At 67.8% G+C, this 55,748-nt stretch carries 58 protein-coding genes and 1 pseudogene (1 of these 59 running past the window's edge); 15 read left to right on the top strand and 44 right to left on the bottom strand.

The window, feature by feature from the left end; genetic code table 11:
* The 7 genes from A5771_RS14245 to A5771_RS14215 all read right to left on the bottom strand — a co-directional run.
* A protein-coding gene (locus A5771_RS14245; RefSeq protein ID WP_019737213.1) for a type Z 30S ribosomal protein S14 crosses the window boundary here: on the bottom strand, positions 1–85 show its 5' end (the start). It extends 101 nt beyond the left edge of the window; the window shows 85 of its 186 coding nt (coding positions 1–85); it begins with the start codon at positions 83–85; its stop codon lies beyond the left edge, outside the window.
* Positions 86–89: 4 nt separating this feature from the next.
* Positions 90–653, bottom strand: a complete 564-nt coding sequence (gene rplE / locus A5771_RS14240; RefSeq protein ID WP_064855862.1) for a 50S ribosomal protein L5 — start codon at positions 651–653, stop codon at positions 90–92.
* 2 nt (positions 654–655) lie between these two features.
* On the bottom strand, positions 656–973 hold the full coding sequence (gene rplX, locus A5771_RS14235; RefSeq protein WP_064855861.1) for a 50S ribosomal protein L24: 318 nt from the start codon (positions 971–973) through the stop codon (positions 656–658).
* The gene (gene rplN / locus A5771_RS14230; RefSeq protein ID WP_064855860.1) at positions 974–1,342 is read right to left on the bottom strand and encodes a 50S ribosomal protein L14; all 369 of its coding nucleotides are present in this window, start codon (positions 1,340–1,342) and stop codon (positions 974–976) included.
* A 263-nt stretch (positions 1,343–1,605) separates the two neighbouring features.
* Positions 1,606–2,451 (bottom strand): formylglycine-generating enzyme family protein, encoded by an 846-nt coding sequence (locus tag A5771_RS14225; protein ID WP_064855859.1) that lies wholly within the window; start codon positions 2,449–2,451, stop codon positions 1,606–1,608.
* 4 nt (positions 2,452–2,455) lie between these two features.
* Positions 2,456–4,813: an arylsulfatase gene (locus tag A5771_RS14220; RefSeq protein ID WP_064855858.1), complete on the bottom strand. Its 2,358-nt coding sequence runs from the start codon at positions 4,811–4,813 to the stop codon at positions 2,456–2,458.
* Positions 4,814–4,882: 69 nt separating this feature from the next.
* Positions 4,883–5,797, bottom strand: coding sequence for a LysR family transcriptional regulator (locus A5771_RS14215; RefSeq protein ID WP_064855857.1), 915 nt, complete (start codon positions 5,795–5,797; stop codon positions 4,883–4,885).
* Between the two features lie 452 nt (positions 5,798–6,249).
* On the opposite strand from A5771_RS14215, the gene A5771_RS23400 reads away from it, so the two are divergent.
* A complete protein-coding gene (locus A5771_RS23400; RefSeq protein WP_165606100.1) occupies positions 6,250–7,263 on the top strand; it encodes a hypothetical protein in 1,014 nt (337 codons plus the stop codon).
* A gap of 202 nt (positions 7,264–7,465) precedes the next feature.
* Positions 7,466–8,632, top strand: a complete 1,167-nt coding sequence (gene eccE / locus A5771_RS14205) for a type VII secretion protein EccE (protein WP_234783052.1) — start codon at positions 7,466–7,468, stop codon at positions 8,630–8,632.
* Positions 8,633–8,638: 6 nt separating this feature from the next.
* On the opposite strand, the gene rpsQ is transcribed toward eccE, so the two are convergent.
* From rpsQ to rpsJ, 11 genes are read right to left on the bottom strand one after another with little or no spacing between them, the layout of a single operon-like run.
* Positions 8,639–8,944 carry a 30S ribosomal protein S17 gene (gene rpsQ / locus A5771_RS14200; protein ID WP_064855854.1) on the bottom strand — a complete coding sequence of 102 codons (306 nt, stop codon included), beginning with the start codon at positions 8,942–8,944 and terminating at the stop codon, positions 8,639–8,641.
* Positions 8,944–9,186, bottom strand: coding sequence for a 50S ribosomal protein L29 (gene rpmC, locus A5771_RS14195; protein WP_064855853.1), 243 nt, complete (start codon positions 9,184–9,186; stop codon positions 8,944–8,946). Before rpmC ends, rpsQ begins: the two co-directional genes overlap by 1 nt.
* The gene (rplP, locus tag A5771_RS14190; RefSeq protein WP_013830258.1) at positions 9,186–9,602 is read right to left on the bottom strand and encodes a 50S ribosomal protein L16; all 417 of its coding nucleotides are present in this window, start codon (positions 9,600–9,602) and stop codon (positions 9,186–9,188) included. The genes rpmC and rplP overlap by 1 nt, the downstream gene beginning before the upstream one ends.
* A 3-nt stretch (positions 9,603–9,605) precedes the next feature.
* Entirely contained in the window at positions 9,606–10,448 is an 843-nt protein-coding gene (gene rpsC, locus A5771_RS14185; protein ID WP_064855852.1) for a 30S ribosomal protein S3, read from the bottom strand.
* Entirely contained in the window at positions 10,448–11,047 is a 600-nt protein-coding gene (rplV, locus tag A5771_RS14180; RefSeq protein WP_064855851.1) for a 50S ribosomal protein L22, read from the bottom strand. The genes rpsC and rplV overlap by 1 nt, the downstream gene beginning before the upstream one ends.
* Positions 11,044–11,325 (bottom strand): 30S ribosomal protein S19, encoded by a 282-nt coding sequence (rpsS, locus tag A5771_RS14175; RefSeq protein ID WP_006245110.1) that lies wholly within the window; start codon positions 11,323–11,325, stop codon positions 11,044–11,046. The genes rplV and rpsS overlap by 4 nt, the downstream gene beginning before the upstream one ends.
* Positions 11,326–11,342: 17 nt before the next feature.
* Positions 11,343–12,179 carry a 50S ribosomal protein L2 gene (gene rplB, locus A5771_RS14170; RefSeq protein ID WP_019737226.1) on the bottom strand — a complete coding sequence of 279 codons (837 nt, stop codon included), beginning with the start codon at positions 12,177–12,179 and terminating at the stop codon, positions 11,343–11,345.
* 27 nt (positions 12,180–12,206) lie between these two features.
* Positions 12,207–12,509, bottom strand: coding sequence for a 50S ribosomal protein L23 (gene rplW, locus A5771_RS14165; RefSeq protein ID WP_064855850.1), 303 nt, complete (start codon positions 12,507–12,509; stop codon positions 12,207–12,209).
* Entirely contained in the window at positions 12,509–13,174 is a 666-nt protein-coding gene (gene rplD, locus A5771_RS14160) for a 50S ribosomal protein L4 (protein ID WP_064855849.1), read from the bottom strand. The genes rplW and rplD overlap by 1 nt, the downstream gene beginning before the upstream one ends.
* A complete protein-coding gene (rplC, locus tag A5771_RS14155) occupies positions 13,174–13,827 on the bottom strand; it encodes a 50S ribosomal protein L3 (protein ID WP_064855848.1) in 654 nt (217 codons plus the stop codon). Before rplC ends, rplD begins: the two co-directional genes overlap by 1 nt.
* Before the next feature lie 15 nt (positions 13,828–13,842).
* Positions 13,843–14,148: a 30S ribosomal protein S10 gene (gene rpsJ / locus A5771_RS14150; protein ID WP_003883485.1), complete on the bottom strand. Its 306-nt coding sequence runs from the start codon at positions 14,146–14,148 to the stop codon at positions 13,843–13,845.
* 405 nt (positions 14,149–14,553) lie between these two features.
* Between rpsJ and A5771_RS14145 the strand changes: the two genes are divergently transcribed.
* Positions 14,554–15,027 (top strand): hotdog fold domain-containing protein, encoded by a 474-nt coding sequence (locus A5771_RS14145; RefSeq protein WP_064855847.1) that lies wholly within the window; start codon positions 14,554–14,556, stop codon positions 15,025–15,027.
* 99 nt (positions 15,028–15,126) lie between these two features.
* On the opposite strand, the gene A5771_RS14140 is transcribed toward A5771_RS14145, so the two are convergent.
* The gene (locus A5771_RS14140) at positions 15,127–16,764 is read right to left on the bottom strand and encodes a carboxylesterase/lipase family protein (RefSeq protein ID WP_064855846.1); all 1,638 of its coding nucleotides are present in this window, start codon (positions 16,762–16,764) and stop codon (positions 15,127–15,129) included.
* Positions 16,765–16,933: 169 nt separating this feature from the next.
* Here A5771_RS14140 and A5771_RS14135 point away from each other — a divergent pair, with 169 nt between their 5' ends.
* Positions 16,934–18,187, top strand: a complete 1,254-nt coding sequence (locus tag A5771_RS14135; protein WP_064855845.1) for a cytochrome P450 — start codon at positions 16,934–16,936, stop codon at positions 18,185–18,187.
* Here A5771_RS14135 and mftG read toward each other — a convergent pair.
* From mftG to mftA, 7 genes are all read right to left on the bottom strand, one after another.
* Positions 18,169–19,614, bottom strand: coding sequence for a mycofactocin dehydrogenase MftG (gene mftG / locus A5771_RS14130; RefSeq protein WP_064855844.1), 1,446 nt, complete (start codon positions 19,612–19,614; stop codon positions 18,169–18,171). The genes A5771_RS14135 and mftG overlap by 19 nt on opposite strands.
* Before the next feature lie 6 nt (positions 19,615–19,620).
* A complete protein-coding gene (mftF, locus tag A5771_RS14125; protein ID WP_064855843.1) occupies positions 19,621–21,036 on the bottom strand; it encodes a mycofactocin biosynthesis glycosyltransferase MftF in 1,416 nt (471 codons plus the stop codon).
* A complete protein-coding gene (mftE, locus tag A5771_RS14120) occupies positions 21,033–21,767 on the bottom strand; it encodes a mycofactocin biosynthesis peptidyl-dipeptidase MftE (RefSeq protein WP_064855842.1) in 735 nt (244 codons plus the stop codon). The genes mftF and mftE overlap by 4 nt, the downstream gene beginning before the upstream one ends.
* A gap of 197 nt (positions 21,768–21,964) precedes the next feature.
* Complete coding sequence (gene mftD / locus A5771_RS14115) at positions 21,965–23,155, bottom strand: pre-mycofactocin synthase MftD (RefSeq protein WP_064855841.1); 1,191 nt, start codon at positions 23,153–23,155, stop codon at positions 21,965–21,967.
* A 3-nt stretch (positions 23,156–23,158) separates the two neighbouring features.
* Positions 23,159–24,346: a mycofactocin radical SAM maturase gene (mftC, locus tag A5771_RS14110; protein WP_064855840.1), complete on the bottom strand. Its 1,188-nt coding sequence runs from the start codon at positions 24,344–24,346 to the stop codon at positions 23,159–23,161.
* Positions 24,343–24,657 carry a mycofactocin biosynthesis chaperone MftB gene (gene mftB, locus A5771_RS14105; RefSeq protein ID WP_082947228.1) on the bottom strand — a complete coding sequence of 105 codons (315 nt, stop codon included), beginning with the start codon at positions 24,655–24,657 and terminating at the stop codon, positions 24,343–24,345. Before mftB ends, mftC begins: the two co-directional genes overlap by 4 nt.
* Positions 24,658–24,659: 2 nt before the next feature.
* Entirely contained in the window at positions 24,660–24,758 is a 99-nt protein-coding gene (gene mftA / locus A5771_RS14100; protein WP_064855838.1) for a mycofactocin precursor MftA, read from the bottom strand.
* Positions 24,759–24,868: 110 nt separating this feature from the next.
* Between mftA and mftR the strand changes: the two genes are divergently transcribed.
* On the top strand, positions 24,869–25,468 hold the full coding sequence (gene mftR / locus A5771_RS14095) for a mycofactocin system transcriptional regulator (protein WP_064855837.1): 600 nt from the start codon (positions 24,869–24,871) through the stop codon (positions 25,466–25,468).
* A 72-nt stretch (positions 25,469–25,540) separates the two neighbouring features.
* On the opposite strand, the gene A5771_RS14090 is transcribed toward mftR, so the two are convergent.
* From A5771_RS14090 to A5771_RS14080, 3 genes are read right to left on the bottom strand one after another with little or no spacing between them, the layout of a single operon-like run.
* Positions 25,541–26,596, bottom strand: coding sequence for a TIGR03857 family LLM class F420-dependent oxidoreductase (locus A5771_RS14090; RefSeq protein ID WP_064855836.1), 1,056 nt, complete (start codon positions 26,594–26,596; stop codon positions 25,541–25,543).
* Positions 26,593–27,690 carry an alpha/beta fold hydrolase gene (locus A5771_RS14085; RefSeq protein ID WP_064855873.1) on the bottom strand — a complete coding sequence of 366 codons (1,098 nt, stop codon included), beginning with the start codon at positions 27,688–27,690 and terminating at the stop codon, positions 26,593–26,595. The genes A5771_RS14090 and A5771_RS14085 overlap by 4 nt, the downstream gene beginning before the upstream one ends.
* Before the next feature lie 2 nt (positions 27,691–27,692).
* Positions 27,693–29,321, bottom strand: coding sequence for a flavin-containing monooxygenase (locus A5771_RS14080; protein WP_064855835.1), 1,629 nt, complete (start codon positions 29,319–29,321; stop codon positions 27,693–27,695).
* Between the two features lie 81 nt (positions 29,322–29,402).
* On the opposite strand from A5771_RS14080, the gene A5771_RS14075 reads away from it, so the two are divergent.
* The 3 genes from A5771_RS14075 to A5771_RS14065 are packed head-to-tail and all read left to right on the top strand — an operon-like array spanning position 29,403 to position 32,652.
* Positions 29,403–30,413: an aromatic ring-hydroxylating oxygenase subunit alpha gene (locus A5771_RS14075; protein ID WP_064855834.1), complete on the top strand. Its 1,011-nt coding sequence runs from the start codon at positions 29,403–29,405 to the stop codon at positions 30,411–30,413.
* Positions 30,410–31,051, top strand: coding sequence for a cysteine hydrolase (locus tag A5771_RS14070; RefSeq protein WP_064855833.1), 642 nt, complete (start codon positions 30,410–30,412; stop codon positions 31,049–31,051). The genes A5771_RS14075 and A5771_RS14070 overlap by 4 nt, the downstream gene beginning before the upstream one ends.
* On the top strand, positions 31,009–32,652 hold the full coding sequence (locus A5771_RS14065) for an acyl-CoA synthetase (RefSeq protein ID WP_064855832.1): 1,644 nt from the start codon (positions 31,009–31,011) through the stop codon (positions 32,650–32,652). The genes A5771_RS14070 and A5771_RS14065 overlap by 43 nt, the downstream gene beginning before the upstream one ends.
* Here the strand turns inward: A5771_RS14065 and A5771_RS14060 are convergent.
* On the bottom strand, positions 32,649–34,079 hold the full coding sequence (locus A5771_RS14060) for an aldehyde dehydrogenase family protein (RefSeq protein ID WP_064855872.1): 1,431 nt from the start codon (positions 34,077–34,079) through the stop codon (positions 32,649–32,651). The two genes, A5771_RS14065 and A5771_RS14060, sit on opposite strands and share 4 nt — an antisense overlap.
* A 14-nt stretch (positions 34,080–34,093) precedes the next feature.
* Positions 34,094–34,903: an NAD(P)-dependent oxidoreductase gene (locus A5771_RS14055; RefSeq protein ID WP_064855831.1), complete on the bottom strand. Its 810-nt coding sequence runs from the start codon at positions 34,901–34,903 to the stop codon at positions 34,094–34,096.
* A gap of 182 nt (positions 34,904–35,085) precedes the next feature.
* Here A5771_RS14055 and A5771_RS14050 point away from each other — a divergent pair, with 182 nt between their 5' ends.
* On the top strand, positions 35,086–36,366 hold the full coding sequence (locus A5771_RS14050; protein WP_064855830.1) for a cytochrome P450: 1,281 nt from the start codon (positions 35,086–35,088) through the stop codon (positions 36,364–36,366).
* A gap of 76 nt (positions 36,367–36,442) precedes the next feature.
* The gene (locus A5771_RS14045; protein ID WP_064855829.1) at positions 36,443–37,648 is read left to right on the top strand and encodes a cytochrome P450; all 1,206 of its coding nucleotides are present in this window, start codon (positions 36,443–36,445) and stop codon (positions 37,646–37,648) included.
* Positions 37,649–37,735: 87 nt separating this feature from the next.
* Here the strand turns inward: A5771_RS14045 and A5771_RS14040 are convergent, their stop codons facing one another.
* Positions 37,736–39,292, bottom strand: a complete 1,557-nt coding sequence (locus A5771_RS14040; protein ID WP_064855828.1) for an aldehyde dehydrogenase family protein — start codon at positions 39,290–39,292, stop codon at positions 37,736–37,738.
* A gap of 57 nt (positions 39,293–39,349) precedes the next feature.
* Here A5771_RS14040 and A5771_RS14035 point away from each other — a divergent pair, with 57 nt between their 5' ends.
* A complete protein-coding gene (locus tag A5771_RS14035; RefSeq protein WP_064855871.1) occupies positions 39,350–40,564 on the top strand; it encodes a CaiB/BaiF CoA transferase family protein in 1,215 nt (404 codons plus the stop codon).
* Here A5771_RS14035 and A5771_RS14030 read toward each other — a convergent pair.
* A complete protein-coding gene (locus A5771_RS14030; protein WP_064855827.1) occupies positions 40,561–41,364 on the bottom strand; it encodes an acyl-CoA thioesterase domain-containing protein in 804 nt (267 codons plus the stop codon). The genes A5771_RS14035 and A5771_RS14030 overlap by 4 nt on opposite strands.
* Positions 41,361–42,380: an NAD-dependent epimerase/dehydratase family protein gene (locus A5771_RS14025; protein WP_064855826.1), complete on the bottom strand. Its 1,020-nt coding sequence runs from the start codon at positions 42,378–42,380 to the stop codon at positions 41,361–41,363. The genes A5771_RS14030 and A5771_RS14025 overlap by 4 nt, the downstream gene beginning before the upstream one ends.
* A 112-nt stretch (positions 42,381–42,492) precedes the next feature.
* Between A5771_RS14025 and A5771_RS14020 the strand changes: the two genes are divergently transcribed.
* From A5771_RS14020 to A5771_RS14010, 3 genes are all read left to right on the top strand, one after another.
* The gene (locus A5771_RS14020) at positions 42,493–42,915 is read left to right on the top strand and encodes a Zn-ribbon domain-containing OB-fold protein (protein WP_064855825.1); all 423 of its coding nucleotides are present in this window, start codon (positions 42,493–42,495) and stop codon (positions 42,913–42,915) included.
* Positions 42,915–44,060 carry a thiolase family protein gene (locus A5771_RS14015; protein WP_064855824.1) on the top strand — a complete coding sequence of 382 codons (1,146 nt, stop codon included), beginning with the start codon at positions 42,915–42,917 and terminating at the stop codon, positions 44,058–44,060. The genes A5771_RS14020 and A5771_RS14015 overlap by 1 nt, the downstream gene beginning before the upstream one ends.
* An 84-nt stretch (positions 44,061–44,144) precedes the next feature.
* Complete coding sequence (locus A5771_RS14010; protein WP_064855823.1) at positions 44,145–45,374, top strand: amidohydrolase family protein; 1,230 nt, start codon at positions 44,145–44,147, stop codon at positions 45,372–45,374.
* A 4-nt stretch (positions 45,375–45,378) separates the two neighbouring features.
* Here the strand turns inward: A5771_RS14010 and A5771_RS14005 are convergent, their stop codons facing one another.
* The 10 genes from A5771_RS14005 to A5771_RS13960 are packed head-to-tail and all read right to left on the bottom strand — an operon-like array spanning position 45,379 to position 55,073.
* Entirely contained in the window at positions 45,379–45,873 is a 495-nt protein-coding gene (locus tag A5771_RS14005; RefSeq protein WP_064855822.1) for a nuclear transport factor 2 family protein, read from the bottom strand.
* Positions 45,873–46,295, bottom strand: coding sequence for a Zn-ribbon domain-containing OB-fold protein (locus A5771_RS14000; protein ID WP_064855821.1), 423 nt, complete (start codon positions 46,293–46,295; stop codon positions 45,873–45,875). The genes A5771_RS14005 and A5771_RS14000 overlap by 1 nt, the downstream gene beginning before the upstream one ends.
* Before the next feature lie 6 nt (positions 46,296–46,301).
* A complete protein-coding gene (locus A5771_RS13995) occupies positions 46,302–47,510 on the bottom strand; it encodes a thiolase family protein (RefSeq protein ID WP_064855820.1) in 1,209 nt (402 codons plus the stop codon).
* Between the two features lie 24 nt (positions 47,511–47,534).
* On the bottom strand, positions 47,535–49,760 hold the full coding sequence (locus A5771_RS13990) for an acyl-CoA dehydrogenase (RefSeq protein ID WP_064855870.1): 2,226 nt from the start codon (positions 49,758–49,760) through the stop codon (positions 47,535–47,537).
* Positions 49,757–50,767 carry an NAD-dependent epimerase/dehydratase family protein gene (locus A5771_RS13985; protein ID WP_064855819.1) on the bottom strand — a complete coding sequence of 337 codons (1,011 nt, stop codon included), beginning with the start codon at positions 50,765–50,767 and terminating at the stop codon, positions 49,757–49,759. Before A5771_RS13985 ends, A5771_RS13990 begins: the two co-directional genes overlap by 4 nt.
* A 5-nt stretch (positions 50,768–50,772) precedes the next feature.
* Positions 50,773–51,213 (bottom strand): nuclear transport factor 2 family protein, encoded by a 441-nt coding sequence (locus A5771_RS13980; protein ID WP_064855818.1) that lies wholly within the window; start codon positions 51,211–51,213, stop codon positions 50,773–50,775.
* Complete coding sequence (locus A5771_RS13975) at positions 51,210–52,049, bottom strand: helix-turn-helix domain-containing protein (protein WP_234783051.1); 840 nt, start codon at positions 52,047–52,049, stop codon at positions 51,210–51,212. The genes A5771_RS13980 and A5771_RS13975 overlap by 4 nt, the downstream gene beginning before the upstream one ends.
* Positions 52,050–52,107: 58 nt before the next feature.
* Complete coding sequence (locus A5771_RS13970) at positions 52,108–52,941, bottom strand: SDR family oxidoreductase (RefSeq protein WP_064855817.1); 834 nt, start codon at positions 52,939–52,941, stop codon at positions 52,108–52,110.
* A gap of 13 nt (positions 52,942–52,954) precedes the next feature.
* Complete coding sequence (locus A5771_RS13965; protein WP_064855816.1) at positions 52,955–53,770, bottom strand: SDR family NAD(P)-dependent oxidoreductase; 816 nt, start codon at positions 53,768–53,770, stop codon at positions 52,955–52,957.
* A gap of 40 nt (positions 53,771–53,810) precedes the next feature.
* A complete protein-coding gene (locus A5771_RS13960) occupies positions 53,811–55,073 on the bottom strand; it encodes an amidohydrolase family protein (RefSeq protein ID WP_064855815.1) in 1,263 nt (420 codons plus the stop codon).
* Between the two features lie 25 nt (positions 55,074–55,098).
* Here A5771_RS13960 and A5771_RS24345 point away from each other — a divergent pair.
* Positions 55,099–55,683 (top strand): annotated as a pseudogene (locus tag A5771_RS24345) (AraC family ligand binding domain-containing protein); the annotation flags it as partial.
* Between the last annotated feature and the right edge of the window lie 65 nt (positions 55,684–55,748).

The raw sequence follows: 55,748 nt of genomic DNA, 5'->3' as shown, positions 1-55,748 counted from the left end.
GGCCGCACTTGTTGCAGCGGGTGTAGGCGCGCACCGCGAACTTGGGCTTGCGGGCCGCCTTGTTAACCAACGCTTTCTTCGCCATCAGGTCACTTCTCCTTGAACGGAAAGCCGAGTGCCCGCAGCAGCGCTCGTCCTTCGTCGTCGTTCGTCGCCGAGGTGACGACGGTGATGTTCATGCCACGCGGGCGGTCGATCGAATCCACGTCGATCTCGTGGAACATCGACTGCTCGGCCAGCCCGAAGGTGTAGTTGCCGGAGCCGTCGAACTGCTTGGGCGACAATCCGCGGAAGTCGCGGATACGCGGCAGCGCAATCGAGGTGAGCCGGTCGAGGAACTCCCACATCCGGTCACCGCGCAGCGTCACCCGGGCGCCGATCGGCATGCCCTCACGCAGTTTGAACTGGGCGATCGACAGTCGGGCCTTGCGGATCTCCGGACGCTGGCCGGTGATCAACGCCAGGTCGTTGACCGCGTTGTTGATCAGTTTGGCGTCGCGGGCGGCTTCGCCGACGCCCATGTTGACGACGACCTTGACCACACCCGGGATCTGCATCACGTTGGCGTAGTTGAACTCGCTGTTGAGCGCGTCCCGGATCTCTTCGCGGTACTTCACCTTCAGCCGGGGCTGAGTCTTCTCTGCCGTAGTCATCCCTAGATGTCCTTGCCGTTGCGCTTGGAGACGCGAACCTTCTTGCCGGACTCTTCGTCCACCCGGTAGCCGATCCGAGTGGGCTTACCGTCGGAGTCGACGACCATCACGTTGGAGACGTGGATCGGGGCCTCCTGGGTGACGATGCCGCCCGACTGAGCACCGGCCTGGTTGGCCGAGTTCGCGACGTGCTTCTTGATCCGGTTGACGCCCTGGACCAGCACCCGGTTGCGGGTGGGGTAGGCCTTGAGGACCTTGCCCTTGGCGCCCTTATCCTTGCCGGCGATGACCAGCACCGTGTCGCCCTTGTGGACCTTCATCTACAGCACCTCCGGGGCCAGCGAGACGATCTTCATGAACCGCTTCTCACGCAGCTCGCGGCCGACCGGCCCGAAGATGCGGGTTCCGCGCGGGTCGTTGTCGGCCTTGATGATCACCGCGGCGTTCTCGTCGAACTTGATGTAGCTACCGTCGGCGCGGCGACGCTCCTTGACGGTGCGCACCACCACGGCCTTGACGATCTCACCCCGCTTGACGTTGCCGCCGGGGATCGCATCCTTGACGGTGGCCACGATGATGTCGCCGATACCGGCGTACCGGCGCGACGAGCCGCCGAGCACCCGGATGCACAAGATCTCCTTGGCGCCCGTGTTGTCGGCGACCTTCAACCGCGATTCCTGCTGAATCACCAGATCTCCTCAAATTTCGGGTCGACGTGTGACATGGCGGTGCCAGCCGGAATCGTCCCGGACGTGCGTGGTCTTACAGTTCTTCGGAGCCAAAGAGCACGCGGGGCCAACTTGCGCTGGCCGAGGTCTGCTCTCAGCAACCCCTGAAGTCTAGGTCAAGGGGCGTCCAGCACCAAATCGCAGTCACCCCTATGCGCGAGCGTGCGCGTCCCCGCCCGACACACCGGCGTGAACACCGTTTCTACGCACGCTCGCGCAGGTAGTTAGTCCGCCGCGCAGCGGAATCCGATGTGACTGGTGGCGGTGTCCTGCGACTGCGGCGAACGGGCGGTGGCTCGATACCGGTGGCAGTACTCCGGCGCGCACAGGTGCGACCCGCCCTTGAGGGTCCGGCTGATACCGGGGTCGGCCGGCCCGTCGGGCGCGCAACAGGACTTGGGCGGTGTATCGATCCGGTGGTGGCCGACGAACTCGGTGGTGGTCCACTCCCACACGTTGCCGATCATGTCGAGCAGGCCCCACCCGTTCGGCGGGAACGTCCCCACCGATGACGTGCCGGCCCAGCCGTCGTTGCGGTAAGGAAAGGCGCCCTGCCAGGTGTTGGCCATCGGGGCGCCGCCCGGCTTCTCCTCCTCACCCCAGGGATAGGTGCTCCCGGCACCGGCCCGCGCGGCGTACTCCCATTCGGCTTCGGTCGGCAGCCGCCGCCCGGCCCACCGGGCGTAAGCCGCGGCGTCGGGATAGGCGACCTGCACCACCGGGTGATCGTCGCGCCCCGCCAAATCGCTGTCCGGGCCGAGCGGTTGGCGCCAATTCGCGCCGGGCACCCAGCGCCACCACTGCCGCCAGTCACGCAGATCGACCGGCCCAGCGGTGGGAGTGAAGACCAACGCGCCCGGTTCGGCGGCGTAGCCCGCGACCTCCTGTTCGGCGACGGTCACATACCCTGTCGCCGCGACGAATTCAGCAAACTGGGCATTGGTCACCGGATGCCGCTCGATCGCGAACGTCGCCACCACCACGGTATGAATTGGGGCCTCTTCGGGATAGAAACTCGTCGAGCCCATCCGGAACACCCCGCCCGGGATCTCCACCAGCTCGCTCACCATCGCCTCAGTCCCGCGAAAATGCCGCCGCCATAGTCCTTTTCACATCGAGATACGGCTCACCGCTGACATCGACCGCAACGTCGGCGATGGTCCCGCCGGTGAAGCCGAACGGCGCCCGGTAGGCCGACGACACCGCCTGGCCGGTATTGCGCCCGACGCTGACCCCACCACCGGCCAACGCGAACGCACCCGGCTGGGTGATCATGCCGGGCAGCGTGACGACCACCGCGTCGTCGATGTACAGCGAGGCGTCACCGACCGGCGTGTGACTGCCCTCCACCGTGCCGCTGCGCTCGAACCGTATCCCGAAGATATGCTGCCCCAGCGAGATCTGGTCAGGAGACGACAACCACTGCTCGCGCTCGCCGAGGAAGTTGTAGACGTAGTGCAGCCGGCCGTCCTGGACGAACAGCACGTGACCGCCGTGCCGAGCGCCCTGTTTGAACAGCACCCCCTCGGCTGCCGACGATTCCACCGTGACGCGCGCCAACACCGAGAACGACCGCCCGCGCAACTCCACGCACGCCCCCAACGGCACCTCGGCGGTGTTCGGGTAATAGCTGTAGCTGGTGCGGTCGCCGGACAGGTAGGGCCGCTGGCGGCTGGTCATCTCGAAGATGTTCAGATCGGCCAGCGGCAGGCCGTTGTACTTGTCCGCCTCAGCGAACCACATCGCCTGCAGTTCCTTGAGCTTGTCCGGGTGCTCAGCGGCCAGGTCACGGCATTGACTGCGGTCCTCGTCGAGGTGGTAGAGCTCCCAGCGGTCGGCGTCGAAGTGGCCCCAGCCCGACGGAGTCGCCGCATGCACGGTGTTGGCGAACCAGCCCCGGTGCCAAATTCCCCGGGTCCCCAGCATCGTGTAGAACTGCGTGTGCTTGCCGGTGTCCGCGGCCGGATCGGCAAGCGCCGCTTTAAAACTGACCCCCTCCAGCGGCCGTTGCGCCACCCCCCGCACCGTGTCCGGCGGGGTGATGCCGAGCAGGTCGTAGACGGTCGGGGTCACGTCGCACACGTTGATATAAGTGTCACGGACCTCGCCGCGGGCGGCGATCCCGTTGGGCCAGCTGACGATCGCGGGATCGGCGATGCCTCCCTCGTGGGAGGCGTAGCGCTTGTAGAGCTTGTAAGGCGTATTGAACGCCATCGCCCACCCGATCGGGTAGTGGTTGTAGGTCTCCGGGCCGCCCAGCTGATCGAAGAGTTTCATCGCCTCCTCGACGGTATCGATGTAGCCGTTGAAGAACTTGTTCTCATTGGGTGAGCCGTTGGGTCCGCCCTCCCCGCTGGCGCCGTTGTCGGAGATCACCACGACGATCGTGTTGTCGAGCTGGCCGGATTCCTCCAAATAGTCCAGGATCCGGCCGATCTGGGCGTCGGTGTAGCTCTGGAATCCGGCGAATACCTCGGCCATCCGGGCGAACAATCGCTTCTCGGTGTCATCAAGGCCGTCCCAGGGGCGCACGGTGTCCAGCGCCGGCCAGGGCTGACCGTCGGCACTCGTGACGCCCGCATAGGGGTTGACCTCGGACAGCTCGGTGTCCGGCGGTACCAGGCCGAGCTTCTTCTGGTTGGCCAGCACGATCTCCCGGTACTGTTCGTAGCCCGCGTCGAAGCGGCCGGCGTAGCGGTCTGCCCACTCGGCGAAGACATGGTGCGGGGCGTGCCCGGCGCCCGGGCAGACGTAGCCGAACCAGGGCTTGCCGGGCGCGATCGTCTGCGCGTCGCGGATGAATTCGATTGTCTTGTCGGCGATGTCCTTGGACAGGTGATACCCGTCCTCCGGGGTGGCCGGCGGTGCTACCGGGTGGTTGTCGTACACCAGATCCGGATACCACTGGTTGGTCTCGCCGCCCAGGAAGCCGTAGAACCGGTCGAATCCGCGCTGCGTGGGCCAGTGCCGCCTGGTGGCGGCCATGTTGGACTCCTCCAATGGCGTCAGATGCCATTTGCCGACGCAGAAGGTGTTCCAGCCCCGCTCAGCCAGAACCTCACTGAGCAGCGCGGTTTCGAATGGGATACGTCCGCTGCAGTTGGGGAAGCCGTCGGTGAACTCTTCGATGGTGGCCATGCCGACGCTGGTGGCGTTGCGCCCGGTGAGCAAGGCCGCCCGGGTCGGGGAACACAGCGCGGTGGTGTGGAATTGAGACAGCCGGATGCCGCGCTGGGCAATCCTGTTCATCGCCGGCATCTCGACCAGTCCGCCGAAGCAGTCCCAGGTGGCTATACCGGTGTCATCCCACACCAGGTAGAGCACGTTGGGGGCGCCGTCGGGAGCGGTCGGCGCCGCAAACGGCCCCCAGTCGGGTTCGGAATCCCGGATATCGAGATTGATCTTGCCTGTGAAACTGGTCGAACTCGCCATCGCTCACTCCGCTGTCAGCCCCCGGATCCGGTGCAGACTACCGCGTCCGTCGACGGCGGCCGGGATCTTTCAGACCGCGGGTTGCTGCCACTGCCCGGTTGCCGGGTTCTCCGGCGCGCCGGCCGAGAGCAGCTCACCGAGGAATGCCGCGGCCGCCGGTGAGGGCGCCCGCTCGCTGGGGGTGATCAGCGCCAGCTCACGGGGGATCCCCGGATCGGTCGCCACCCCGACGATGTCCTCTGATTTCGCCACCAGCGCCGGCGGAAGGAAGGCGATGCCCAAGCCGGCGGCGACCAGATCGACCAGATCTCCCGGCGTGTTGGTCTCGGCGCAGATGGTCCGTTGGAAGCCGAGGTCGGCACAGATGCTGTCGATGTGCAGGCGGGTCCGCAGATCCGCCCGGCGCTCGACGAATTCCCGCTGCTGCAGATCGCTCAGCCCGACGGTCTCCTGGCGGGCCAGCGGGTCATCGCGGCGCACCGCCAACACCAGGAACTCGGTACCGAGCGACAGTTCCTTCACCCGATTCGCGTCATAGGGGCGGCTGACGAAGGCGAGATCCAAGCTCCCGTCGGCGGTCGCGTTCACCAGCGCGTCGATGGCGTCCTGCCGCAACGTGATCTCGATGCGCGGGAAGCTTCGGTGATAACGCGCCAGCAGGGCGGGCAGGTCGATGGTCCCCAGTCCCTGGATCACCCCCACCGTCAGCTTTCCGGACAACAGCCCCCGGACGGCGTCGACGGCGGCACGCGCACGTTCTGCTGCGGCCAGGGCATTCTGGGCGTCCGGCAGTAACGCCTGCCCGGCGGTGGTGAGATCGACACGACGATTGTTGCGGACCAACAGCGCAGTGCCGAGTTCGGACTCCAGACCGCTGATCGAGGCGGACAAAGTGGACTGGACCACGTGCACTTTCGCCGCCGCCCGGGTGAAGTGCAGCTCTTCGGCCACCGCGACGAAATGTTTCAGCTGGCGTAGTTCCATAGCGATCAGTGTGCAGCTCGGACGTGAATGGTCAAACCGAAACTTCCATTCCGGCAACACGTTTGCTTTGACTCGGCTGAGACGAAACTTGGTCAAACGCTGATCTTAGCCACAAGGTAACTGCCCCAAGGGCTTACATCGTGGCCGTTACGTGCGTGGATCGATGGCAGCGATTCTCTACATTGAGATTAACTGTTGAAATATCCGCCTACAGGGGTGGTGGCGGCAGCGTCGACCCGTTAGCGTCTGACGAGGACGCCGAGAGAATTGAGTCAGTATTCCGGGCGTCCGGACATGCATTGCCGCCCAACGTTATTGGATGCGCCGTGTCGGCATCGCGGTGCGCGATGCTCGTAGTGGCGGGCGCTTTGACGCTGTTCACCTACGCCCCGGCGAGTTCAAAGGTGAGCTCCTTGGCCGGGAACATCGAAGAACGGAAGGAACGCACCGAAATGAATCGTCGGATCATATTGTCGGTCGGTGGTGCCACCGCAGGTCTACTCGCGACCACATTCGTGCCCACCGGAGTCGCTTTCGCCGACAATGGTGTCGACACCGTGGGCAATGTCGGCAGCGCCGCCCTGACGAGCGGACTGGGAAGCAACCTGGGCGGTGATGCCCCGCTGGGCAACGTCGGCGCTCTCGGCCCGGACGTCACGGCCCCGAGCCCCACCGCCTCTCTCGGCGCCATTACCCCTGACACCAGCACGACACCCGATACCAGCACCACACCTGACACCAACACGCCGGGCTCGTCGCCGCTGGGCGACACGGGCGGCATCACACCGACCGTCGGCACACCGGATGCCACACCCGGCGGCGGCACCACGCCGGCCGGCAGCGACGGCTTCACCATCGGCCAGGACACCTTTACCCCGGTCCAGGCCGACGGATCGGAGGGCTTCACCCCGCTCAGTCCGCTGTTCGGCGCGCCGCCATTCTTCCAGGTCGGCGAGGGCGATCAGTCTTTCGACGTCAGCAGCGGCAGCGGGTCCGGTGCCACCGACCTGGGCAGCGTGACCGCCAGCGAGAACGTTACGAATCTCTTTGGCGGCATCCACAACACGGAGTTCACCATCACCGGCGTGGATCCGGCCTCCGGAGCGACGGAGTCTGATCTCCCCACGGTGGGAACGGTGTACGACGTGATGAACTTCGGGAACGGGTTCGAGAACATCTACACCGCCATCCCGGGGGCGGACGGTGCCGCCAGCACCATCACCGACACCCTGTCGACACCGTTCGGCGACTTCAACATTCCGACCGATTTCGACGCGACCGCGTTGCTCGATCCGGGTGACGCGTTCACCGGCCTGTCCACGCTGGGCGCGGATGCTGCCGGCGGCGCAGCCGACGCCGCCGCCGGAAGCGCGGCCGACGCCGCAGGAACCGCCGCTGACGCCGCCTCCGGAGGCGCCGCGGACATCGCCGGCAGCATCGACCCTTCGGACTTCCTCGGCATTTGATGCTCGTCAGACACCAGGCCGTCGTCGACGGCCGGCCCGACATCCCAGGTCTCCCGATTCGGAGGCCGGGGATGTTTGGCGTGCAAGCAATCCGGGAAGCCCGGTCACCGCATTACGCACCACAAACTCCCTGGGGGACCATGAAGCAGGCGCAACGATGAAGGCACAGCATAGTTTTGGGCTGAATCTATCCTGGCTACGGGTGACAGCGGTATTTCTCATCGACATCGCGATCTTGCGGATTGCCGGCCATTGGCCCGATCAACTCGGGTCGGCGGCCCGCGCCTGGTGGCCGGGCGTCGGGCTCGCCGCCGTGGTGACGATGGCCGCGTTGATCACCCACCGCCGGGTCCCGCTGACGGCGATCGTGCTGGCGCGGGTGTTGGATCGATTCGCCAATCCGGCGCCGTTCCTCACCGAGGGCTGTACGCCCGGTTTCGATCACCGGCGCCGCTACGGCCCGGATACCGTCGGCGTGCGCGAATACCGCGGCCAGCTGGTCACAGTGATCGCCGTCGAACCGCCCGGGCCGGATTCCGCAGGCCGCCGCGGGCGCGCCCCCCAGCCGCCGACCGCGCTGCCGGCCGCCATCGCCGCCGCCGCGCTGCGGCAGTTCGACGTGCGACTCGACGGGATCGACATCGTCTCGGTGCGAACATGCGACGCTGCCGCCGACGGCGACCCCGCCCCCGGCGATGGCGCGGACAGCCCGGTTGACCGCGGGCCTCGAGACACCTGGTTGATCCTGCGGATGGACCCGATGCACAACGCCGACGCGGTGGCCGTGCGCGATTCGGTGGCCGCAACCCTGGCAGCAGCCACCGAGCGGCTCGCCCACGAGCTGCAGGAGCGGCACCTGGTCGTGCGCGTGCTCCCGGCCGAAGAGTTCGCCGACGTCGATGCCGCGGTGCTGGCCGGTCTCCAGCCGACCCGGATCCGGCGGCGGGGACGGCGGCTCAAGCAGAAAGAGCGCAAAGGCCCCAAGCAGTTTGCGTCCACGTTCTGGATGTCGCCACGCGACATCTGCACGGCGAACCTGGAACAGCTCTGGCTCCCCGCGGCCGACACCACAGCGGTCACCGTCCGGCTGACCGCACGCGACCAGCACACCGACGTTTCGGTGTTGGTGCGCTACCACAGCGCGCAGCGACTGCGCAGGAACATCACGGCCGGCTTGAACCGTCTCAACGGACGGCAATTGACCGCACTGCGCACCAGCCTGCCGACGCCGATGCGCCGCACCCTGGCGGTGCCCGCCCAGCAGATGAGCGAACTGGAAACCCTGCAGGTGCCGCTCGGCCCGCCCGCACCGGAACCGCCGGCGGGGCCCGCCCAGCAACCGCTGGCGCGGGTCAGGCTGCCGGCGTAGCCGGCGTTACTTCGCCTTCTCGAGGATCTCCACTAGGCGCCACCGCTTGGTCGCCGAGAGCGGACGGGTCTCCATCAGCGACACGCGGTCGCCGATACCGGCCGTGTTGTTCTCGTCGTGCGCCTTGACCTTCTTGGTGGTCCGGATGATCTTGCCGTAGAGCGGGTGCTTCATCCGGTCCTCCAGCTCGACGACGATGGTCTTCTCCATCTTGTCGCTGACCACGTAGCCGATCTGGGTCTTGCGGCGGCCCCGCGGCTTCTCCGTGCGCGGAGTGTGCTTGGGTCCCTTAGTTTTTGCAGCCTCTGCCATTACGATGCCTCGCCTTCAGAACCATCGGGACCGGACGCCAGGCCCAGTTCCCGTTCGCGCAACACGGTGTAGATGCGCGCAATCTGCTGGCGCACCGTGCGGAGCCGACGGTTGTTGCTGAGCTGCCCGGTCGCCATCTGGAAACGCAGGTTGAACAGCTCCTCTTTGGACTCGCGCAGCCGCTCGACGAGCTCGTCGGCGTTCAGCTCGCGCAGTTCGCCAGCGGAAACTCCCACTGCCATCAGAACTGCTCCTCTCGGGTGACAATGCGCGCCTTGATCGGCAGCTTGTGGATCGCCCGGGTCAGTGCGGCGCGGGCGATGGCCTCGTTGGGGTAGCTGAGCTCGAACAGCACCCGGCCCGGCTTGACGTTGGCGACCCACCACTCCGGCGAACCCTTACCCGACCCCATCCGGGTCTCGGCGGGCTTCTTGGTCAGCGGACGGTCCGGAAAGATGTTGATCCACACCTTGCCGCCACGCTTGATGTGCCGGTTGATGGCGATACGCGCCGACTCGATCTGCCGGTTGGTGACGTAGGCGTGCTCCAGGGCCTGGATGCCGTAGTCGCCGAACGTCACTGCGGTGCCGCCGCTGGCGAGGCCGCGTTGCTTGGGGTGATGCTGCTTGCGGTGCTTGACCTTGCGGGGAATCAACATGATTTAGCTCTCCGTGCTCTGCGTTTCCGCTGCGGCCGGGGCGGTCTCGGTGACCGGTTCTGCAGCAGCGGTGGTCTCGGTGCTCTCAGCGGCCCGACCGGCGTCGGTGCTGGTCGCGGTGGTACCCGAGGCGCCGCTGCGACGCGGGCGGGTGCCCGACGGCCGCTCCCGGCGGGGACGGTCGGCCGACGGTGCGGCAGCGGCCAGCTCACGCTTGCCACCGACGATGTCGCCCTTGTAGATCCAGACCTTCACGCCGATCCGGCCGAAGGTGGTCTTGGCCTCGTACAACCCGTAGTCGATGTCGGCGCGCAGCGTGTGCAGCGGCACCCGGCCCTCGCGGTAGAACTCCGAACGGCTCATCTCAGCGCCGCCGAGACGGCCCGAGCACTGCACCCGGATGCCCTTGACGTTGGGCTGACGCATCGCCGACTGGATCGCCTTGCGCATCGCGCGACGGAACGCCACACGGTTGCTCAGCTGCTCGGCAACGCCCTGGGCCACCAGCTGCGCCGTCGACTCCGGGTTTTTCACCTCGAGGATGTTCAGCTGCACCTGCTTGCCGGTCAGCTTCTCCAGGTCGGCACGGATCCGGTCGGCCTCGGTGCCGCGACGGCCGATGACGATGCCGGGCCGGGCGGTGTGGATATCTACCCGAACTCTGTCACGAGTCCTTTCGATCTCGACGTCGGCAATGCCGGCGCGCTCCAGCCCGCTCGACAGCAGCCGGCGGATCGCCACGTCTTCCTTGACGTAGTCCGCGTACTGCTTGTCGGCGTACCACCGCGACTTCCAGTCGGTGGTGATCCCGAGCCGGAAGCCGTGCGGATTGATCTTCTGGCCCATTACTCCGAGCCCTCCTTCGAGTCGGACGTCTCAGGCGCCTTCTTGGCTTCAGCCTTCGGTTCGGCAGCCTTCTTGGCGGGCGCCTTCTTGGCCGCCGCTTTCTCGGTCGCCTTGGCCGCCGGCGCCTTCTTGGCCGGAGCCTTCTCCGTCGCCTTCGCAGTCACCTTTTCCGAGGCGGCCTTGCTGGCCTGCGCACGACGCGCCCGGGCGGCACCGGCGGACTGCGCCGAACCGCCGCCCTTCACCGGCCGGCTCTCCACCACCACGGTGATGTGGCTGGTACGCCGGCGGATCCGGTAGGCGCGCCCCTGAGCGCGCGGCTTGATCCGCTTGGCGGTCGGGCCCTCGTCGGCGTAGACGGTGGCGACCACCAGGGTGGACGGGTCCAGACCGTTGTTGTTCTCGGCGTTGGCCGCCGCGCTGGCGATGACCTTGGCCACCGGCAGGCTGGCCTGCTGCGGCGCCCAGCGCAGAATGTCCAGCGCTTCGGTCACGGACTTGCCGCGCACCAGGTCGATCACCCGGCGCGCCTTGCTGGCCGACACCCGCACGAAGCGGGCCTTGGCGACAGCAGACGGGAATTCAGTCGTTACGCTCACCGGCGCTTAGCCTTCCGGTCGTCCTTGATGTGTCCCTTGAAGGTGCGCGTCGGGGCGAATTCGCCGAGCTTGTGCCCGACCATCGACTCGGTGACGAATACCGGGACGTGCTTGCGGCCGTCGTGGACGGCGAACGTGTGCCCGATGAAATCCGGGATGATCGTCGACCGACGCGACCAGGTCTTGATGACCTGCTTGGTGTTCTTCTCGTTCTGAACGTCGACCTTCTTGAGCAGATGGTCGTCGACGAACGGACCCTTCTTGAGGCTGCGTGGCATCGCTTTCTCTCCGCTTCCTAGCGCTTCTTGCCGGTGCGCCGGCGTCGGACGATGAGCTTGTCGCTGGGCTTGTTCGGCCGGCGGGTGCGACCCTCCGGCTTACCCCACGGGCTGACCGGGTGCCGGCCACCGGAGGTCTTGCCCTCACCACCACCGTGCGGGTGGTCCACCGGGTTCATCACCACACCACGGACGGAGGGGCGCTTGCCCTTCCACCGCATCCGGCCGGCCTTGCCCCAGTTGATGTTGGCCTGCTCGGCGTTGCCCACCTCGCCGACGGTGGCGCGGCAGCGCACGTCGACCCGGCGGATCTCACCCGAAGGCATACGCAGCGAGGCGTAGGCGCCTTCCTTACCCAGCAGCTGGATGCTGGACCCGGCCGAGCGGGCCAGCTTGGCGCCGCCGCCCGGCCGCAGCTCGACGGCGTGCACCAGCGTGCCCGCCGGGATGTTGCGCAGCGGCAGGTTGTTACCGGGCTTGATGTCGGCGTTGGCGCCCGACTCCACCACGTCGCCCTGCGAAAGACCCTGCGGGGCGATGATGTAGCGCTTCTCGCCGTCCAGGTAGTGCAGCAGCGCGATGCGCGCGGTGCGGTTCGGGTCGTACTCGATGTGGGCGACCTTGGCGTTGACGCCGTCCTTGTCGTGGCGACGGAAGTCGATCACCCGGTAGGCGCGCTTGTGGCCACCGCCCTTGTGCCGGGTGGTGATCCGGCCGTGGGCGTTACGCCCGCCGCGGCCGTGCAGCGGCCGAACCAGCGACTTCTCCGGGTGAGAGCGGGTGAGCTCGGCGAAATCGGAGACGCTGGCACCGCGACGACCGGGGGTCGTCGGCTTGTACTTGCGGATTCCCATGTCAGTTAGGTCTCTCTTTCACTCCGGTCAGGCCGGTGCGGCGAACAGGTCGATCGGCTTGCTGCCGGGCGCCAGGGTCACGATGGCGCGCTTGGTGTCCTTGCGCTTGCCGTAGCCGGCCCGGGACCGCTTGCGCTTACCCGGCCGATTCGCGGTGTTCACCGATGCGACCTTGACGGCGAAGATCTTCTCGATCGCGATCTTGATCTGCGTCTTGTTCGAGTCGGGGTGCACCACGAACGTGTACACGTTGTCCTCGATCAGCCCGTAGGACTTCTCGGAGATGACCGGCGCGAGGATGATGTCGCGGGGGTCGGTGATGGTCGCCATCAGGCCGAAACCTCCTCGGTTTTGGCTGTGTGTGCTGCGTTTCCGGCGATGTAGGCGTTCAGGGCCTCGACGCTGAACACCACGTCGTCGGCACGCAGCACATCGTGGGTGTTGAGCTGGTCCGGCGAGAGGATGTGCACACCGGGGAGATTGCGCACGCTCTTGGCACCCGTCTCGTCGGCCCGGCCGATGACCACCAGCACCTGCTTGCGGTCGGTGATCGAACCCAGGAACGCCTTGGCGCTCTTGGTCGACGGGGTCTGTCCGCTCACCAACTCGGTGATCGCGTGGATCCGGCCGTTGCGCGCCCGGTCCGACAGTGCGCCGCGCAGCGCGGCGGCGATCATCTTCTTCGGGGTGCGCTGGCTGTAGTCGCGCGGCTTCGGGCCGTGCACCACGCCACCACCGGTGAACTGCGGCGCCCGGATCGAACCCTGACGGGCGCGACCGGTTCCCTTCTGCCGGTAAGGCTTACGGCCTCCGCCACGGACCTCGGCGCGCGTCTTGGTGGAGTGCGTACCCTGCCGGGCCGCGGCCAACTGAGCGATCACCACCTGGTGCATCAGCGCAATGTTGGCGGGAGCGTCGAACAGCTCGGCGGGCAGCTCGACAGAGCCGCTCTTCTTGCCGTCCGGTGTCTTGACGTCAATTGTGATGCCGGCCATTACTTCTCACCCTTTTTGATCGCGCTGCGGACCAGAACCAGCCCGCCGTTGCGCCCCGGAATGGCGCCCTTGATCAACAGCACGCCGTTCTCGGCGTCCACCTTGTGCACCACCAGGTTCTGGGTGGTGACGCGGTCGTTGCCCATCCGCCCTGACATCCGGGTGCCCTTGAACACCCGGCCCGGGGTCGAGCAACCGCCGATGGAACCCGGCCGGCGGTGCACTGCCTGGGCGCCGTGACCGGCGCCCTGGCCGCGGAAGCCGTGCCGCTTCATAGTGCCGGCGTAGCCCTTGCCCTTGGAGGTGCCGGTCACGTCTACGTAGGCGCCGTCGGCGAAGATCTCGGCGGTCAGCTCCTGGCCGACTTCATACGCCGCTGCGGCTTCCTCGCCGGCGAGACGCAACTCGACCAGGTGCCGGCGCGGGTTGACCCCGGCGGCCGCGTACTGACCGGTCAGCGGCTTGTTGACCTTGCGAGGGCTGATCTCGCCGTAAGCGAGCTGCACGGCGGAATAGCCGTCGCGCTCGGGGGTGCGGATGCGGGTCACCACGTTGGGCCCGGCCTTGACGACCGTGACCGGCACGACCTTGTTGTTCTCGTCGAACACCTGCGTCATGCCCAGTTTGGTACCCAAAATACCTTTGCGTGCCATGGTTTTTCGGTGCTCCTACTGGATGTTGACGTCGACGCTGGCCGGCAGATCGATGCGCATCAGGGCGTCAACGGTCTTCGGCGTGGGATCGAGGATGTCGATCAGCCTTTTGTGGGTGCGCATCTCGAAGTGCTCCCGCGAGTCCTTGTACTTGTGCGGGGACCGGATGACGCAATACACGTTCTTCTCGGTCGGCAGCGGCACCGGGCCCACCACGCTGGCACCGGTGCGAGTGACCGTTTCGACGATTTTGCGCGCCGAGGCGTCAATGGCCTCATGGTCGTAGGCCTTGAGCCTGATGCGGATCTTTTGTCCCGCCACGCTTCTACTACCTCACTCCTGCAAAGGGGTTCGACTTTCGAACCCGTGTACCCCGCGCGTCTTTGTCGATGTCAGGCCCGCCTGGGCCCGTATCGACATTGCGCTGGGCGCTGCCGCCGCTGTTTACCTGTCCTGGTCCACCGGTCCCCGCGGTCGGGCGTGTCGCCCGCACACGGCCTCGTTCACGGTGAAAAAACCCCGTACTGCGAGAGTGGGACCGGACGCGCCCGGGTGGACGCTGGTCGTATGCCCAGCCAGGGGCAACCCCGGCGCAGGCGAACCTGAACAGTATGCCCCAGATCGGGTCAGCGGCCAAATCCCCGGTCGTCTCGCCGCCCGCCCCCCGGGCCGGTCGCCGCGAAGCCGGTTTCCGGGTGATCTTACTTGCCGGTAAGGTAGCTCGGCGTGACCGGATCTACCAGTACATATCAGGCATGGCGACGTCTCGCCGGCATCCCCGGCGGCACCCGGCTGTTCTCCGCCGCGGCCATGGCGCGGGTCCCCTACTTCGCGTCGGTACTGCCGCACGTGGTCCGGATGGAGCCCGGACTGGCCGAGGTGCTGGTGCCCAAGTGGCCGTTCGTCTACAACCACCTGAACACGGTGCACGCGATCGCCTCCTGCAACGCCGCCGAGGTCGCGATGGGGATGTTGATGGAGGCCACCGTACCGCGCAGCCACCGCTGGATCCCCAAGGCGATGAACGTGGCCTACCTGGCCAGGGCGACGACGTCGCTGCGGGCCACCGCCCGCCTGGATCCGCCGGACTTCGCCGGGATCACCGAAGGCGCCGAGGTGGTCGTGCCGGTCAGCATCACCGATAAGACCGGCGCCGAGGTCGTGCACGCCGACATCACCACTTGGGTGACCCCGGCCTAGTCTCCTCCCCGCGCGAACGTCTCTTCCCCCGCTCGAACGTGAAGCCAATGTCACGTTCAGCGCCGAACGTGAAGCCACCTTCACGCTCGGCGAGGGAACCTAACGAATAGTCGCCCAGAACTCACACTGGTGCTCGGCGCCGTAGTCGGTGATCAACCGGCTGCCATCGGGCCGCAGCGACATCCACCGCCGGTCGGACCCGCTCGCGATCTCTGGCCAGTCGGGCTGGCCGACACCGATCGGTGCGCCGCTGACCACGAAACCGGTCCAGTACTCGACCATCTGGTCCGACAGCCGGCGCTGCGCGGGGTTCAAGGGCGGCGCGCCGCCGATGTCGAACAGGTAGCGCAACTCCAGCGAGTGGGTGGCGCCGATCGCAAACGGCAGGTTGTCGAACAACTCGGGCGCCGGGGCGTGCGGGTCGTCGAACTCGTAGCCGTACACCGGCGCGCCGCCCGCCAGCCCGTGGGCCATCCGGTCGGCCAGGCAGGCGAAGATGTCGTCGGTCGCCGCCGCCGCATACGCCAGCGAGATGCTGCCGCCGAAGCGTGCCGGCGGATAGTGGTCTGCCACCGCGGCGCCTTCGCCGGGGCCGAAGGTGTCCTTCAGCTCGTCGAGGTACTCCGCGGCGGCGATCTCCCGGCCCACCCGCAGATAGCGCAGCGCGACGAACATGGTGAACTCGTCGCGGTTGACGCCCAACAGCACCGGTACCTGGGTCGCCTGGCCGTCTTGGCCGTCGCGGAACACCCGCACCGGGTCCTCCGGCAGCAGCGGGGTTCCCACCGCCGGGCCGCTGAGCTGATCGGTGCCGAACCGGGCGTACCACAGCGGTCTGGTCAGCCGGTCGGCCGGCAGACCGCGCAGACAGGAAGCGACCTGTTCGTCCGGCTTGCCCCGGTCGGCGCAGCCCAGGGCTGCGGTGTAGTCGCGGCTGACCCGCCGGGCTTCGGGGACCTCGACCTGCGCCTGACACGGCCCGCTCTGGATGATCGCGGCCCGGAACAGACCGGCCGACTCCGGTGCGACCAGGTGATCGCAGACCGACATGCCCCCGGCCGATTCTCCGGCGATGGTCACCTTGGCCGGGTCGCCGCCGAACGCGCCGATGTTGTCGCGCACCCAGCGCAGCGCCGCCTGCTGATCGGCCAGCCCGTAGTTACCGGCCTCCCCCAGTGCGGGGTCGGCCAGGAATCCCAAGGCGCCCAGTCGGTAGTTGATGGTGACGACAACGATGCGGCCGCGGACCGACAGCCGCTGTGCGTGGTAGATGTCGCCGGCGCCCCGCGTGAAACTGCCGCCGTGGATCCAGACCATGACCGGCAACGGCTCGGCGGCCGAACCGGTCGGCGTCCACACGTTGAGCGACAGGCAGTCCTCGCTGATCGGGTCCACCTCGGCGGCGTCCGGCTGGATGCACCACGGGCCGCGTTTGACGGCGTCACGCACGCCCTGCCACGCCGGCATCGGCGCCGGTGGCTGCCAGCGCAGCGGCCCGACCGGCGCCGCGGCATACGGGACGCCTTGGAACAGGCGGTGATCCGGCGCGACCGTCCCCCGCAGCAGCCCGGCGGCGGTACGCACCACGTCGGCGTTGAGCGCAACCGCACGCGGCCCGAGGCCCGGTTGCGTCGCGGCGCCGTCGGAGCGCGCGCACCCGCCGGTCAGCACCACGAGCAGTGCCAGGGCGACCGCGCCGGCCCGCAGGCCGCGACGGCGACGAGATCCGGTCGACATGACCGATGAGCCTAATCCGGCGGTTGGCAAGGCTCGACGGAGGAGAGGCGAAGCCGGACGCCGAATCAAACCCGGCCCGATCGGCGCAAAGCGCCGCCACGACGGGCCAATATCGCCGACACTGGATAAAAGCTGACACGTGTCAAGAAAAACGGGCGAAGGAGCCGCCGTGAGCGCACCGATCATCGACCAGGCCGCCAGGGTGTTCGCCGACCCGAGTGCCTACGCCGACGAACCGCGACTGCACGCGGCCCTGACCCACCTGCGGGCCAACGCGCCGGTGTCCTTGGTGGACGTTCGGCCCTACCGGCCGTTCTGGGCGGTCACCCGGCACGCCGACATCCTGGACATCGAGCGCGACAACCTGCTGTGGGTCAACGAGCCGCGTCCGGTGCTGGCCCCCGCCGACGCCGACGATCTGCAGCGCTCGCTGCTGGACTCCGGGATGGGGCTGCGCACCCTGATCCACATGGACGACCCGCACCACCACAAGATGCGCGCCATCGTCTCGGACTGGTTCCGGCCCAAGGCGATGCGCGCGATGAAGGCCCGCATCGACGAGCTCGCCAAACGCTACGTCGACAAGATGCTGCGGATCGGCCCGGAGTGCGACTTCGTACAGGACATCGCGCTGAATTACCCGCTATACGTCATCATGTCACTGTTGGGCCTGCCGGAATCGGACTTTCCGCGGATGCTGCGACTGACCCAGGAACTGTTCGGCGGCGACGACGACGAGTACCGGCGCGGCATCACCCCGGAAGAACAACTGCCGGTGCTGCTGGACTTCTTCGCCTACTTCAACGCCCTCACCGCAGACCGACGCGCCCACCCCACCGAAGACCTCGCCTCGACCATCGCCAACGCCCGCATCGACGGCGAGCCGCTATCGGACCTCGACACCGTCTCCTACTACGTCATCATCGCCACCGCCGGCCACGACACCACCAGCGCGGCGATCGGCGGCGGCCTGCAAGCGCTCATCGAGCACCCCGAACAGCGGGAGCGACTGCGCGCCGACCCTTCGTTGATGCCCACCGCGGTCGAGGAGATCATCCGGTGGGTGACTCCGGTCAAGGAGTTCATGCGCACCGCGACCGCCGACACCCAGGTGCGCGGGGTGCCGATCGCCAAGGGCGAATCGGTCTATCTGTCCTACGTCTCGGCCAACCGCGACGAGGAGGTCTTCGACGACCCGTTCCGCTTCGACGTCGGCCGCGACCCGAATAAGCACCTGTCGTTCGGCTACGGCGTGCATTTCTGCGTGGCCTCCGCGCTGGCCCGAATGGAGATCGACAGCTTCTTCCGTGAACTCATCCCACGGCTGGATGCCATCGAGATGACCGGTGAGCCGCAACTGATTTCGACGACGTTCGTCGGCGGCGTCAAGCACCTACCGGTCCGTTACCGGCTGCGCTCCTGACCACGTACGAACTCCACCGCCCGGTGCGCCAGCATCGCGATCGTCGCGTGTGGGCCGCGGCTCGGGATCCGGGGCAGCGCCGAGCCGTCGATCACCCATAGCCCCTCGACGCCGCGCACCCGGCACTGGTTATCGAGCACCGCCGTGTCGTCGTCGGCTGAGCCCATCGGCGCGCTGCCGCAGAAGTGTTGGGACGTCGACCAGCGCGGTGCAGCGGCGCCGGGCCGCATGCCCCGCAGCTGGGCGACCAGGTCGACGCCGCGTCGCAGTGCGGTCAGGTCGTCGGGTTCGGTGTCGTAGCGGTGCTCGATACGCGGCGGCACCCGCGGGTCGTCCGACACCAGCGTCAGCCGGCCACGTGCCCGCGGGTTCATCAGCGCCACCCCGATCTCCGGTGGTCGCGCCGGCCAGCCATCGTCGATCATCGCGGCGAATCCCACGGTGTAGGGCCGGATTTCGAGATCGCCGTCGCACAGCACGGCCTCCAGCGCGGGGCGGTCGCGCGTCCCCGGCCAGTCGGCCGCCACCAGCCATTCCGGATGGTCTGCGCAGTGCCGGCCGACCGGGAGCGCTGCCCGTACCGCGAGGCCCGCCTGGCGCAGCATCGCCTCGTGACCGACCCCGGACAGCATCAACAGATGCGCCGACTCGATCGCCCCGGCACACAACACGATTCGGTCTGCCGTCAGTCGCATCGGCCCGGCCGGTCCGACCGCGTGCACCGCCCGGGCTCGGTCCCGCTCGATCTCCACCCGGACGGCATGGGTTTCGGTCAGCACCGCCAGATTCGGCCGGTCGAGTGCGGGCAGCAGATACGCCGCGCCCGGCCCGGTGCGCACCCCGTCGACGATGTTGAGCGGAACGGCACCCACGCCGGGCGACGACGTCATCGTCGCGTCGTTCAGGTCGGGGATCCAGCCGAAGCCGCGCCCCTGTACGGTGTCAACGAATAGCCTTGTGCCGTCGCACATCTCGGTCGTACGCTGGACCGGTATCGGTCCGGTATCACCGTGCTGGTCACCGCTGAAGTCGAGGTCCGTTTCGATCGCCCGGAACGACGTCAGCACCTCGGGCCACGACCAGCCGGGCGGCCAGGTGGCGAAGTCGGCGGGCAGCCCCCGGCAGAAATAACCGCCGTTGACGGCTCCGGAGCCACCGAGGGTCGCGCCGCGCATGATCGTCGCCGGCCGGGGGTCCCGAGCGGTCAGCGCCGCCTCATAGCGGCGCACCAGTCGGCTGCCGGGACCGATCGGCAAGCGCCTGCCGTTCGCCGCCTGCATCGCCAGGTCCGGATCGACCAGCCCAACGCCGGCCTCCAGCACCGTCACGGTGCAGGACGGATCCGACGACAGCCGTTCCGCCACAATCGCTCCCGCGCTGCCCGCCCCCACCACCAGGGCATCGCTGTGCACCACCGGAGCCGTCAAAGCGGCCTAACTGCGGATCTGCGGCTTGAGTGCGGCAAGGTTGCGCTCGCGCAGCACGCCACCCCACAGACCCGCCCCGTAGGCCAGGTCGTCGACCCGTTTGAGCAGCAGGTAGGCGAGCAGTCCGAGCGGCCGGGGGTCATCGCCGTCGCTGCGCGCATGCCGCAGCCAGTCCACTATTCCGTCGCTGATCGCCGCCAGCAGCACCACCCGGCGGCAGCGCTGCGACACGCACGCGGCAAGCAGCGCGATCGGCCAGTAGTGCCGGCACAGCGCCGAGGCGATCTGCAGCCCGGCAGCCGCCAGACCACGCAGGGTCACCGCGATCACGTCGGCGGGTGCGGTGTCCGGCCCACGCATGGACCGGGCGACCCGGTGGCCGGTCAGCGCCGTGATCGCCAAAGACGCCAGGTGGCCCAGCACCGAGCCGAGGGCCATCAGCGCCCAGCCCGCCAGCGCCCAGCCGGAGATCACCATCGGCGCGGTCTTGTCCGGGTGCCGGGCTGACAGCGGTGCGGCCGATCCGCCGTAAAATACTTTGCGCGCCACCCAATCCCGCAGTGCGATCCGGTGATCGTGGGCGACCAGCGCGATCGGCTCGTACCGCAGCCGGTTACCGGCGTCGACCAGCCGCCAGCACAGGTCGACATCCTCACCGGAGCGCAGCGCCTCGTCGAACCCGCCCAGGTCACGCAGTACCGAACAACGGCAGATGATCGCCGCGCTCGGGACGTAGGCGACCTTGCCGTAGGGGACCACGGGTGCCTCGCACCCACCGAGGTCCAGCGATGAACGAATGGCCTCGTACCGCGCGACCAGGTGGTCCTGAGCGACCATACCGACGATGCGGGGGGCGACCAGCGCAACGGTGGGATCGCAGAAATGGCCCAGCAGCGCTTCGAGCCAGCCCCGGCGCGGCACCACGTCGGAGTCCAGGAATGCTACGAAGTCCGTGGTGCACGCGGCCAGCCCGGTGTTGCGCGCGGCCGCCGGCCCCCTGCTCTCCGGATGGCGCAGTATCTCGACATCGCAGCAGTGCGCCGCGGTCAGATCCTCCGGGCGGACCGGGACCTGCGACCCGTCGTCCACCACTACGACCCGCAGGCCCCGCAGTGAGGCGATCAACCGATTGACCCCGAAAACATTGTCCCGCACTGGAATAACGACGGTTACATCGCGATGCGACGGTCCACCGGCGGGACGGGGGTGAGCGACCGTGGCATCGAGCAGGGTGCGGGCCAGCTGTGCACTGACGGCGTCGCGTACTTCCAGGCGCCCGTCGGACAGCATGCCCTGGGCCGCCGGCGCCAGCCGCAGCAACCGGGTGGGTGACCCGCCCAGCAGCGTCGACCCGCTGCCCAGCACCCGAACCTTGCGGTCGACCTGTACGGCGAAACCGTCAGGCAGTCGAGACGGGGTCATCGCAGCATCCCGTCCGGACCGGGAGCCCAGGCCTCGACCGCCGCGACGCTGTTGTCGACCATCTCCGCGAAGAGCCGACGTCCCTCGTCGGCGGTGGCGGTAGTCGGATCGCCGAGCACGCCGACCGCGCTCACTGCGGCGACGCCACCGCGGCGCATCGCCGGCAGCAGCTGCGTTAGGGGCGCGCTGTTACCCGGCTGCGCCCGGTCAAATCGGACTTCATCGGGCGAAAGATGAAGCAGGAGAGAGGTTTCGGCGTGCCCAGCATGAGCATCGGCCGCCGCGGCGGCGCACGGCATCCAGGCGACATCACGCGCCTCAGAGCGCAGCCGGCGCACCGCCTCGGCCAGCGCTTGCATGTTGCCGCCGTGGCCGTTGACGAACACCACCCGCTGCGCCCAGCAGCAGGCCGATCGGCCGTACTCCAGCAGCACCCGGCTCAACGCGTCGGTCCCGATCGAGATCGTCCCGGCGAAGCTCTGGTGCTCCCCGCTGGCGCCGTAGGCCACCGCTGGCGCCACCGGCCAACCGTGCCCCGTCGGGGACCCGGCCAGCCGCTCCGAGAGCGCCCGGGCGAGCGCCTGGGCGATCCGGGTGTCGGTGTCCAACGGCAAGTGCGGCCCGTGCTGTTCCGTCGACCCGACCGGTACCAGCAACGTCACGGATTGCCCCGGCAGCTGGCTATGGACCTGGCTCGAAGTAGAGCTACCGAGGTCGCCGCGAACCGCCATCGGACGATGGTAAGCGAATTCATCTGCCGTACACCAGTTGTTGGCGACGACAGCACGAAAATTTCCGGCCGCCGGATCCCCGGGTGCATGCTGGGTCATCACGCGTGTCCCGTCCGCCACGGGCGTACCATCGGCGGACCCTGAGTTCACGGGTGGAGGCGGCCTTGCCGGGCTAGCGGCGGGCCGCCGCATTGGCCCTAGCGTCCGTCGGAGGGCACGCCGAGCGCGCGGGTGAAGCCGGTCGGAATCAGCACGTCCTCAGCCGACAGGTCGTGCACCGAGGCCCGCCCGAGGCCCATCAGTGCCGAGTCGACGCCGCTGCGGAGGATGTCGAGGACATTCTCCACCCCGGGCTGCCCGGCCGCGGCCAGACCCCACAGATAGGCGCGGCCGATCATCACCGCCCGGGCGCCCAGCGCCAGCGCCTTCACCACGTCGCTGCCCCGCCGGATGCCGCCGTCCAGCAGCACCTCGACCTGGTCGCCGACCGCCCCGGCGATGGCCGGCAGGGCCCGGATCGCGGCCGGCGTACCGTCCAGGTTGTTGCCGCCGTGGTTCGACACCGAGATCGCCGAAACCCCGGCGTCGACAGCCTTTTTCGCGTCGTCGACGCGCATCACCCCCTTGAGCATGAACGGCCCGCCCCAGAGTTCCCGCAGCCAGGCGATGTCCTCCCAGGTCGGCGGCGGGGTTCCCATCCACTCGCCGTAGGCCTGGAAGAACGGCGGTCCCGGTTCACCGGGTCGGCCCTGGTTGGGCACCCGCAGGCTCGGCGGGCGCATGGTCTTGGCCCACTGCAGGAACCACCGCGGTCGGGTCAGCGCCTCGGGCATCATCTTGACCATGGTCTTGATGTCCATTTTCTCGGGGATCTTGGGGCTGCCCCAGTCCCGGCCGTGCGAGAAGGACCAGTCGGTGGTGGCGATGAGGCCGACCGCACCGGCGGCTCGAGCGCGCTCGACGCGTTCGGCTATCGCGTCGCGGCCCCCCAGCCAGTAAATCTGGAAGAACGTCTTGGGGTTGGCCGCGATGACTTCTTCCATCGGTTTGCTGGCGAACGACGACAGTCCCATCGCGGTGCCGCGCGCGGCGGCCGCCCGCGCGACAGCTACCTCGCCGTCCGGGTGGACGGCTTGCACGCCCGTGGGCGAGATCATCACCGGAAATGAAATCTCCTGGCCCATAACGGTGGTCGCCAGATCACGCTTCTCGCACGCACCGACCACGTGCGGCGCGAAACCCAGCTCGCTGAACGACTCGACGTTGTCCGAGACGGTGACGCCTTTCTCGCTGGCCGAGATCAGCGACGAGTACGCGGACTTCGGCAGGCGTTTGCGCGCCCGCTCCTGAGCGATCGCGACCGTTTCGAACCAGATATCACGGGCCATGGGTCAGATGGGGCTTTCATCGCAGAGCCGCTTGGGCGGCTTCGGGGGGGTGATCAGGGTCAACGACCGCGGCGCGCTGCTGCGCTTTCCGCGGGAGTGGTCGCTGCTCGGGCGCGGCTTCTGCCGCTCGCCGGCCAGCGCCTCCTCGCCGAACCCACGGACGCATTCCGGGTCGGGTCCGTCCATCGGCAGGCCGGTGAAGAACTTGGCAGCCATGCAGCCGCCCCGGCAGGTGTCATACAGGGGGCAGCTGGCACAGGCGCCCCCCGCCGTGGGGCTGCGCAGGTCGTTGAACAGCTGGGAATGCTTCCAGACCTGATCGAATCCGCCGTCGGCCAACACGTTTCCGGCCAGGAACTCGTCGTGGATGGCGAACGGGCAGGCGTAGACGTCGCCGATCGGGTCGATCAGGCAGACCACCCGGCCGGCCCCGCACATATTCAGCCCGGCCAGCGCGCCGGCCTGGCCCAGCGGCGCCAGGTGGAAGAACGAGTCTCCGGTCAGCACGCCCTCGCCCTTGGCGACCAGCCAGTTGTACAGCTGCTTCTGTTGGTCGGCGGTGGGGTGCAGGTCGTCCCAGACGTCGACCCCCCGGCCGGACGGACGTAGCCGGGTGATCCGCAGCGTGGCGCCGTATCGCGCTGCCAGTTCGGCGAAGTCGTCGAGCTGGTCGATGTTGTGGCGGGTCGCCACCACCGAGATCTTGGCGTCGGCGAAACCGGCCGCGGACAGGTTCTCCAGCGCGCGGATCGCCATGTCGAACGAGCCTTTGCCGCGGATCGGGTCGTTGACCTCGGCGGTAGCTCCGTCGAGGGAGATCTGCACGTCGACGTAGTCGCTGGCCGCCAGCTTGGCCGCCACCTCCGGGGTGATCCGCAGCCCGTTGGTGGAGAACTTCACCCCGACGTGGTGGGCGGTGGCGTAATCCACCAGCTCCCAGAAGTCGTCTCGCACAGTGGGTTCGCCGCCACCGATGTTGACGTAGAACACTTGCATGCGTTCCAGCTCGTCGATGATGTCCTTGCATTGCCTCGTGGACAGCTCCCGCGGGTCGCGCCGGCCCGACGCGGATAGGCAGTGCACACAGGCCAGGTTGCAGGCGTAGGTGAGCTCCCAGGTCAGGCAGATCGGGGCGTCCAGGCCGTGCTCGAAATGCTCGACCAGGCTCGGGGCTGCGGCGGGTGCGGTCACGGTGTCTCCTTGGGGTCCGCGGCTATCAGGATGTCGGACGCCGCCAGGACGCCCAGGGCACGCAGGTAGGCCGGCTCGGCGGCGGCGTCGATCCCTGCGGCACGGCAGGCCGACCTGGCGTCGGGGTGCTCGGCCAGCGAGTTGACCAGCGTGACCATGGTGAGGTTCTTCAGGAACGACAGCTTGCGCGTCCCGAAGTGATACAGCAGCGCGCCGAAGTTCTCCGGCCGCACCGCGACCTGCGGATGCAGACGCCAGCCCACGTCCGGGTTGAAGCTTTCGGTGACGCGCGCCGCCCCGGCGACGGACACGGTCAGTAGACCCCGCACATCCCGTCGATGGATACTTCTTCGACCAGGTTCTCGACGACGAGCTCGGTCTGGGTGCTGGCTTCGGTCTGCTGGTTGTCCATCGGTCCGGGCCTTTCTTCGCGGTTGGGTCGACAGCGCACTGTCAGATCGGTCACAATCCCGGCAAGGATATGGCATCGAGTGCCAGAACGGAAGATGGGTCGGTAGAAAAGTGGCCGGGACCGGATCGCAGGTGCAGGCGAAGGTAGGCCGTCGCCGCTCGACCACGCGGGAGGGCATCGCCGACGTGGCCATCGATCTGTTCGCCACCCGCGGGTTCGCCGACGTCAGCGTCGATGACGTCGCACACGCCGCCGGCATCGCGCGCCGCACGCTGTTTCGGTACTACGCCTCCAAAAACGCCATCCCCTGGGGCGACTTCGACGCACACCTGCGGCAGCTGCGCGAGCTGCTGGACGGCATCGATCCCGACGCACCGCTCGGTGACGCGCTGCGCGGGGCGCTGTTGGCGTTCAACACCTTCGACGAGGGCGAGACGGCCCGGCATCGCCGGCGCATGCGGGTAATCCTGCAAACCGACGAACTGCAGGCCTACTCGATGACGATGTACGCGGGCTGGCGCGGCGTCATCGCCGAGTTCGTGGCGCGCCGGGTCGGGGCGGCCCCGACCGACCTGCGACCGCAGACGGTGGCGTGGTCGATGCTCGGTGTTGCGCTGAGCGCCTACGAACACTGGCTTGGCGACGCGTCGCTGGCGCTGCCGCAGGCCCTCGGTGACGCGTTCGACACCATCCGCGGCGGCCTGGACTGACTGCCCGTCGGCCGTCCCACCCCGCCGATTGTGAAGTTGGCTTCACGCTCGCCCTCCAGAGTGAAGCCAACTTCACGCTCGGCGGTCGGTGAGGTCGCGGTAGGCGCTGACCACCGGCTCCAATTCGTCGGGAGTGGCGCCGTGCATGAGCACCGCGTCGGCGCCGTAGCCGAACTCGGCCCGGATGCGCTCCGCACAGTGGCGAGCCGGCCCGGTCGCCGACGGTTCCAGCCATTCGTCGGGGATCAACGTCGCGATGTGCTCGATCTGCTCGGCGGTGGCCTTGTGATCGATGCCGCCGGGGATCGAGGTCACCACCGGGTCCTCCCGGAAGCGTTGCAGCACAGTGGGATCCCAGTTGTTGGTGCGCACCATCAGATCGCCGTAGCCCTGCAGATAAGTAGCCAGCCGGCCGACGGTCTTCCTCATCCGCAGCTCCTCGGGCAGGTGATCGCCGACGGTGGCGAAACACGACCACACCCGCACCGTGTCCGGGTCACGGCCGGCCCGCTCGGCGGCCTGCTTGACCGTCGCCACGCTGCGCTGCAAGGTCTCCGGAGTGAAATAGGTGTGCAGAATGACGTCGTCGAACAGCCTGCCGCCCAGCGCCAGCGTGTCGGGGCCGAACGCCACCAACGCCAGCCGGATGTCTTCGTCGAAGTCGGGATCCAAGAACAGCACCTGGTAGCGCCCGATCGGCCCGTCGTGGTTGAGAATCACCTCGCCACGCCACAGCCGGCGCATCACCTGTGCGAAGTCCTCCAGCTGCCCGGTGGTGACCGCCGGGATGCCGAACGCGGAGTACATGGCGGCCACGCCGCGACCGAGCCCGAGAGTGAACCGGCCGCCGGACAACCGGTGCAGGGTGGTCGCCCATGACCCGGTGATCAGCGGGTGGCGAGTGTTGTGATTGGTGGCGGCGGTCGCGATCTGCATCCGGCGGGTGACCGCGCAGGCCGCACCGGCCAGCGATGAGGCTTCCTTGACGTTCCACCGCTCGGAGAGGAACGCGGTGCCGAACCCGAGCTCCTCGCCGCGGCGGGCCTCGTCCATCAGCGTGGCCGGCCCCTCGCCGCCGGCGCCGGCCAGCAGGTAGTAGCCCAGCTCGTCGAGTACGCGTTGCGTCACCTGACCGCCTCCTGAAGAAATCGCTCCGTCTGCAGCTGCACCCGCCGCGAGAAAAGGTGTCCGGCGTGGCCGCCGTCGTGCCAGAACAGCTGCCCGCCCCACCGATGATGCAGGGCCACTGCGGGTTCCGGGTAGGCCATCCGGTCGTGTCGCGCCGCCACGATCAACCGGCGCCCCGCGGGCGGCGTCGGGTCGGTCTGCAGCAGGTCGACCACCGACATCAATGCCGCGGCGATCTCGGAGTGCAACGCGTCGGACACCGACACCCCCGCCGGGCCCCACCGCCACAGATGGTGGGCGATCATCGAGTTGAGTCCCGCGATCGGGGTGTACACCGCGACGGCGTCGACGTCGGTCTCCAGGTGCGACACCAGCGCGGCGACCGGACTACCCAACGAGACACCGGCCACCGTCACCGCGGTGGCCTGCGGCGCCACCCAGCGCACCACCGCACGGACTTCGGAGATCGCGCGCATCATGCCGGCGACATTGGCCAGCGGGTCGTGTCCGGGGTAGGGCGGCCAGGCGCGGCGGCGCACTCCGTGGCCGGGCTGCACCGGCAGCGCGATGTTGAAACCCAGGCGGTGCAGTCGCGCCACCCGCGCCACCAGCAGATCCGGCCAGCTGCCCTGACCGGCCCCGTGCACCCAGACCAGCCAGGGCCGCCGAGCACCGTGCCGCCGGCACACCTGTACGGCGGCGGTCGCCGGGCCGGCGAACTCGGCCAACGACGGCGGCAATTGGGGATCGTGCCGGAAGCTCAACTGCTCGACGGTGAGCCCCGCCAGCCGGCGCCGGCGAACTGCGGTCACCTGCAACGGGTTCGGCGCGGTATGCGCGGCCTCGATACTCAACCCGGACAGCTCCTCGGCGGCCGACGCACACTCCGGCATCGGCCGGGCCAGCACCGGGGCGGGAGCAAACAGCGTCATACCGGTCAGCGTCAACTCGTCGAGCAGCACCTCGCCCAGCTGGCGCATCCCGCGGGGCGAGGCCGGCGCCCAGTCCGGTGAAACGCTCAGCGCCTGAACCGACCGAGGCAGCACCCCGCCGAGTCCCCTGATGATCTGCGGTACGCGTTGCGCCGATCCCATCGTCATCCCAGGGTGAAACCGGTGTAGCCACCGGCAGCGATCTCGTCGCAGCGGCGGCGATACTCCGGAATCCCGCCGGTATAGCCCATATACATTCGCTTCTTGCCGGGGACGTTTCCGCCGTTGTACCAGGAATTGCACGACGGGTGAACCAGCACCGTCGGCGCGACCAGGGATGTGGTGTGTTCGATCCACTCGGCTTGCGCCGCCGGCAGCGCCTCGATCGTGCGGTGGCCATTGGCCCGCAGGTAGGCGATGCAGTCGGCGATCCACTCCACGTGCTGCTCCAGCGCGGCAACGAAATTGGTTGCCGCACTAGGGCTGCCGGGGCCTTGTACGGTGAACAGATTCGGGAATCCGGCGACTTGCAGCCCCAGGTAGGACACCGGCCCCTCGTTCGCCCAGACGTCGCGAAGCAACGTCGCGTCGCGACCCCGGACGTCAATGCGGCTCAGCGCGCCGGTCATGGCATCGAAGCCGGTGGCGTAGATGATCACGTCGAGGTCGTAGTGGGCGTGCGCGGTCCGCACGCCGCTCGACGTCACCGTGCTGATCGGCTCGGCGCGCAGGTCGACCAGTGTCACGTTGTCGCGGTTGAACGTCTCGTAGTAGCCCTGATCGATGATCGGTCGCTTGCAGGCGAACGGGTGGGTCGGCACCAGGGCGGCGGCCGTCCGCGGGTCGCGCACGATTCGGGCCACGGCTTCGCCGTACAGCTGGGCGGCCATCCGGTTGGCCTCGACATCGAAGAAGACGTCGCCCCAATTCAGCGCGCCCATTACCCCGTGCTCGGTGATCGCACGCAGCTGCTCGTCCCGCGACGCGGACTTGACCGGTGGCCGGCCCAGCATGTCGAGCAGCACCGAGAAGGCGGACAGCCGCGCGGCGCCGACCGGGTGCTCGCGCTGCGCGGCGCGGATCCGGCCGTAGTCGGCCTTCAGTGCCTCCAGTTCGCCAGGGGCGAAGCGGCGCACCCGCCACGGCAGCGTGTAGGCCGCCGATCGCTGAAACACGTGGAGCTGCCCGGCTTCTCGAGCGACGACCGGGATCAGCTGGACGCCGGTGGACCCGGTGCCGACGACGCCCACCCGCTTGCCGGACAAGTCCACACCCGATTCGGGCCACCGGCTGGTGTACAGCGAGGTCCCCTGGAAGCCGCTCATGCCGGCGATATCGGGTTCCAGTGGCACCGACAGGATTCCCGATGCGGCCACCACGAACGGCGCCAGGAAACGCTCTCCGGTGTCGGTCGCTACCGACCACATCGCGGCATCGTCGTCGTAGGTCATCGCGACGACCTCGGTGCGCAGCACGATATCGCGGCGCAGGTCAAGCCGGTCGGCGACGAAGTTCAGGTATGCCTCGATCTCCGGCTGGGCCGGCATGGTTTCGGTCCAGACCCAGTCCTGCTGGATCTCCTCGGAGAAGCTGTAGGAGTACTCGATGCTCTCGATGTCGCAGCGTGCCCCCGGATACCGGTTGAGCAGCCACGTGCCTCCGACCCCCTCGGCCATCTCCAGCACTCGGGTGCGCAGTCCGAGTTCGCGCAGCTTGTGCAGGGCGTACAAACCGGAGAAACCGGCCCCGATGACCAGCGCGTCGAAACATTCCGCCTCGCCGGCGTGCGACATGTCGGCGGCCTCCCGTCAGCTCTTTCTCTACTGAATGCCCTACGGTACGGTATTCAGTTAGCTCCCGTGAGAGGAAACGCGATGAAAGTTCCGTTCACCTGGAAGGTCACCGGCTGGTTCATGATCGGCTGGTCACCCGAGTTCGAGGTCGGCCAGACCCGCGCCCTGCACTACTTCGGCGAGGACCTGGTCGCCTACCGCGGCGAGTCCGGTGAGCTGCACGTGATGGAGGCACACTGCAAACACCTCGGCGCCCACCTCGGCCACGGCGGAAAAGTGGTGGAAGAGCGCGTCGAGTGCCCGTTCCACGGGTGGCAGTGGGGGCCCGACGGTTGCAACAAATTCATCCCCTACCAACCGGACCGGCCGAACAAGGCGCTGCGCCTTCGCGTCTACCCGGTCATGGAGCAGTACGGCTGCGTTTTCCTCTGGCACCATCCCGACGGCCAAGAACCCCAGTGGGAGATGCCGGACATCTTCGGAAAGTTCCCCCAGTTCACCGCCGGCCCTGAGGACTACTACCGGGCCTTTCCGGAGTTCTCCCGTCGCCTGGAAGGCGAGCCGGTCCATCCGCAGATCGTCGCCGAAAATGCCGCCGACAGCGCGCATTTCCAGTACGTGCACCGCGCCACGGTGACCCCCCGGTTGCTGGACTGGCAGATGGCCGACCGGGAATGGCACTTCGTCGCCGGTTTTCCGGACGTGAACAGCGATGACCCCGAGGCGATGGCATTGCGGTTCCACTCGCACCTGTTCGGCCTCGGCGGGGCGATCAGCATTTTCGAAGGTGTGCAGCGGCACCGGCTGATCTTCACCTGCACACCGGTCGATGAGGGTCGCTCGGATCTGTTCTATTCGATTTGGTGGCCGCGAATCCCCGGCGACGACTCGCAAGCCCCACCGGATGAGATCCGCGAACGCGTCGAGAAGCAGTTCTTGACCACCGTGGAAGACGACCTGGGCATCTGGCGCTACCAGCGCTACATCGCGCACCCGGCGCTGGCCAAGACCGACGCGAAACCGTTTATGACGCTGCGGAAATGGGCGACGCAGTTCTACGACGTACCGGCGGACGAAACCGTCCTGACATGACGCTGGGGGACCTGGTAGCCCCCGAGCGCACCGCGATCGTCACCCAGGAGCTTCAGGGCGCGGTCGTGGGACCCGACGCCGGCCTGCCGGTGCTCGCCGACGAGGCGCGCCGCGAGGCACTGCCCAACATCGCCCGGCTGTTACCGGCGGCGCGGACCGCCGGCGTGCAGGTGGTGCACTGCCTGGTGCACCGGCGTCCGGACGCGCGGGGCTCCAACCATAACGCGCGCCTTTTCGCCGCCGGCCGGCGCGCGGTCAGTATCGCTGCGGGCAGCCCCGGCGCCAGCCTGCTGTCCGAATTCGGACCCGAACCATCGGATCTGGTTCTGAGCCGCTGCCACGGGGTGGGACCGATGGGCGGAACCGAGCTGGACGCGGTGCTGCGCAACCTCGGCGTGTCGACGGTTGTCGTCGTGGGGGTCTCGCTGAATGTGGCCATCCCGAACCTGGTGATGGACGCGGTCAACGCCGCCTACCGGGTGGTTCTGCCCCGCGATGCGGTAGCCGGTGTGCCGACCGAGTACGGGGCTGCGATGATCGAGAACACCCTGTCCCTGTTGGCGACGATCACCACCACCGAGGAGTTGATGCAAACGTGGCGAGCCAATTCACCGTCCCGGCCGTCACCGAGGCGGTAGCCGCGGCAATTCCCGATCGCGACCTGGTGATCCAGGGCGATCGGCGCTACACCTACGCCCAGATCCTCGATCGGTCCAACCGCCTGGCGTCCTACCTGCACTCGCAAGGGCTGGGCTGTCACACGCCGCGATCGGAGCTGGCCGCACACGAGACCGGCCAGGACCTGCTCGGGATTTACGCCTACAACGGCAACGAGTTCATCGAGACCCTGCTGGGCAGCTTCCGGGCCAGGGTGGCCCCGTTCAACGTCAACTACCGCTACGTCCGCAACGAATTGGCTTACCTGCTGGCCGATTCCGGCGCCACCGCACTGGTGTATCACGCCGCGTTCGCCCCGACACTGGCCGAGGTGCTGCCCGACCTGCCGCAACTGCGGGTGCTGATCCAAATCGCCGACGACTCCGGCAACGCCCTGCTCGAGGGCGCGGTGGACTACGAGACGGTACTGGCCGACAGTTCGCCGCAGCCGCCGCCGGTGCAGCCGGACCCCGACGACCTCTATGTGCTCTACACCGGCGGCACCACCGGCATGCCCAAGGGCGTGCTCTGGCGTCAGCACGACATCTTCATGGGCTCCTTCGGCGGCCGCAACCTGATGACCTCCGAAGAGGTCAGCTCCATCGACGACATCGTGGGGCCGGCCCGGGAGAACCCCGGCATCAAGCTGATGATCCTGCCCCCATTGATCCACGGCGCCGCGCAGTGGGCGGTGATGACCGCGATCAACACCGGCCAAACCCTGGTTTTCCCTTCGGTTGTCGACCATTTCGACGCCGACGATGTGGTGCGCGCCATTGAGCGGGAGAACGTGCTGTCGGTGACCGTTGTCGGCGACGCCATGGCCCGGCCACTGCTCGACGCCATCCGCAGGGGAACCGCGGACGTGTCGTCGCTGATGGTGGTGGCCAACGGCGGCGCGTTGCTGACGCCCTACGTCAAGCAGCAGGTGATCGAGACGCTGCCCGGTGCCATGGTGATCGACGGGGTCGGCTCCTCGGAGACCGGCGCCCAGATGCGCCACATGTCGACCTCGGGTGCGGTCTCGACCGGGACCTTCGCCGGCGGGCCGGATACCTGCGTGGTGACCGAAGATCTGTCTGCCGTACTGGAACCCGGCCACGACGGTCTCGGTTGGCTGGGTCAGCGCGGCTATGTCCCGCTGGGTTACAAGGGCGATGCCGCCAAGACCGCGGCGACGTTCCCGGTGATCGGCGACATGCGCTTCGCCGTGCCCGGCGACCGGGCCCGACACCTGGAAGACGGATCGATCGAGTTGCTCGGCCGGGATTCGGTGACGATCAACTCCGGCGGGGAGAAGATCTTCGCCGAAGAGGTCGAGACGGCGATCGCCTCACATCCGGCCGTAGTCGATGTGGTGGTGGCCGGCCGGCCCAGCGAACGGTGGGGGCAGGAGGTGGTGGCCGTGGTGGCCCTCGCCGACGGTGCCTCCGCTACCGACACCGACCTGATCGAGCACGCCGGCGGATCGCTGGCCCGCTACAAGCTGCCCAAGGCGGTCATCTTCCGGCCGACGATCGTGCGCAGCCCGGCCGGCAAGGCCGACTACCGGTGGGCGCGCGAGCAGGCCGAACAGGGTTAGCCGCGCTTCGCCAGCCTGCGGTGCGTCCGGTTGCGCGCCCTGCGCAACATCGTGTCGGCATACAGGCGCATCCCGGGCTTGAACGGCGGCGCGGCGGATCCGGTGAGGCTGAACGGCAGATCGGAACCGACCACCGTCCGGTAGTGGCTGAACGCGTCGAAGCCGGCCTTGCCGTGGTAGGCGCCCATGCCGCTGCGCCCCACGCCACCGAACGGCGCGCCGGACGGGATCATCTGCGCGGCGAAGTCGTTGCGGGCCACTCCGCCACTTCTGGTGCGCCGCACGAAGTCACGGAAGTCCTTGTCGCCGGGGCCGAACCAATAGGCGACCAGCGGCGCCGGACGCGCGTTGATCTCATCGATGGCCTCGTCGAGACTGCGGTATCCCTGCACCATCAGCACCGGGCCGAAGATCTCCTCCTCGGCGATGCGCATCGTCGCGTCGACGTCGCGCACGATCGTCGGGGCGATCTTGCGGGAGCCGCGATCGGGCAGCACCTCACCCTCCGGGGCGACGGCCTCCACGGTGGCGCCCCGCGAGCGGGCATCCTCGATCAGGCCCATGACGCGATCGAAGTTGGCCTCATTAATGCTGGAGCAGTAGTCGCCGTTTGCCACGATGGTCGGGAACATCTCCCGCAGCGTCGCACGGGCGACCTCGACGAACGAGTCGATCTCGCGTTCGGGCACCAGAACGTAATCGGGGCACACGCAGACCTGCCCGCCGTTGACCATCCGGGCCGAGGCGATCCGTTTCGCCGATCGCGCGATGTCGGCGCCGGGGGCCACCACGACGGGGTTCTTGCCGCCCAACTCCAAGGTCACCGGGACCAGGTTGTCCGCCGCGGCGCGCTGGATCAGCGCACCTACCGACGGCGATCCGGTGAAGAACAGGTGGTCGAACGGCAGGCCCGCGAACGCGGCCGCGACATCGACGCCCCCGGTGACCACGGCGAGCTCGTCGCCCTGGAAGTATCTGGGCGCCAGCTCTTGCATCAGTTCTGCAGTGTGCGAGGTGATTTCGGACATCTTGATCATCACCCGGTTGCCGGCCGCGAACGCCGCGGCCGCGGGCAGCACCACCAGTTGCAGTGGAAAGTTCCACGGCCCAATGATCCCCACCACGCCCAGCGGGCTCGGCTGCACCTCGGCGCGTAGGCCGACCAGTCTGCCGGCACGCAGCAGCTTGCCGGTCCGCATCCACTGCTTGACGTGGGATCGGGTGTGTTCGATCACCGGGATCATGCCGACCAGTTCGGTTGCCAGCGACGCCGACCGGGACCGGGTACCGAAATCAGCGGCCATCGCATCGACGAAGGCGTCGGTGTTGTCCAGCACCATCGCCAACAAGCGGTCAATGCGATTGCGCCGCACCGCCGCGCTGGGCGGGCCGTCGGCGACGAACGACTGCCGTTGTCTCGCCAGCAGGTTCAGCAGGTCGCTCACGACAGGTCCAGGGGTCCGGTCTCGGCCACCGCGCGCAGCTGTCCCAACTCGACGCCACGGTCGGCGGCGGCCTCGATACAGGCCGCGACGTCTTTGCGCATGAAGGGCGCAACGACTTGGGCGAAGCTCTCCACTCCCCCGGCCGACTGCACGTAGCCTGCGGCCCGGCTACCGCCGCTGCAGTGCTCCAGCGCCGAGAACAGACTGGCGTCGGGCACTCCGAGGTTCTTCGCCAGCTCGACGGCGGCAGCGACGAGTTGCGCATTGGCGGCGAACAGCACGTTGTTGATCAGCTTGAGGTTGAGCGCGGTGCCCAGGCCTCCGGTGGTGATCACCGGATCGGCGTAGGCGGCCAGCACCGGCTGTGCGCGAGCCACCGCATCGTCGGGACCGCCGAGCAGGACAGTCAGCTTGCCGGCGGCGATGTCGTGGGCGCCGCCGCTGACCGGCGCGTCCACCAGCACCGGGCCGTCCGGAAATTCCGCCATCAGTTTGGTCAGCGTGCTCACCGTTCCGGTGGTGTGCGAGACCACGACCGTGTCGGGGCCGGCGCTGGCCAGCAGCCCGTCGGCACCGGTGGCGACCTCGCGCAGCTGAGCGTCGGAGAACAGGCAGCTGACCACGACGCCGGCATCGCGTGCGACGGCGGCGACCGACTCCACCGGCACCGCGCCGGCGGCCGCCAGCCGTTCGCGCACCTCCGGACGGCGCGCGTAAACCTGCACGGAGAAGCCCGCATCGACAAGACGCAGCACCATCGGCTCGCCCATTTTGCCGGCTCCGACGAACCCGATGGTCTCGGCCATTCTCGGCTCCTGTTCGCATCTTTCGCCGCCCCGGTCGGATGTTCAGTGGGGCTGTCGGTAGGGCCAACCGTAGCATTGTCCACCGGCGCCGAATTCGTTACAGTCGTGCTTACTGTCGGCTTTTCGGGTGGCTGGCGCCACGGGCGACACCCCCTGCAGGGCCCGCGCTTCGAGAGGACACCATGACCCTGAGTTCATCAGCCGGCACTCCGACGTCTCCATACCCTCACCACCGACTCGACATCTCGGATCCCGGCTTCTGGGACAAGGACTTTCGCACCCGCGACGAGACCTTCGCAACCCTGCGCGGCGAGCAGGGCCTGACCTGGCACCGGCCGATGCCGGCCGTCTTCCCCCACCAGGAGACCGGATACTGGGCGGCGACGCGGCACACCGACATCAAGTTCATCAGCCAGCACGAAGAGCTGTTCTGCTCGCGCGAGGGGGTCAGCGTCGATCCGATGCCGGCCGAAATCCAGCGCAACATGACGTTCTTCCTGGCGATGGACCCGCCCGACCACACCCGGTATCGCAAGCTCATCAGCTCGGGGTTCACCCCGCGACAGGTCCGCCGGATCGAGGAGCAGATCAAGACCAACGCTCGCAGCATCGTCGACGACCTACTGGCGCGACTGCGTACCGGCGACCAGATCGACTTCGTCGCAAGCTGTTCCGGACAGCTGCCGATGCGCACCATCTCCGACATGATCGGCATCGATCCCGCCGACCAGGAGAAGGTCGCCTACGCGGCCGAATGCCTGTTCAGCGGCAGCGACGACGAGTACGCCTCGCTGGAGGAGCGGGCCGTGCATGTCATGACGCAGTTGGGCGTGTTGGCCGGATCCGGTATCGAGCTGGCGCAGCGCCGCCGCGCCGAGCCGCACGACGATCTGATGACCGCGCTGGTCAATGCCGAGGTCGACGGCCACCGCCTCACCGACGAGGAACTGGGCTCGTTCATGGTGCTGCTCGGTTCGGCCGGCAACGACACCACCAAGCAGACCACCACGCACGCGTTCAAGGCCCTCGTCGATCACCCCGAGCAGCGTGCGTGGTTGCTGGCCGACTTCGACAACCGGATCGACGCCGCGGTCGAGGAATTCGTGCGGTGGGCGACTCCGGTGATCGCCTTCGCGCGCCACGCCGTGGTGGACACCGAGGTGGCCGGGACCACGATCAAGGCCGGCGAAAAGGTCGCCCTGTTCTACTGCTCGGCCAACCGCGACGAGACGGTGTTCGACCGGCCGCACGAATTCGACATCACCCGTGCCGCCAACCCGCACCTGGGCTTCGGCGGCGGCGGAGCGCACTACTGCCTGGGCACCCACGTGGCCCGGATGGAGCTGCGGCACCTGTTCTATGAGCTGCTCACCCGGCTGCCGGAGGTCACGCTCGGCGAACCGGAGTACCTGCACAGCACCTTTGCGCACGGCATCAAGCGAATGCCGGTCAGCCTCGCCTGACACTGGCGCGACACCTGCCCGATCATTTACTGTAATGCTTACAGTAAATTGCTCCACTTGAGACGGGAGACCAGCCGTGAAGAGCCAGGTCGACGACGTCGCCGCCGCACTCGACAAGCCGGCCGGCTACCTTACCAACCCCTATCCGTACTTCGAGCGCAAGCGCGCGCACGCCGGGGTCTTCCCCGGAACGGTCATGGACTACTCCAAGACCCCGGCGTCGCTGCGGCCCGAAACGCAGTTCGCCGCCGTCTCTTTCGACGCCGTGAACCAGGTGTTCCGGGAAGCGGATTCCTTCAACTCCCACATCTACGACGTCACCATCGGATTATTCCTGGGACCGACCATCCTGGCGATGGAGGGCGAGCCGCACCGCAAGCATCGCAATCTGGTGTCGTCGGCCTTCAAGCGGAAATCGTTGGTGCACTGGGAGCCCGACGTGGTGCGGCCGATCTGCAACAGGCTGATCGACGAGTTCATCGACGCGGGTTCTGCCGACCTGGTGGCCGGCTTCACCTTCGAGTTCCCCACCCGGGTCATCTCGAAGCTGTTGGGCCTGCCCGAAGAGGACCTGCCGTGGTTCCGTCAGCGCGCGATCGAGCTGATCAGCTACACCGTCAACTACGAGCGCGCGTTCTCCGCCTCAGCGGCGTTGAAGGAGTACTTCCTGGCACAGATGGACAAGCGCAAGTCCCATCCGACTGAGGACATCATCGGTGATCTGGTCACCGCAGAGGTCGACGGCGAGAAGCTCAGCGATGAGGCGATCTATTCGTTCCTTCGCCTGCTGCTGCCGGCCGGGCTGGAGACCACCTACCGGGCCACCAGCAACCTGCTTTACCTGTTGCTGACTCATCCCGAACAGTTCGCCGCGGTGCAAGCCGACGGCGACCTGATCGGCCCCGCCATCGAGGAGGGGCTGCGCTACGAGACGCCGCTGACTACCGTGCAGCGCACCGCAATCCGCGACACCGAGGTGGCTGGCGTCGCGATTCCGGCCGGCGCGGTCGTCGATGTCTGCATCGGGTCAGCCAACCGCGACGAGGCGCGGTGGGAGCGCGCCGAGGTGTTCGACATCTTCCGCAAGTGGATTCCGCACATCACGTTCGCCGCCGGCGAGCACACCTGCATGGGGTTGCATCTCGCCCGGATGGAGATGCGGGTCGCGATGGAGTGCCTCCTGGACCGCCTCAGCGATATCACGCTGGTGACCGACGACAATCCACACATCTACGGTCAGCCGTTCCGGTCACCGCGCTCGCTGCCGGTGACGTTCAGGTAGATCTCTCCGACTGTGCGGTTTCGTACGCGACCCACCGATGAGGGCGCACCAAACCGCACAGTCGATGACCGAACCGCGCGGACTGCCTTACGCCCCCCGCGGTTTCCGATAACCGATGGTCTTGGTCTCCAGGTACTGCGAGAACCCCTCGATCCCGCACTGCCTGCCCCAGCCGCTGTTCTTGTAGCCCCCGAAGGGCACGTCGGCGCCGTAGTACATGCCGCCGTTGACGCCGATCGCCCCGGTGCGCACCCGCCGGGCCACCGCCATGGCCCGCTCCGATGACGCCGAGACCACCGCACCGGCCAACCCGAATGCACTGTCGTTGGCGATCCGCACCGCTTCGTCGTCGTCGCCGAACGGCAGGATCACCAGCACCGGCCCGAACACCTCCTGCTGCGCGATGGCCGCGCTGTTATCGACGCCGACGATCACCGTGGGCTGCACGTAGTGCCCGTCGGCCAGGTGAGCCGGCAGGTCTTCGTACCCCCCTCCGCCGGTGGTGATCTCGGCCCCGTCGAGCCGAGCCTGCGCAATCGCGTCGAGCACCCGCTGCTTCTGCTGCGCGCTGATCAGCGGGCCCACCAGGGTCTGCGGTAGCACGGGGTCGCCCACCGTCACCGCCGCGAACGCCGCGGTCACCGCGGCCACCACCTCGTCGAACAGGGAGCGGTGCACCAGCATCCGGGTGGTAGCCGCGCAAGCCTGCCCGGCGTGCACGCACACCCCGACCGCACTGGGGATGACCTTGGCCGGGTCGGCGTCGTCGAGCACGATCAGCGCCGACTTGCCGCCCAACTCCAGGAAGGTCCGCTTCATCGTGTCAGCGCTGTTGCGGGCCAGCAGCTTGCCGACCGAGGTGGATCCGGTGAAGGAGATCATGTCGACCCGGGGGTCGATGCCGAGCAGTCCGGCGACCTCGTTCGACGGCGTGGGCACCACGTTGACCACCCCGGCGGGGATGTCGGTGTGCTCGGCGACCAGACGCCCCAGCCGGGTGGCGTTCCACGGAGTGTTCGGGTCGGGCTTGAGCACGACGGTGTTGCCCGCTGCCAGCGCCGGCCCCAGCTTGTTCAGGATCACCTCGACCGGAAAGTTGGACGGGGTTATCGCCGCAACCACACCGACCGGCTCCTTGACGACGGTGCGGACGTTGCGGTCGCCGAACAGTCCGCCGCCCTCGATCAGCCGCTCCCACTCGAACTCGTCGATCAGCCGGCCCGGGTAGCGCAGCGCGTCCGCCAACGGCCAATCCAGCTGTGCCAGTTGGGTCGTCATCACCGGGCAGCCGACCTCGGCGATCAGCTCGGTGCGCAGCTCTTCCTTCTCCGCCTCCAGTGCCGACTGCAGTTGCGCCAGACAGCGCTTGCGCAGCCGGCGGTTGGTGGACCAATCCGAGTCGTCGAAGGCGCGCCGGGCCGCGCCGATCGCCCGTTGCATGTCGAACTGGTCGGCGGCCGCGGTGGTCCCCAACAGCCGCCCGGTGGCCGGGCTGCGATTGTCGAACTCCGCCCCCGAAGCCGCCGCCACCAACTTGCCGTCGATCAGCATGCGCGACTCCGCCGCCGCAGCAGCCCGTTCGCCGACCTCCACGCTGGTGACCCTGACGTCGCCGCCTTGTTTCGGAGGCCCAACCGTAACCATTACAGTAGAATACTCCAATATGTCGGACGTCAGGAGCGCACCGAGTTGATCAAGGTCATGGACGGCTTCCGGGTACTGGAAGTTGCGCAGTTCACGTTCGTCCCCGCCGCCGGAGCGATCCTGGCCGACTGGGGCGCCGACGTCATCAAGGTGGAACACCCGGTGCGCGGCGATACCCAGCGCGGGTTCATCCGGATGGGCGGCTTCGAGCTCGACCCCGACCGGCATCCGCTGATCGAGCACCCCAACCGCGGTAAGCGCAGCGTCGGCATCGACGTCTCGACACCCGCAGGGCAACAGGTGCTCTACGAGTTGGCCGCCACCGCCGACGTGTTCTTGACCAATTACCTGCCGCGGGCCCGGCAGAAGAATAAATTCGACGTCGAGCACATTCGCGCCGCGAATCCGAACATCGTCTACGCCCGCGGCAGCGCCTACGGCGACAAGGGGCCCGAACGCGACATCGGCGGTTTCGACGGCACCGCGTTCTGGACCCGCAGCGGCGTCGGCCACGCGCTGAGCCCCGAGGAGCTGGGTGCACCGCTGTCCCAGGGCATTCCCGCGTTCGGCGACTCGGTCGGCGGGATGAACATCGCCGGCGGTATCGCCGCGGCGCTGCTGCATCGCGAGCGCACCGGCGAAGCGCTCGAGGTCGACGTCTCGCTGCTGTCCACCGCGTGGTGGGCGGCTGGCGCCAGCGTGACCCAGGGCATGGAGACCGGCGAAGCCATGCGTGCGCTGATGCCGCAATCCGGTGGCTCACCGGCGAATCCGTTCCTGGGCAACTACACCACCTCCGACGGCGGCACCATCAACCTGTGCATCGTCAGCCCGACCGGATACATTCGGGACACCTTCGAACACTTGGGGATTCCCGAAGCCGCCGATGATCCCCGCTTCTCCGACGTGCTGCCGCTGATGGAGAACGCCGACGCGGCCAGCGAGCTGATCGTCGCGGCAATCGGCGCCAAATCCTTCGAGTACTGGCGTCAGCACCTCAAGACGATGAAGGGCCAGTGGGCGCCATTTCAGAGTCTGGTCGACCTGGGCTCCGACGAGCAGGCGATCGCCAACGACATGGTCGTCGAGGTCGAGGCCGGCGATGGCGGCCCGGCGTTCAAGGTGGTCCGCGGCCCGGTCCAGTTCAACCATGAACCGCTGCAGACGACCCGCGCCCCGCAGGCATCCGAGCACACCGAGGTCGTGCTGATGGAACTCGGAATGGACTGGGACCGCATCGAAAAGCTCAAGGAGTCCGGCGCTATCGCCTAGCCGGGCGTCGGGCTCTCCCGCCGGTTGTCGGGGTCGAAGTTGAAATTCGCGATCGCGGTCGACACGCCGCTGCCGATCGGGCCGAGGGCGTCGAACAAGCTAGCGCTTCCGGTCGCCACGCCGGCGTCGCTGTAGTGAGTCAGTGCCGCCAACCCGATGTAGGGGCCCACCGGTAGCCGGCTCAGGGCCAGGGTGTAGTCGGCATTGATGAACGCCAGTCCCCTGGTGCTGAAATTGGTCAGCGAGGCGGTGACATCGACGGCCATCGCGGCCCGAACGAACGGTGTGAGCTCCTCGCCGTCGACGAGATCACGGATCTCGCGCAGCCAGGCGTAGCGCGGTCCCGAGTGTTGCCACGGGAAGCGCTCGCCGTCGTCGTTGCCGTAGGCCCGGATGAACATCGGCACGGTCTCGTCGAAGTGTGCCGGTTCCTTCGGGGGCAGTGGCAGCGTGACCGCGGTGGTGAAGAAGTCACCGTCGGGCTGGACGCCGCGACGTAGATACAACGCCGAGCCGCGGGCCACCAACTCGCCATCCTGCGTCATTGCGGCGTCAATGGCCCGCATCCGCGACCCCGCGCGGACCACCGACGCGCTGACCCGCAGCGGTGCGCTGGCCACCCGGCGCAGGATCTCGACGGTCAGCCGCGCCGGCTGCAGGTCGTCGTCGCAGACGTGGTGCTCGATGGCGCGGGCCAGCAGTCCGCCGACCACCTGGCCTCCCAGCGTCGGCCCCCACCCGCCGTGAGCGATGGCGTTCGGCACCAGGTCGTTATCACGACGAACTACGAACGGGATCATGGCTTGCTGCGCTCCAGGTAGAACTTCGCGGCGCGCCGGATCGCATCCTCGGTCGGTTCCGGGTGCCAGCCCAGTTCCCGGGTGGCCTTGCTGTGATCGGCAGGAGACGTCAACGCCATCAATCGCGCCCCGGTCGCGGTGAACGGGAAGTCACGCCCCAGCACGGCACCCGCGGCACCGACAAGGTGGCCCAGGACATGCAGAACCGCCATCGGTATGCCGATGCGCGGCGGTTTGGCTCCGACCGCTTCGGCGGCGATGGTGAGCATTTCACGCTGGCTCATGTACCGCTCGGAGATGATGTAGCGCTCGCCGACGCGCCCCCGCTCCGCGGCCAGCAACATTCCCCGGGCGGCGTCATCGATCCCGACCACCTCAGAGCCCACGCCCCGCGCGTACGCCGGCATCCTGCCCATCGCGGCGAACTGAACGAGCATGCCTTGCCGCGGCTGCCAGTCGGGCGGGCCGTACGGGTTCGACACGTTCGTGACGACGGCCGGCAGTCCGCGGTCGGCCACGTAGGACAGCACCAGGCGCTCGGCCTCACGGCGGGAGGCGATGTATCCCCCACCCTGGGCGGCCCAGTTGAACGGCGTTCGCTCATCCACGGTTTCGCCGTTGCGGCCTACCGCGATGGTCCCGATGGTGCTCAAGAACACGAACCTGTCGAGGTCGGCCTGCGCCGCGACGTCCAGGACGTTGCGTAAACCCTCGACATTGGTTTTGAACAGCGGCGCGGGGTCACGAAGCTCAGCGCGGGTGTCGACGACGCAGTAGTACACGACGTCGCGGTCGGCCATCGCGGCGGTGACCGCTTCGGTGTCGAAGATGTCGCCGTAGCACCGCTCCACGTCAAGCCCGTCGATCCCCCTGGTGGAGCTCGAACGACGCAACAACACCCGCACGTCATCCCCGCGGGCGACCAGTTGGCGCGTGACGCAGGCACCGACGTTGCCACTGGCGCCCATGACGAGGGCGCGCCGCCTCGTCGCCGCGGGTCCGTCGTTTTCTGTCATCCCTGGAACCTTCCGTGATCGCGCGCGCGGTGCCGGAAGCCCGCTGGCCAACTCGGGCGATCATACTTTACTGTAAGTATTACAGTTAGTAGACCCGTTAGGCGGAGGCCCCATGCAGAAAGCGCTAGCACCCGACATCTCGACGTGGCCGGATGAGGCCCCCCAGCTGGTCGGCAGCCGCTGCGCGGCCTGCGACGCCACCGCCTTCCCGGCCCAGCCACGGTGTCCGAAGTGCAGCGGCGACCAGATGACGCGAGAGTTGCTCCCCCGCACCGGGACCCTGGTGGCCTGGACCACGCAGGGCTTCCCGCCCGGCCCACCGTATCTGGGCCCCACCGGTAAGGACTTCGTGCCGTTCGGCGTCGGCCTGGTGCAGCTCGGCGATGTCGTCCGGGTGGAAGGCCGGCTCACCGAGAACGATCCCGACAAGCTGCAGTTCGGGATGCCGGTGCAGCTGACCATGGTGCCGTTCGGCGCCGACGCCGACGGCAACGAGATCGTCACCTTCGCCTTCCAGCCGACGGGTCAGCGCTGATGAACGACGTCGCCATCATCGGGGTCGGCCTGCACCCGTTCGGGCGCTTCGAAGACAAGTCGGCGATGGAAATGGGCGTCGACGCCATCTTCGCCGCGGTCGCCGATGCCGGAGTGGCCTGGGCGGACATCGGCGCCGCCACCGGCGGCAGCTGGACGGTGGCGAACCCGGATGCGATCGTCGGTATGGTCGGGCTGTCGGGCATTCCGTTCATCAACGTGTTCAACGCCTGTGCCACCGCGGCCAGCGCCGCCAAGGTGTGCGCGGACGGTATCCGGTTGGGCGACTACGACATCGGCGTCGCCGTCGGCCTGGACAAGCACCCGCGCGGTGCGTTCACCGAGGACCCGGCGCTGGTCGGCATGCCGCGCTGGTACGCCGAGAACGGCCAGTACCTGACCACCCAGTTCTTCGGCATGAAAGCCAACCGCTACCTGCACGATCACAACATCTCGCAAGCGACGCTGGCCAAGGTCGCGGCCAAAAACTTCCGCAACGGCGCATTGAACCCGAACGCGTTCCGACGCAAACCTATCTCCGAAGAGGAGATCCTGGGGTCGACGATGCTGAACTATCCGCTGACGCAGTACATGTTCTGCGCGCCGGATGAGGGTGCGGCCGCCGTGGTGATGTGCCGGGCCGACATCGCGCACCGCTACACCGACAAGCCGGTGTATCTGCGTGCGGTGGAGGTGCGCACCCGTCGCTACGGGGCCTACGAGGTCAACACCACCTTCGCCCCCGTTACCGAGGATGTCGCGCCGACGGTGTACGCCGCGCGGGCCGCATTCGAAAAGGCCGGGGTGGCACCCGAAGACGTCGACGTGATCCAGCTGCAGGACACCGATGCCGGCGCGGAGATCATCCACATGGCCGAGTGCGGCTTCTGCGCCGATGGCGACCAGGAGAAGCTGCTCGCCGAGGGTGCGACCGAGATCTCCGGATCGATGCCGGTCAACACCGACGGCGGTCTGATCGCCAACGGCGAGCCGATCGGCGCCTCCGGGCTACGCCAGATCCACGAGCTGGTGCGCCAGTTGCGCGGCGAAGCCGGCGACCGGCAGGTGCCCGGGGAACCCAAGGTCGGGTTCGCCCAGCTCTACGGTGCACCGGGCACCGCGGCGGCGACCATCCTGACGACTTAATTACCGCGAGCAGACGTGAAAGCCCCCAATTCGCTGTGATTTTAGGGGCTTTCATGTCTGCTCGCGGAGAGAAAGGAACCAGCCATGAGCCAGTTTCGTGACGCACCGATCTTCGATGCCGACCAGCACATGTATGAGACCCCTGACTCGTTGACGAAGTACCTCCCGGAGAAGTATTCGCGGGCGGTCCAATTCGCCCAGATCGGCCGCCAGACCCGGATCATCATCAACAATCGCGTCAGTGACTTCATCCCTAATCCGACCTTCGAGCGGGTCGCCGCACCCGGTGCGCACGAGAAGTTCTTCGCCGGCGAGAACACCGAGGGCCTGACCCTGCGCGAGCTGCAGGGGGCTGCCATCGAGGCGCCGGCAGCCACCCGCAATCCCGCCGATCGGGTGCAAGAACTGGACCGCCAGGGAGTGCTGGAGGCGCTGAACTACCCGACGCTGGCCAGCCTGGTGGAACACTCCTCCGCTGATGACCCGGAGCTCACCCTCGCCATCATTCACGCGCTGAATCAGTGGATGGCCGAACACTGGACCTACAACTACGACGGCCGGGTGTTCTCCACGCCGATCATCAACCTCTCCGAGGTCGACGGCGCCCAGCGTGAGCTGGAGTACGTCCTGTCCCACGGTGCCGCTGTTGCGTTGATCAAACCCGGGCCGGTCAACGGTGTCCACGGCTGGCGGTCACCGGCGCTGCCGGAGTTCGATCCGTTCTGGCGTGACGTGGAAGCCGCCGGCCTGCCCATCGTGCTGCATGCCAGCTTCCCGCCGCTCGACGACTACGTCAGCCGGTGGGAGCCGCCTTACACCCAGAATTTCATGGCGCAGAGCGCGTTCCGCTGGATGGTTCTGGGACACCGGGAGATCGCCGACATGATCACCGCCCTGATCTGCCACGGCACCCTGACCCGCTTTCCCAAGCTGCGAATCGCCAGCGTGGAGAACGGCAGCTCATGGATCGCGCCGCTGTTTCATGACTTCGGCGACCTGTACAAGAAGATGCCGCAGAACTTCCCCGAGCACCCGCATGAGGTGTTCCGGCGCAACATCTGGGTCAGCCCGTTCTGGGAGGGTTGTATCTCCGATGTCGTCGAAACGGTCGGCTGGGACAAGGTGCTGTTCGGATCGGACTACCCGCACCCCGAGGGCCTGGCCGAGCCGAAGGGATTCTGGAAGTACGCCGAGGACATGGGTGTTCGCCGCACCTATGACTTCATGGGCGACAACGCCCGTCGGTTCATGGGCCTGCCGATCGCAAACCCGGATCCGAAGGCCACCAAACCGCCGGTGGCAGCGGACGCCTGAGCGCTTAGCGCATCAGCCGCTTGGCCACTCGGCCGACCACCGCACGGATACGCGGCGAGACATACACCGCCACCAACCCGTTGAACACGTCCTCACGCAGCCGGGTCAGCGTCGAGGTGTTGATTCGCCACTGGTCGTCGATCTTTTCGTAGGTCTCGGTGTAGTGGCCGTACCCGCGTAGGTTCACGCCGGGGCCCAAGCGCACCACGTCTTCCAGGGCCCACACTCCTTTGGCTGTCGTCGGCGAGGTCAGCTCAATATCGGGCGCATGCACCTGATGGACGGTGGCCTGGGAGCGCAGGCTCTTGCGGGTGAAGGCCACGAAATCGTCGGCGCCGCTGATGACTTTCCCGCCGGCCTGCGCGGTATCGCTGACGAAGTCGTCGGTGAACAAGGCGCGCCAGGCCCCCCAGTCCTTGGTGTCCAGGTAGCGGCAGTAGCGCGACTTGAGCCGTTTGATCGCCTCGATCTCCAGCAGCACCGCAGCATCGTCAGCCATCAACCCACCTCCGGCACGGGTTCGTAGCGCAGCATCGTCACATCGTGGTCGGGGTAATCACAGAACACCGGCTTGACCCGCATGCCGACCACCAGGTCGTCGGGGTCGACGTTGACCAGCTCGGTGGAGAACCGTGGCCCCTCATCCCATTCCACGATCGCCAACAGTTGCGGCACGGCGTCGGCGAAGTGCAGGCCGACCGGCCGACGGGCCACCGTAAAGGAGTACAGCGTGCCCATCCCGGAGATCTCCCGCCATTCCAGGTCGTCAGCCAGGGTGCGCGGCGCCCGTACCCGCGGGTAGAAGACATAGCTCTGGGCCGACGGCGAGTACTGGATGACGATGCGGTGTTCGGCCAGGGCATCCCAAAAAGGTGCGGTGGTCGGCGTTTTGACCGGCATCGGGCGTTCGAAGGTGGTCATCGGCGCTCAGTCCCCTTCCAAGATGAGGGTGGTCTGTTCGGACAGGATCCCGCCGTTGCCGGAGACGAAGGCCCGATTGCAGTCGGTCACCTGCGCTGCGCCGGCGCGGCCCATGATCTGGCGGGTGGCGTCGCAGACGTGGTGCATGCCGCCGGCCAGGCCGGCCTGCCCGAAGCCGAGTTGGCCGCCGGCGGTGTTGAGCGGGAAGTCGCCGCGGAAGGTCAGGTCGTGATCGGTGATGAACTGCATGCCTTTGCCTTTTTCGCAGAATCCGGCGTCCTCCAGGGAGAGCAGCACCGTGATCGTGTAGCAGTCGTAGATAGAGACCATGTCCATGTCCGCGCGGGTCAGGTCCGTCATCGCGAAGGCGGTATCGGCGGCCTCGGCGATCGGGGTGGCCAGCAGGTCCGCGGCGTAGGTCGGGGTTTTGAACGGCACGTGCTCACCGAACCCTTTGATCCACACCGGGCGATTGCGGGCTCGTTTGGCGATGTCGGCCGAGGCGATCACCACGGCGGCCCCGCCGACGCAGGGCATCACGATCTCCAGCATGTGCAGCGGGTCGGCGATCACCGGGCTGGCCAGCACCTCGTCCACCGTCAGCGGCGTGTCGCGCCAGATGGCGTCGTCGGTGTGGTTGGCGTTGACACGTTGGTCGACGACGATCTTGGCCATGGCCCGCTCGTCGTAGCCGTAGACCGCCCCGTAGCGGGTGGCCACCTGCCCGTAGGGGCCGTTCTGGCCGAGGTTGCCGTAAGGGATTTCGAATTCCGCTTGAGGCGAGCCGTACTGGTTGCTCGACGAGCCGAAGAACATCGCGTCGACCAGCGGCCTCGGCTTCTTCTCCGACATCGGGGTGACGTAGCGGGCCGGCAGCGCGCACAACACCACATCGCAGATTCCCAGCTCGATCGCCGCGGCCGCCCGCCACACCATGGCGGCAGCGCTGGCACCGCCCAGGTCGACGATCTCAGCGAATCGGGCGGGAATCCCGAGGTATTCGGCGATGGTCGAGGGAACGAAGATCTCCGACTCGCCCAGGTGCGAGGTGACGATTCCGTTGACGAGTTCGCCGGGCAGGCCCGCGTCGGCCAGGGCGGCCGCACTCAACTCGGCCCATTGCTCGAGCGTGAACGGGGCCGGGGCAGCCTTGTTCATCCGCTCCGGCGGCAGCTCGACGTAGCCGACGATCGCGGCCTCTCCACGTAGTCCCATGTGCTGTCCTCTATCTGAATACGGTCACTTGCGGGGAAGGCCCAGAATCATCTGTGCGATGACGTTCAGCTGAATCTCGTTGGTGCCGCCGCCGATCAACTCGGCGGGCGACAGCAGATACGGTTCGACGACGGCCGGGTCGGAGTCGGCGGCCATCGCCAGGCGCCCGGCGGTGGCCAGGGTGGCCCGGAACGTGCGGCGCAGTAAAAGGTTCATCGCCACCTTGGCGATGCTCGATGCCGCCCCGAGGCCCTGCCCGTCCAGCAGCCGGATCGTCTCGCGCACCCCGAGCGCCTTGATCGCATTGGTGTAGGCGTCCAGCTCGCCCAGTGCCCGCACCGCGTCGTCGCGCTGTTCACCGTGGCCGGCAGCGATGCGCCGCAATGCGATGGCCCGATCGTTCTGCACGTATCCGCTGATGGCCGAACGCTCTTCGGCCATGGTTGCGATGGCCAACTGCCAGCCTCCGGTGGGCTCACCGAGCAACATGTCGTCGGGAACGAAGACGTCGGTGAGGAAGACTTCGCTGAACTCGGCCGCGCCGGTGGCCTGCACGATCGGCTGGACTTCGATGCCTGGCGAGCGCATGTCCACGATGAAGTAGCCGATACCGCGGTGTTTGGCCGCAGCAGGATCGGTGCGGGCCAGCAGTGCTCCGTAGTCGGCACGTTGAGCACACGATGTCCAGATCTTGTGGCCGTTGATGCGCCACCCGCCGTCGACCTTGACCGCGCGGGTGGTCAACGAGGCCAGATCGGATCCGGCTCCGGGCTCGCTGAAGAGCTGACACCAGGCGAGCTCGCCGCGCTGCGTCGGCGGGATCAGCCGCTGTTGCAGCGCCTCGGGCGCCGCCTGAAGCAGCGACGGCAGGATCCATTCGGCGATGCCCAGCGACGGCCGCACCAAGCCAGGCCTTTTGGCGAATTCCTCGGCGATGATCAGCTGCTGCAACGGGGTGGCGTTGACGCCCGACGGCGGCGGCCACTGCGGGGCGATGAGTCCGGCTTGTGCGATCAAGCTACGCTGCGGGCCGGTTTCGAAGTGTGGGTAGTCGCCTTGGCGTCCGGGCCCGTCGTTGCACAGTGCAGTGGCGGCATCGAGCGTCGCGGCGATGTCGTCCCGGAACTCGGCTTCGGCACCGCCGAGATCGACGGTGAAATCGCGCTGCTGCGTGGTCGTCAGCTCGCCGAGGCGCCGTGCCCACCCGGTGGCGGCCCCGACCGAAGCGGCGACGCTGGTGGCACGACGCCAGTACAGGTGCAGGTCGTGCTCCCAGGTGAATCCGATGGCGCCGAACATCGTCAGGGTGTCCAGGACGGCATCGGGGCACGGGGTGATCGCCGCCACCACCGCGGCGGCGGCGGCCATCTGATGCTGGTCGCGGGTGTCGGTGGCCGCGCGGACGGCATCCCAGGCGGCGGCGCTGGCCAGTTCACTGTTCACCAGCAGCATCGCCGCCCGGTGTTGCAGCGCCTGGAAGGTACCGATCGGTTTGCCGAACTGTTCGCGGGTGCGCAGATGTGCGGTGGCCGCCTCGACGCACCATCCGGCGATTCCGGCCGACACCGCCGCGGCCAACCCGACCGTGAGCCATTCGGCGCGACCGGGGTCGATACCGCTCAAGACGTCGGCCGCGCTCGCTGGGTAGCCGGTAAGGGTGATGGCGCCCAGGTCGGTGAGCAGATCGGTGCCGGCGACCGGGGCGACCGTGGCCTCCGGCCGCGACAGGTCGACGGCCAGCCAGATCGCCGTGCCGTCGGAGCGGTCAGCGCAGACCAGCGCGAGCCGCGCCGAGCAGGCACCCGAGATCAGTTCGCAGGCACCGTCAATGCGCCACCCGCCATCAACCGGATGTGCGGTGAGCTTCGCGTGCTGCGGTAGGACCACCGTCGCCGGCGCACCGGCAGCGAGCCCGCCCAGCAGCGCCTCCCGGGCCGGCGTCGCCTCAGCGAGCAGTCCGACCGCACCTGCGGTGACTGTGGACAGCAGCGGCCCCGGAAGGCACACCTTCCCGGCGGCTTCCAGAACGCAGGCGGCGTCGAGCAGCCCGCCACCTTGGCCGCCGGCCGACTCGGGCAGGTGGATAGCGTGAAACCCGTGCACTACCAGCTCATCCCACCACGTGGGTAGCTCACCGGCCGCCAGCGCGTCGAAGGCCTTGCGGGTGTCGGCGATCGGGGCGTGCCGGGCGGCGAACCGCCGCAGCGACTTGCCGAGTTCGCGCTGTTCGAGGGTCAGTGCCACGCTCACGAGCTCTCCAGCTTCGCCGTGCACCGTCTGTCACGGAAGAAGGCGGCGGCTTCGGCCAATGCGTCAGTGGTCGGTTTGGGCGCCCAGCCCAGTTCCCGGACGGCCTTGTCGTGACTCATCGGCGACATGATGTGCAGCAGCCGCATCGACAGCACGGTCAGCGCCGTGTCCCGGCGGCGCAGGCGGGCAACGAACTGCGAGACCCGTCCCAAGGCCGACATCACCGCGAGCGGCACGCCGTACTTGGGCGGCGCGACATCGACTGCGCTACAAGCAGCGTGATAGATCTCGTGAGCGCTCATGAACCGTTCGGAGACGATGTAGCGTTCGCCGGGGCGGCCGCGTTCCCCGGCCAGGATCAGGGCGCGGGCCGCGTCATCGATGCCGACGACCTCGGCTTGCGCACCGGAGATGTAGAAGGGCAGCTTGCCGCGGACGGCAGCGGCGACCAGACCGCCGTGCGGGGTGGGCTGCCAGTCGCCGGAGCCATAGGTGTTGGCGACACACATCGCCACCGCGGGCAGCCCCTTGTCCCGGTGGTAGGCCAGCACCAGGTTTTCCGCCTGCACCCGGCTGCGGATGTAACCACCGCCCGCCTCAAGCCAGTTGTGGGCGGTGCGCTCGTCGGCCAAACCGTGCTCGACGCGCCCGATGGTCCCGATCGAACTGGTGAACACGAACCGCTCCAGGCCGGCATCGACGGCCACATCCAGAACATGCCGCAGGCCCTCCACATTGGTGCGGTACAACGGTGTCGGGTCTCGCAACCATGCCCGCGCATCCACCACGCAGTAGTAGACGACGTCGCATCCACTCATCGCCGAGCGCACCGCGTCCTCGTCGAAGATGTCGCCGTGCCCGATCTCGACGTCGAGGCCGTCGATACCGCGCGTCGAACTGGTGGGGCGGATCAGCACGCGGACGTCTTCGCCGGCGGCGACGAGTTGCCGGGTGACGTGGGAGCCGAGAAATCCGCTGGCCCCGATCACCAATTTCTTCCGCACCATGCGCCTCAACCCGGTTGAGCGGCACGGAGATCGAAGCTGCTCAACATTCGCGTCTGGGTGAAACACCGCCGCGCGATGCGCCAGCCGTCCGGTGTCAGCACCAGCTCGTCGCGGTATTGTCCGACCGCATCCACCCACTGCTGGGGATCGGCGGCCAGGGCCTGCACGGTGTGCACGTAGGTCACCGCGGTGGCATGACCGGCGTCGCTCACATCGATGACCATGTTGTGCAGCATGTGCTTGGTGTCGCTCATCGCCTCATGCACCGTCGCCATGAACGCGGTGATGGAGTCGACGTCGGGCCAGTGGCCGATCTCGCCGTAGTCGGCATCGACGTCGTCGGTGAAGCAGGTCCGAAACAGCTCCCAATCCTTGGTGTCGATCGCGGTCGCATACCGCAGCAGGACCTCGGTGATGTCGGCTTTCGCGGCCGCCTGGTCGGTCATGCTGGATCCTTCCTTGCCGCCCACAATGATTCGATGCGTGTCGCGGTCTCCCGCACGGCCGCGCCGAGATCGCTGACCTCGGCCGGAGTCATCGTCGCGAACGGGGACGCCCCCACCGACATGGTGACCGTGCCGTCGGTGTCGTGGATCGGGGCGGCCACATTGGCGACCCGGTGCTCGGCGCTGTCGAGCTCACCGGGCAGATAGTCGACCACCGTGAGATCGGCGAAGGCGCTGGCCAGCCGAGCGGTGATCTCGTCGGGCTCTCCCTCGGCGGCAAGCGCTTGCAGCGCCGAATAGACCCGGACATACTCGCGGCTCATCCGCTCGATCGCGTAGCCGCGGCTGCGCACTTCGTCGAGCACCGCGCTCAGCCGCCGGCGCAGCCGCGGCGAGGGGGCGCCCAATCCGCCCAGCCACTCCCGTTTGACCTGCTCGCCGGCCTCGGCGACGAACTCCCGGCAGAACGGGGCCACTATCGGCATCCGGAACCCGACGCTGACCAGCGGTGCCGCCAGTGATTCGCCGACGGTGTCGGTCACCACCACCGTCGGCCCTTGGCGGGCGCCCAGGACGACCTGCATGCCGACCGCGTCGGAGAGCCGCTGCAACTCGGGCCGGAACGCCTGCCTGTTGACCGGCCGGGTCAGCGCGGCGAGCGCGGGCCCCCACGAGTAACCGCCTGAACGCCGGTCGCGCACGATCCACTGCCGGGCCGCCAAGGTGGTGACGATCGCATGGCAGGTGCCGTGACTGATATGCAGCAGCCGGGCGACCTCCGACAGCGAGAAGCTGCGTTCGGGATCGGACGCCAACAGTTCCAGGATCCTGATCACGCGCTCGGTAGGGGGCGAAGAAACGGGAGTGCCCGGCTCGCCGGTATCCGCAGTCATATCAAGTATTTCCGGCAGCCAGTCGGGCGCGCTCGCGCACCGAGGCGACCACTCCGCCGTCGTTGAGGATGTCGGTGCCGGTGAGGTAGCCCGCCGCGTCGCTCGCGCAGAACGCCAACAATGCCGCCATCTCTTCGGGCTTGCCCCACCGTGGCACGGCGGCGTCGACGACCAGCGCCCCGGCGCCGGCCTGCTCCTCCAGGCGGCCCATCTCGGTGTCGGTCGAGCCCGGCGAGACCGAGACGATGCGCAGCCCGCGGCCGTTGAACCGTTCGGCCTGCGAACTGCTGTACCACCGGACGAACGCCTTGCTCACCGCGTACGCGAAGCCCGAGCGCGCCTCGTCCGGAATCGGGTCGCACACGCCTGCCATGGCAGCCATGAAGGCGTGATCATCCGTCAACGCCAGCGGGAAGTGTCCGGCCGGGATCAGCTTCTCCGGCAACAGGTACGCAGCCATCGATGCCACATTGACGATCACCGATCCTTCGCCGGCCGCGCCGTAGAAGACCTCGTTGACGTTGACCGTCCCGAGAGCATTGGTGCGCATGACATAGTCGGCGTCGCCCATGCTCGGACTGACGCCCGCGGTGTGGATCACCGAAGCGATCGGTCCGATCCCGGCCGCGGTGTCGAAGAGCCGCGCGACGGCGTCCCGCTCGGTGACGTCACAGTTGACGACGGTGACCTCGACGTCCTTCAGTGCGGCTGCCGCGGCGTCCAGCCGGTCTTGCCGCACATCACCGAGCACCACCGCGTGATCCCGCCCGACGATCTTCGCCGTGGCCGAACCGATGCCGCCCGCGCCACCGGTGATCACCGACACCTTCGGCATGACTCCTCCTGCCTCACTTGCCCATTGCAGCGTTGATCGCCTGCGCCATGAAGGCGACCGCCTCGTTGCGGCCCAGGGAGGCCAGCAGCTGCGCCGCACCGGTGATCTGATCGCCGGCGTACACCGTGGGCCCGTTGGTCAGGTTGTCCAGCGCTGCGGCCACCGCCTGTTCGGCGGGCTCGGCCCCGGCCGGGACCTGGTCTGTCGACGTGATCTGGCCGCGTTCGTACTCCAGCCGGCGCAGCGCCGGGGTGTCGGTCTTGCCGAGGATCAGGCCGATCACGTCGACGCCGGTGTGCTGCAGCTCGCTCCACAGCGCCTCGGCGAAGACCATGTCGAAGGCTTTGGACGCGCCGTAGGCCACCATGTTGGGTCCGCCCACGAACCCGGCGCCCGCGCCCACGATCACGATGGCGCCCGCACCGCGCTGAACCATCGGTTGCGCGAGAGCGTGGCACAGCTGCATCGGCACGACGCAGTTGCGCTGCACCATCGCCTCGGCCGCCGTAATCGTGTTGTCCAGAAAGGGTTTGAAGTCGGGGTCGGCGCCAGCGCAGTAGACCAGAAAGCCGACGGTCAAGCCCTCGACTGCTTGAAGCAGTGTGCGCGCCGCCTCCGGCTCAACGAGATCGACTGCCAACGCTAGGGTTTGCACTCGGTGCCGCTCTGCGATGCCGGCGGCGACCTCGTCGAGCAGCCGCTGCCGGCGCGCTACCAGCACGACATTGAGGCCACCGGCGGCCAAAGCTTCGGCGAACGCGGCGCCCACGCCGTCCGAGGCGCCGGCGATCAGCGCCCACGGCCCGTACTTGCCCAGTCCCGCCGTCATACTTTCGAACGATACGTCGAGTATTCGACGTAGACAAGGGCTACGCCTTTGCCAGCTGATTCTCCGCGTACCGGCGCGCCCACTCGGCCCGCGACCGGATCGAGGTGTCCACGTCGGTCGCGGTGGCCCGCAAGGCCCCCACCGTCGCCTGCTCGCGCGGCGTCTGAGCGAACGGGTCCCAGCCGAAGAACCGGCAGGAGTTCTCCCAGGTGATCTTGTTGATGTCGGCGTCATCGGCGCCGGCGGCCTCCAACTCGGCGAGCACCTGCTCGGGGGCATCCGGCCAGAAGCAGTCCGAGTGCGGATAGTCGCACTCCCAGGCGATGATGTCGATGCCGATCTCGTGGCGCAGCTTCAGCGAGGTCTTGTCGGTGACGTAGCAGGCCAGCGAGTGCTCGCGGAACACCTCCGACGGCAGCTTGTCACCGAAGTCACGGCGCAGCCACTTCTGGTTGGTGTAGTGCCGGTCGCTGCGGTCCAGGTAGAACGGGATCCAGCCGATACCGCCCTCGGAGAACGCGAACTTCAGATCCGGGTAGTTGCGCATCGCCGGACCCCACAACAGATCCTGGGCGCACATCGCCGAGATCTGGGTCGCCAGGATGATCAGGTTGTCGATAGGGGCGTTGGGAGCCATGCTGATCGCCCCAAAGCCGGTGCCGATGTGCAAACACATCACCACGTTCTCCTCTGAGAGGGTGGTGAACACCGGACCCCAGTACTCGTCGTCGTGGTAGCTGGGCAGTCCTTCCAGGTGCGGCAGTTCGGGCATGGTGACCGCCCGGCAGCCCTTGGCGGCCACCCGGCGGATCTCGGCGCACATCGCTTCGGGATTCCAGGTCGGCAGGATCGCGATCGGGATGAACCGGCCCGGATAGGAGCCCGCCCACTCGTCGATGTGCCAGTCGTTGTAGGCCGACACCATCACCAACGTGACGTCCTCACGGGTCATGTTGAGGTGCCGCGCGGAGAAGCCGGTGAAGGTCGGGAAGCACATCGAGGCCAGGATGCCGTTACGGCTCATGTCCCGGACCCGCTCATGCACGTCGTAGACGCCGGGGCGCATCTCGGCGAAACCGGCGGGGTCGCGGCCCCACTCCTCGGCCGGCCAGGACACCACGGCGTTGAGCCCGCTGACGCCCTGCGGCCGGCCCTGGTACATCCACTGGTCGACGCCCTTGTCGTCGGTGACGACGATCGGCGCCTCCGCCTTGTACTTGGCCGGGACGTGGCGCAGGAACATGTCGGGCGGCTCCACCACGTGGTCGTCGATGCTGACCAGGATCAAGTCGTCGATGTTCATGCCTCTACTAGTACCCTGGAAAATCATGACCGTCTCCGCGCGATCGGCCACAGAGTTTGCAGAACCGGCCAACATCGATCTGCGCCGGGGCGGCCGCGCCAAGGCCGGCAGCTATCTCTACGAAGGCCGGCAGCTGATCACCGGATGGCACTCCCACGACATGCACCAGATCGAGTACGCGGTCGGCGGCGTGGTCGAAGTCGAGACGGCCGCGGCGCACTATCTGTTACCCCCGCAGCAGGCGGCCTGGATTCCGGCCGGCCTGGAGCATCAGGCCACCATGCGGCCCGAGGTGCGCACCGTGGCGGTGATGTTCGACCCCAAGCTGGTGCGGCACGGCGGTGACCGGGCGCGCATCTTGACCGTCTCGCCGCTGATCCGGGAGATGATGCTGCACTCGCTGCGCTGGCCGATCGAGCGGGCCGACGGAGACACCGTCTCCGACGACTTCTTTTCCACCCTGGGCCACCTGGTTTCCGAGGCTCTCGACCACGAGGCGCCGCTGAGCCTGCCCACCTCCGATCACCCGATCGTGGGCGCCGCGATGGACTACACCAAGGCGCATCTGTCGGCGGTGACCGCGGCGCAGGTCAGCCACGCCGTCGCGGTCTGCTGGACACCCTGATCGGGGGCGGCCAGCAACGCCATCGCCTGCAGCATCCGGGCATGCAGCAG

The sequence above is a fragment of the Mycolicibacter sinensis genome, from assembly GCF_001667375.1.
GTDB lineage: Bacteria > Actinomycetota > Actinomycetes > Mycobacteriales > Mycobacteriaceae > Mycobacterium > Mycobacterium sinense_A.
This window is presented reverse-complemented; position numbering and strand designations above follow the sequence as displayed.

Excerpts from the sequence above, each read along its gene's own strand:
- mftD (WP_064855841.1), bottom strand. The coding sequence starts at position 23,155 with ATGGCCCGTGATATCTGGTTCGAAACGGTCGCGATCGCTCAGGAGCGG.
- A5771_RS14010 (WP_064855823.1), top strand. The coding sequence starts at position 44,145 with ATGAGCCAGTTTCGTGACGCACCGATCTTCGATGCCGACCAGCACATG.
- A5771_RS14080 (WP_064855835.1), bottom strand. The coding sequence starts at position 29,321 with ATGTCGCACGCCGGCGAGGCGGAATGTTTCGACGCGCTGGTCATCGGG.
- A5771_RS14020 (WP_064855825.1), top strand. The coding sequence starts at position 42,493 with ATGCAGAAAGCGCTAGCACCCGACATCTCGACGTGGCCGGATGAGGCC.
- rpsC (WP_064855852.1), bottom strand. The coding sequence starts at position 10,448 with ATGGGCCAGAAGATCAATCCGCACGGCTTCCGGCTCGGGATCACCACC.
- A5771_RS13960 (WP_064855815.1), bottom strand. The coding sequence starts at position 55,073 with ATGAACATCGACGACTTGATCCTGGTCAGCATCGACGACCACGTGGTG.
- A5771_RS14055 (WP_064855831.1), bottom strand. The coding sequence starts at position 34,903 with ATGGCCGAGACCATCGGGTTCGTCGGAGCCGGCAAAATGGGCGAGCCG.
- rpsS (WP_006245110.1), bottom strand. The coding sequence starts at position 11,325 with ATGCCACGCAGCCTCAAGAAGGGTCCGTTCGTCGACGACCATCTGCTC.
- rplX (WP_064855861.1), bottom strand. The coding sequence starts at position 973 with ATGAAGGTCCACAAGGGCGACACGGTGCTGGTCATCGCCGGCAAGGAT.
- mftF (WP_064855843.1), bottom strand. The coding sequence starts at position 21,036 with ATGACCCCGTCTCGACTGCCTGACGGTTTCGCCGTACAGGTCGACCGC.
- A5771_RS14215 (WP_064855857.1), bottom strand. The coding sequence starts at position 5,797 with ATGGAACTACGCCAGCTGAAACATTTCGTCGCGGTGGCCGAAGAGCTG.
- A5771_RS23400 (WP_165606100.1), top strand. The coding sequence starts at position 6,250 with ATGAATCGTCGGATCATATTGTCGGTCGGTGGTGCCACCGCAGGTCTA.
- A5771_RS14000 (WP_064855821.1), bottom strand. The coding sequence starts at position 46,295 with ATGACCACCTTCGAACGCCCGATGCCGGTCAAAACGCCGACCACCGCA.
- A5771_RS14075 (WP_064855834.1), top strand. The coding sequence starts at position 29,403 with ATGAAAGTTCCGTTCACCTGGAAGGTCACCGGCTGGTTCATGATCGGC.
- A5771_RS14015 (WP_064855824.1), top strand. The coding sequence starts at position 42,915 with ATGAACGACGTCGCCATCATCGGGGTCGGCCTGCACCCGTTCGGGCGC.
- A5771_RS14050 (WP_064855830.1), top strand. The coding sequence starts at position 35,086 with ATGACCCTGAGTTCATCAGCCGGCACTCCGACGTCTCCATACCCTCAC.
- A5771_RS14070 (WP_064855833.1), top strand. The coding sequence starts at position 30,410 with ATGACGCTGGGGGACCTGGTAGCCCCCGAGCGCACCGCGATCGTCACC.
- A5771_RS13995 (WP_064855820.1), bottom strand. The coding sequence starts at position 47,510 with ATGGGACTACGTGGAGAGGCCGCGATCGTCGGCTACGTCGAGCTGCCG.
- A5771_RS14220 (WP_064855858.1), bottom strand. The coding sequence starts at position 4,813 with ATGGCGAGTTCGACCAGTTTCACAGGCAAGATCAATCTCGATATCCGG.
- rplC (WP_064855848.1), bottom strand. The coding sequence starts at position 13,827 with ATGGCACGCAAAGGTATTTTGGGTACCAAACTGGGCATGACGCAGGTG.
- rpsQ (WP_064855854.1), bottom strand. The coding sequence starts at position 8,944 with ATGGCAGAGGCTGCAAAAACTAAGGGACCCAAGCACACTCCGCGCACG.
- rplP (WP_013830258.1), bottom strand. The coding sequence starts at position 9,602 with ATGTTGATTCCCCGCAAGGTCAAGCACCGCAAGCAGCATCACCCCAAG.
- mftE (WP_064855842.1), bottom strand. The coding sequence starts at position 21,767 with ATGGCGGTTCGCGGCGACCTCGGTAGCTCTACTTCGAGCCAGGTCCAT.
- rplD (WP_064855849.1), bottom strand. The coding sequence starts at position 13,174 with ATGGCCGGCATCACAATTGACGTCAAGACACCGGACGGCAAGAAGAGC.
- A5771_RS13985 (WP_064855819.1), bottom strand. The coding sequence starts at position 50,767 with ATGGTGCGGAAGAAATTGGTGATCGGGGCCAGCGGATTTCTCGGCTCC.
- A5771_RS14225 (WP_064855859.1), bottom strand. The coding sequence starts at position 2,451 with ATGGTGAGCGAGCTGGTGGAGATCCCGGGCGGGGTGTTCCGGATGGGC.
- A5771_RS13980 (WP_064855818.1), bottom strand. The coding sequence starts at position 51,213 with ATGACCGACCAGGCGGCCGCGAAAGCCGACATCACCGAGGTCCTGCTG.
- rplE (WP_064855862.1), bottom strand. The coding sequence starts at position 653 with ATGACTACGGCAGAGAAGACTCAGCCCCGGCTGAAGGTGAAGTACCGC.
- A5771_RS14030 (WP_064855827.1), bottom strand. The coding sequence starts at position 41,364 with ATGATCCCGTTCGTAGTTCGTCGTGATAACGACCTGGTGCCGAACGCC.
- rplB (WP_019737226.1), bottom strand. The coding sequence starts at position 12,179 with ATGGGAATCCGCAAGTACAAGCCGACGACCCCCGGTCGTCGCGGTGCC.
- A5771_RS14085 (WP_064855873.1), bottom strand. The coding sequence starts at position 27,690 with ATGGGATCGGCGCAACGCGTACCGCAGATCATCAGGGGACTCGGCGGG.
- A5771_RS14035 (WP_064855871.1), top strand. The coding sequence starts at position 39,350 with ATGGACGGCTTCCGGGTACTGGAAGTTGCGCAGTTCACGTTCGTCCCC.
- A5771_RS14140 (WP_064855846.1), bottom strand. The coding sequence starts at position 16,764 with ATGTCGACCGGATCTCGTCGCCGTCGCGGCCTGCGGGCCGGCGCGGTC.
- rpmC (WP_064855853.1), bottom strand. The coding sequence starts at position 9,186 with ATGGCAGTGGGAGTTTCCGCTGGCGAACTGCGCGAGCTGAACGCCGAC.
- A5771_RS14005 (WP_064855822.1), bottom strand. The coding sequence starts at position 45,873 with ATGGCTGACGATGCTGCGGTGCTGCTGGAGATCGAGGCGATCAAACGG.
- rplW (WP_064855850.1), bottom strand. The coding sequence starts at position 12,509 with ATGGCGACCATCACCGACCCCCGCGACATCATCCTCGCGCCGGTCATC.
- A5771_RS14025 (WP_064855826.1), bottom strand. The coding sequence starts at position 42,380 with ATGACAGAAAACGACGGACCCGCGGCGACGAGGCGGCGCGCCCTCGTC.
- mftA (WP_064855838.1), bottom strand. The coding sequence starts at position 24,758 with ATGGACAACCAGCAGACCGAAGCCAGCACCCAGACCGAGCTCGTCGTC.
- A5771_RS14040 (WP_064855828.1), bottom strand. The coding sequence starts at position 39,292 with ATGGTTACGGTTGGGCCTCCGAAACAAGGCGGCGACGTCAGGGTCACC.
- A5771_RS13965 (WP_064855816.1), bottom strand. The coding sequence starts at position 53,770 with ATGACGGCGGGACTGGGCAAGTACGGGCCGTGGGCGCTGATCGCCGGC.
- A5771_RS13970 (WP_064855817.1), bottom strand. The coding sequence starts at position 52,941 with ATGCCGAAGGTGTCGGTGATCACCGGTGGCGCGGGCGGCATCGGTTCG.